Here is a 48802-nt window from a genome sequence, read left to right as displayed (position 1 = left end):
GGGTTGGGGGGGACGATCGGTGGGAATGTTGGCGCGATCGGGGGTGCGATCGGGGGCGAGATTGTCGGCAGTTGGTTCAGCAGCGGTGTCAGCAGCGGTGTCGTCGTCGGGGAGATCGGGGGCGATTTCGCTGGTGGTGAAGCTGGGATAGGCTTTGAGCAGGGCGATCGTGCCTGCGAAGAGGATGAGGATGTGGGCCAAGAGGATCGGAAGGTGTTTGAAGTTTTGGATGGATGGGGGGCGATTTTGGGCGCGGTTACGATGGCGAAGCTTCCCGAAACGGGAATCGCGGTATTGGCGGAGTCGCTCTACCATGGACGCTTGGGGAATGAGATGACTGGGAAAGGGAATAGGTCAGAAATTAAGCAACGATTGAGATATTAACTTAAATAATGGGAACTTTAACGGGTTTGATACAGCTTTGCTGTGGGTTCCTACAGATTTATGCACTTAACTTACCCACGCATCCGCTGAATTTCTAAATTGTTTACAAAAAATTGAGATTTGTGAGGTGACTCAGGGGAATAGATCTTAGGGATATTGGCACGATCTTGAGTAGTGGCCTAGATTTTCAGGAACCCAGCCCCCCTATTTCAGGGTGACCCATCTCGCAAAAGAAGGATATCCATGGCGATCGCTAGGGAACAGCGCATAAATAAAATCCCAATTGGGTAGGGGTAGGAGAGTAAAAGGGTAGGAGGGTAGCGGAATGAAGAGGGGATATTATTTCTTTGCAAATCCCCTATGCCAAACTGCCCCACAATAGATGCTTGATACTCCTTGAACTAACCCTTGAGGCCGGGACGCCACGAGAGTACCCCAGCAACCATAAAATACCCTAAAATCGGGCCAGCCCCAAAGCCCAGCAAAGGCACAGGCGTTAACTGAAGTGGTGCCTGCATCAATAAAGCAGAATAGTAGATCGCGATCGCTAACGCTGCTAGAGTGCGTTGTTGATAGCTCGACCAAACCAATCCAACAATGGGAAAACTAACACAAATAATCGCAAGAATAAATAGCAGCGGTGACACTTCACCTGCGACCTGAAAAACACCCTCCACATACCGCACAGGCGCAAGCAGATCAGGAAGCTGCCAAGTCACGATCGGGCAACTTAGCAGCAACACCGCGATCGCCCAACGCAGTCTGAATTGCTGAAACCTGCGAGCAAGAATTAAGACCATTGCCAGACTAAACGCAGTCGCTTGTGCTGCATCGGGTTGAATCATCAGCGCGATCGCAACGATCGCTATAGCAACTGCATCCACCTTGGTGAACCGAGCAGCGGTTGCAAAGAGAAAAAGCGTTAAAGGCAACACAATCGGTGCAACGTACAAACGCATCCCCCAGAACAACAGCCAGCGGTTTGGCACACCCTCAAAGCCAGCCAAAAGGGGTGGAAGGAGCGTCACCAGTGCCAGCGCTACTTTAACCCCCTGGGCGTTGAAGACTGGCCAAGTGAATCGCCTGCTTGCCAACAGAACAAACAATACAACTCCGCCCCCCGCAAACAACCCCTGCTGCAATCGGACTAAATGCGATGCCCCAGCTATGGGAAGCAACCAAAAGCTGAGAAGCAGCGCAGGAACTGCGGCGAAGGCCAGCATAGAGAGAACCTATTGGTAAAAACCGATCGTTGAATCTAGCGCATCACTCAAGTCACTGACCTCCTGTCCATTTCTCCACTAGCATTCTAGACAAAGCCTAAATCCCCTTGTAGGCTAAAGCTATGCTCTCCTGCCCGTAACTATCCACCCATGTTCCAAGCCTCCCAAGCCGCTCCTAGCCCCGAACATCTGGGTTGGACCCTCGATCAACGTGATCCCGAGTATATTCGATCGCTCATGCCCCTGTGGGACTGGGCCTACCATCACTACTTTCGTGTCAACACCGCAGGCTGGGAAAATATCCCCCTCGACCAACCCGTGCTATTTGTCGGTTCCCACAACGGCGGTCTGGCAGCCCCCGACATGCACATGATGATGTACGACTGGTTTCGCCGCTTTGGCATTGATCGGCCCGTCTATGGCTTAATGCATCCCCGCTTACACCACGGTTTGCCTACCATTGCCGAAATGGCCGTCAAAACCGGAGCCGTTATGGCCCACCCAAAAATGGCGATCGCGGCCCTGCGATCGGGAGCCAGCGTCTTAGTTTATCCCGGCGGCATTCACGACGTTTTTCGGCCCTACACCCAACGGGATCAAATCCGCCTCGAAGAGAACACCGCATTTATCAAACTGGCCCTGCGAGAAAAAGTCCCGATCGTCCCTGCAATTTCCTCGGGAGCCCACGACAGTCTAATTGTGCTTGGTGACTTGTATCCTCTCGTTAAACAACTCCATCAAATGGGCATGCCTTGGCTTTTGGGCCTTGATCCAGAAGTCTTTCCCCTCTACCTGGGATGGCCCTGGGGAATTGCCCTTGGCCCCCTCCCCAATATCCCCTTTCCCAGCAAGATTTACACAAGGGTTCTACCCGCTATCCACTTTTCCTGGTATGGTCGCGCTGCTGCCAACGATCGCACCTACGTTTATGAATGCTATGAGACCGTCCGCCGAGCCATGCAGACAGCCCTCGACCAATTAATTCAGGAAACAAAATCGCAACCGGAACAAATGATTAACCAGATTTTCAATCAACTCGTGAATGGTCGATGAATCCATGGATCAACAGGTTGACGAAGCAATTAATCTCATTAAGACGCAAGTTAAAGCTAACACACAGAGAATTCATCTAAAAGACAAATGACCCATGGGAAGATACCCCTGACAAAAACCGACTGGCCTAGCGGCGACTGGCTGGGGGTGGAGAAGATACACGATCGGGCTGGGAATGGGCGGCTACACTTGAGACTTGTTGCAGGTTAAGCGTTCTCTCCTCATCCTCTGGCCAATGGGTCGTCTGCACCGTTTCATGCACCACCAGTACCGAACAAGGCGCATGTTGCAGAATGTACTGACTGACACTATTCACGCCAACCTGCCGCACTCCTTGATTTTCGCGGTGGCCAATGACGATTAAATCAGCTTTCCATTGATCGGCTAACTGGCAAATTTTCAACTCAGGACTGCCCATTTGGCAAGTGACTTGTGTAGAAATGCCCTTCGCGATCGCTTGCTGGAGATAGTAATCAATCCATGCGCGAGCTTTTTTGAGTTCATGCTCCAAACGGTGGTGTTGTACCCGTCGCAGGGTATCGTACATGGACTGTGCATCCTGGGCATGGCGAATATCGAGGGACGTTGGCATCGTGGCTTGGACATCCCGATCGGTTTTAACGGTGTGGGTAATTAACAGATGACTGGAACGAGGATGAACTTGATTCAACGCACGCCCAAAGACCCAATCATCCTTACTGGAGTGATCCAAACCTACTAAAATACGGCGAAAGCTCATAATTTAACCCCTTGCATACAGCATCGCATCGGGTAAAGCTGGAGAACGAGTCATCGTAGTGACAATGATGGAAGGCACTGAGTTAGCAAGTAGGCGAGAGAGATGCAACCCAGAAACTGGGACGGTTTAGCATGATTGCCCCCAGGACTTAACACAAAAGTTTGCCCATTCCACTCTGGAACTATCACTCTGGAACTATCACTCTGGAACTATCACTGTTGTGGAAATTAGCTGTGGAAATTAGCTGTGGAAATTAGTGGTAGAAATTAGTTGTGGAAATTAGTTGTGGAAATGAACGATCGATGAAAATGAGAAACCGTTGACGCTAGAAACTGAGAATGAGGGAACGCACTGAATTAGCTGGCAGACTGCGGCTGTGAATAAGCCTGCAATCTATATATTGTGTATACATAATGTTGTGTATACATACTGTGTAGACGAAGCTAACATACGCGAAGCTAAGATGCTCGAAGCGAATGGGCTCAAAACGTAATGCTCGCGAGATTTAGAGACTAGCTTCAGACAGGCTAGCAATTTAGTCTAATTCAAGCCTACTGAGAAGCGCATTAGAAATCCAGGGAGATTCCAAGATTGACAACAAACAATACAAAAGTTGACAAGATCTGACAATTTCCGTTAAAAACCGTTGCAGCCTCAACCGCTGCATCCTAGGCTATCGCAGATCGCAAGCCACCCATCAGACGGTTCAAACTAAGCGATACCGCATCCCTGGGTCTTGATGGATTAGGCCCATGAGTTCCAATTGCAAGAGAGCGCTGGTCACGTCTCCCGTTGGCAATCCCGTTTGCTGAACCACGCGATCGACCGACACGGAACCGCCGATCTCGATCAGTATTTCCATGACGGTTTTGAGGGTTGGCTCCAGACTGCTGAGATCGATCGTCGCAGCGGTTGGGGTGGCCGCATCCATGGACGAAGCCGATGATTTTTGAGCGATCGAGAAAGGCGATAAATCTATTCCCGGCAATGCGCCCAGTAGGGTGAGCAACTTTTCCGGTTTGGGCAGTATTTGTGCCCCTTGGGAAATCAGGTTAATGCAACCTTCCGCTTGGGGATTGTCGAGGCTCCCCGCAAGCGCGTAAACCTCACGGCCATACTCATTGCCTAGGCGAGCGGTGATCAGCGCTCCGGACTTTTCCCCCGCTTCCATGACTAATATGGCTCGGCTCAGTCCGGCTACAATCCGATTGCGGCGGGGAAAATGGGCTTTGTCGGGCTTGGTGCCCTGGGGATATTCACTCAAGATGAGTCCCCGATCGCAGATTTGCCGATACAGATGACGGTTGTTGGGGGGATAGATTTGATCGACACCCGTTCCTAAGACTGCGATCGTGGCTCCGTGGGCATCCAAGCAAGCCTGATGGGCGATCGCGTCAATGCCATCGGCCATGCCGGAAAGAATCGTAAAGTTACTCTGGCTAAGAATTTGGCTCATGCGTTGCGTCCAGCGCTTGCCATAGTCCGACGGGTTACGAGTACCCACGATGGCGATGCCTGAGTTTGTCGCAAGGTTTTCCAACAGTTTGGGATTGCCTAGGTAATGCAATATCGCCGGTTTGTCGGAAATTTCCTGCAACAGCGGAGGATAGTCTGGATCGCTGGGAGTCCAGAACTGGGGATTCTTTTCCTCGTAGGCCCGCAGAACTTCGATCGGCGGGCGATCGCGGCGTTCTTGGACAATGCGATCGGCGGTCAGCAGGCCAATGCCGTCCACGTTCAACAATTCCGCTGCTGTGGCATCCCAGGCCGTCTGCAAATCCCCAAAATGCTCGCGCAGCCGGTGGAGCAGCACATCACCCACCCCAGAAATTCCCGTCCAAGCCAACCAATATGCCCGTTCCTGCACCGTGAGTTTCCCTACCTGCTGCCACTCAGTAGACTTTATGCTGTCATCTGGATTTATTATGCCCAGAACAGGTTGTGCCCAGAACAGGTTGTGCCCAGAACAGGCTCAAGAACCAAGACCCCAGACTGAAGTCGCCAGCAGTGAGTGAGATTGGAGTGAGTGCATCCCAGTTTTGCAAATTTGCCCTCATCCCCCAACCCCTTCTCCCAAAATAGGAGAAGGGGAGCCAGATTCAAAATTCAAAGTCCCTCTCCCGTACTGGGAGAGGGATTTAGGGTGAGGGGTGCAAAAGTGGGATGCGCCCGATTTGCGCGAGATTAATGGGCTCCCGATCGAAGTAAAGTTAGAAAAATTTAATTTTCCGGGATGCATATAAACACATTTTGAGCAAAACCAAGCCCTCTTGGAAATGAGCAATATTGGATTCGCCATAGGTACGGGGTTGATAACGCACGGGAACATCCACAATATGCAGCCCTAACTTCGTTGCGCCAAACAGTAAATCAAAATCCCCAAAGGGATCGAAATCACCAAAATAAGTACGACCCTCAACAATTTTGTAATAGTCTTCCCGTCGCAAAACTTTCGTACCACAGAGCGTATCTTTAATCGGTTGACCCAGCAAAAAGGAAAACGCCAAACTGAAAAATTTATTCGCCCAGTTATTCAACCAAGGCATTGCTTTCCCCGATCGGGGATAGACCAACCGCGATCCATTGGCAAATTCCCCCCGGCCCGAGGCAATCACTTCAAAAAAGTGGACTAAATCCTCCGCTTCCACGGTTAAATCTGCATCCAAGATCATCAAAATATCGCCTCCCGCCCGTTCAAAGCCCAACCGTACGGCATCGGCTTTGCCCTTGCCTTTTTGTTGATAGGCTTTCAGCTTAAAGTTCGGGTGGCCCTGTTGGGAGAGATAGGCAATTTCCTTCCAGGTGTTGTCCTGGGAATGGCCTTCCACAAAAATCACTTCCATGTGCCGCCCTAACTTCGGCAGTCGATCGATGATGTTGGCAATATTGCCCGCTTCATTACGCGCCGGGATGATGACGGAACAGGTCAAGGACGATTGCTCCGCTGAAGCCTGGTGGGCGGGCACCAGACGCTGGGGACGGGCAATGATGTAGTTGGTGAGGCCCAGGTGGGTGATTCCCGGCAGATGGGCTAAAAACCGATTACACAGCGGTGCCAGACCGGGAACGGGCTTGGGACAGAGGAAGCGTCGCCCCGTCTTAACGGTCGTGTATCCCGTGATCGTTAGCAAATTCTCCACATCATCCATGGACAGCCAGCTTTGGGGCGGTTGGGGTCGCCGTTGGCCAATTTTTTCGGCCACATTTAAAATCGGCTGCCACAAAAAGTTATGGAACGTCAGGATCAGCCGTGTGCGGGCATGGCAGAAGGGCTGCAACTGTTGTAACACCCGCTGAATATCGCCTAAATGGCCCAGCGTCCCGGAAAGAATGATGAAATCAAAGGGTTGAAAACTAAACCCCAAATCCTTGGGAGCAAAGGTTTCTGCATCGAGGCAATGGAAGGTGAGATAGGGAAATTTCGATCGGGCAATCTCGACGATCGGGGCAGCGAAGTCAATGCCTACCCCCACGGCGGGTTGCAAGCTGGCCAGCAACTCCCCCGTTCCGCAGCCAATTTCCAACACCCGACTGCCCACCGGGATAAAAAACTGATGGAAGTGCTCTAAATCTTGATAGTAGTAGCGATTCCGACGACTCCAGCGATCGAGATCCGGGGCGATCTGCTCAAAATAAGCCCGCACAGTTTCTTTAAAGGCATCCTTGCCGATGGGCGTGGGAACATTCGGCTGGGAAGGGTGGATCAGTGCCATGAACTCGATCTGTGGGAAGTACAGAAGTATAGGTTACAGGATGAGTGGGGCAACATTCATCATTTGGTGGGTGATTAGGGGCTAGTCAATGATTCCGTCGGCAAGTCCGGCGATGACGGCGAGCAATTCCTCAGACAAAGACGCGATACACCGGAAAAAGCCTTAAATTTTTGGTGCAAGGCGGGATTCTTTTGACAGAATGAACTGCAAACGATATCCCTGTTTTTGCTCGCTCGCGATCGCGCATTTTTGTTTCGGTTGGGGCGTGCGTAGGCCAAGCAGGGTGGTATGCAAATCATAATTTCCTACGTGCGTAGGGTGAATCGTATGGTGCAAAAAAATATCCTTTCCCCGAAGCAAATGGGGCTGATGGTTGCGTTGATGGCGGCGGCAACGCCCCTCACGACCTCTCTGAGCTTGACCACTCTGAGCCTGTTAACGCCCGTGCAATCGGCCCAGGCCGTTGCGGTACCCTTTCCGTTGCCCAGTGGCATTCCCCAGGGTACGGCGGTGCGCATTTCCAGCGCCAACAGCATGGCAGGGGTTAACCAAGCCCTGAAGCAACAATTTGAAAAAGAATTTTCTAAATCAAAAGCAACGGTGAATGTCAGCACCACCAGCGTCCAATCGGCTCTGAAAGCGGTGCTAGATGGCAAAGCTGACCTGGCCGCGATCGGTCGTCCCCTGACCGAAGCGGAAGTGGCCCAGGGTTTGGTGGCGATCCCCGTCGGACGGGACAAAATCGCGATCGTTGTTGGCAGTGGCAACCCGTTCAAAAAAGATTTGAGCATTCCTAAATTTGCCAAAATTTTTCGCGGGGAGCTGAAAAACTGGTCGGAGCTAGGGGGGCAAAAGGCCGCCATTCAAGTCCTCGATCGGGTCAATAGCGATACCCGCCAAGCCTTCCCGACCTATCCGGCTTTCCAGTCCGGCAAATTTAACTCTGGAGCCACGGCCACCCAGCTGGAAGATACCAGCATGAAGGCCGTACTGGGCAAGTTAGGCAAGAACGGTGTCAGCTTTGTGCCCGCCAACCAACTGAAGAACCAGTCGGGTTTTCGGGTGCTGTCGATGGATGGTGTGGATCCCAGCAATCCCAAGTATCCCTTCTCCCAGCCTTTGTTCTACGTTTACAAAGGCCCTAAGCCGAATCCTGCTGTCCAAGCATTTCTAGGGGTTGCAGGTACCACCGCTGGCCAAAAGGCAATTCAACAGTCGGGGATTGCCCAGGCGATCGACTTCAATCAACCGGGCGAGATTGACAAAGCCCAAGCCGCGAGTGCCGCCGCCAATAAAGCGGTGTCTGCCAATGCACCTAAGGGGAAAGCTCAGCCCGGTGCCGTCAGTAACGCCGATCGGCCCTCCAGCATTGCTGCCAATAATGCCCCGAATCCGGGCGTGACTGGAGAGCAGATCAACCCTGCCCCGAACAATCCTGTGTCCGCCGCTGAAGATAAAGGGATTCTGGGCAATGATTTCCCCGATTGGCTGAAGTGGTTATTGCCGTTGGGTCTTTTAGGTTTGGGGCTCTTGCTTTTGTTGCTGCCTCGCAAGGCCGATGAGTCTAGTGAGACTGCAACATTGGGCGATCGTGCGGCTCCTGTGCCCACGCCCTCGTTTTCGGACTCAGAGAATGAGTCCAACGCATCGGCGGCTTGGGCTCCCTTCCAAACCGAAGCCAATGACGATGTGGATGTGTCGGGAGATGCTTGGAACGATCGTTCGGGTGAAGTGGCGGATGATCGCGATGCCCTAGGCATCCCTCCAGTAAGCGGTGGGACGATCGCTGGGGGGATGGCTGCCACGGGAGCTGCCGGAGCTGCGGCTTGGTCGTTCCTACAGGGTCAACAGGATGCTGCGGAGGGAACAGATACTCCTGCCGAAACGGAAATCACCCTGGGTTCGGATTGGGAGTTTGAATCCTCTAACTTAGACGAGTTACCGCCTGATACCCGAGGTCGGTTAGATGATGTGGTTTTGGATGCCGATGAAGGGTCGCCGATCGGAGATGGGGACAGCAGCGGCAGTGGGACGGGGTCACCCAGCTTTTTGGGCAACTTGCAGAACTCGGCCTCGACATTTATGACGAATGCGGGGACGGCTGCGGAGAATGTCGTGGAGGGTGTCACCCAGGTTGGCGGTGACACGCTAGCGGCGGGGGCAGCTTTTGTTGGAGGTACGGCGGCGGCAGCTCGGACGCGCATTCTGGGCGATCGGGCGAAGATTGTGCTGATTCCACAAACCTCTAAGGAGGCGGTGGTGCGTTGGCAGTTGACCGATGATCAAAAAACCGATGCTCACAATCGTGGTGGTGTTGATCTGGCGTTGCGGCTCTATGACGTGACGGGGATTGATCCCAATCAAGCTGTCCTAGAAAACTTCTATCAGTACGATTGCAGCGAGTTGACTCAGGAACTGCGGATTGAGGTTCCGGTTCCCGATCGCGATTATGTGGTGGAAGTGGGCTATCTCAATCGATTGGGCGAATGGATTGATGTGGCGCGATCGATGTCGGTGCATATTCCTCCTGCATAGTTAGCGGGATGTTCTGATCCCCCCTACCTCCTTTAAAAAGGGGGTAATACAGAAACCTCTTCTCTGGTGGATAGCTGGGGAAGAGGTTTTTCAATTCAGGATTATGGGGAAAGGGAAGATCCCCCTCTAACCTCCCTAAAAAAGGGGGTAGGGAGGATCGGATCTGTAGCCTTGAGTAATCAATTTGGCGATTAGCCTTCGCGGTGCAGGATGCTGATGTATTGTTCGTGGGAGTCGGGGATGCGGGTGGGGATGCTCCAGCGGATGCGATCGCAGTAGCGGAGGGCGTGGAATTGGTTGATGGTGCTTTCGATCAGGTCGCGATGGCCGATGAGGTGGATTTGCATTTGTTTTTTGGCAGGGGAATCGGTGCGACGATCGTCGCTGAAGCCGGTAAAACACATGGGAGCTTCTCCTGGTTTGTAGGGGGAGTGGGATCTGCCGGGTGGGCCAGGGGTTGAGGCTGGCGGTGGGCAGATGGGAGGAAGGCCCAAACGTTTAGAGCCACCCCGGACGCATTACGAAACAGGGTGGCTCGATCGAATGTTAAAATTCTCAGCAAGCCGCCGAGCTGGGTATACAGCTTGGGGGTTAGCTACTCAGGGTTGTTCGCTGCAACTCTGGGTGGCGCTCTATTTTTTTGGGTTTTTAGCGCTTTCTGCGGGTTGGAACCGGATGCAGGAAGAACTATAAGTTAACAGCCTAGAGACATGGATTCGGTTTTGTCAATCCCTGTTTCAAAACTTAGTATTTGGCTGATCCACCTGGTTGCCTGCGCTAGGCGATCGACAGTTCTCGCAAAAAGTAGAAGCGATCGGTGCCTGGTACGCGGCCTAAATATCCTGCCAACGGCGAAGCTAATTCAACAAGGATTTCTTTAAGTTGTTCCGGTGTCAGCAATGTGGGAGGATTAGAGCCGAGATATAAACCGTATATAACAGTACTATCAACATCTTTCGTATTCATTTGAATAACGATATCAAGATGCTTTCTAATAACTTGGATAATATGCGATCTGATTTGTAAGTTTTGGTAGATGCCGTCAATAAATTGATTGACTTTATTGTCAGAGTCTTGTCCAAAGGGCTGCGTTTCTAGACAGACTCTTAATTGCTGAAGGTCAATGCTGCCGGGATATTGGCTCTTAAGAGTAACAAGTCGTTGTAAGGTTTCTGGGCGCATAACGTTCATCTGATTTTGGACAGCAGCCTGTTGAGCGGGATTAGTTAGTTCTCCGGCAGCAAAAATAACTTTAACAGATCGATCGAAGATTGCTTTGCCAAGATGGGTATGTCCTAGGTGAATGAGTTGTGCAGACACGCCATTAGAAACTGTTTCATGTTTGGTGGCTTTGCATTCTCCAACGAGGCTAAAGGGGGCATCACAATAAACGTCGATGCCGCCTGCACCTCCAGAGGCGTCTGGGTCTAGGCTGGCTTTTGGGTTATTGAGTGAGTTGCTAAAGCCTAGCTGAATTAGGCTTTTTCGCACCATTTTTTCAAAGGTGTTACCATCACTGGAGTTGCCAACTGTGGCGATTTGGTCAATCCAATGGAATTCAGAATCGTCTACGGTTGAGGTTTGAGATTGTGCCCAGCCTAGGAAGTCTGTGAGATCCTTTTCTAATAGTTTTGCAGCAGGATTGATTGTAAGGATTTCACTAATTTGGCTATGTAGAGTTTCCAATTCTAGGTTTTCTGGAGTACGCAGTTCTTCCAGCTGTTTTTTGCGTTTCTCAAAAATACGATCTTCTAAAATTGGTTGATTAATTTCTATTTGATAAGAAGTGGGAAGACTAACATATTTTCCCACTCGATCTTGATAAATGGTTTCAGGTGGCAAAGTAAAAGGAGATGTTAGTTTATACAATCTTAAAATTGCCAGGAAAAGGCTTTGCTGTTTGTCTAATTTGGAAGTCAGCCAATCTCGTGTCCAGATAGATAAGGCTGATAGAGCCTCTATCTGATCTATATTGTTAAAAATGGAACACTTTTCACACTTTGCCCAATACTCAATCTCTGGACAGTCTAAGTCTAAGGCAGACAAAGAATCTCTTGCTGACTGATGAAAATTAGGTTTATAGCAATATTCTACTGAATCGCTACTACCTAAAACTTCTGAAGGACATAATAAAAAACTTTGGCCAGTGCGAATAAAGATTGATGGGAATGAAAAAATCAACCGACCTGTTGCCAGCCCTTTTACATCAGGTGCAGGTAGACATAACATTGTAAATGTCTGCTCAGTTTTCACGCAGCATCACCAAAATTTAAGCTGTCTGCCAAGTCATCCACATCAGAACTCACTGAAATATCTAGAGCTTCTATATCAGCATCCTCATCTGTCAGGTTGGTAGGTTTTGAACCTGATGGATCACTTAAAATTTCCAACAACAATGGATTAGTCTCAGCAAGTTTATTTTGACTAATAAAATCCTTGATTTCTTGCTCAGTGAAATCATAATCTTCTCTCGCATCAAAAACTGCACGGATAGCAAGAAGAGGGATCAAATCATCAACTTCAAAGCGCGGCCACTCTCCTCCCATCTGTTGAAGTAACTGTTCAAGAAGCTGTTGTGCTTTTTTTGCGGCAGGAGAAACATCTTTTGTACGAATTAGGCAACCTCTCGTTAGATCGAACTTTTGATAATCGATTAATCGGCTTAATCCTGCTTGCACACCAATACCAACAGGATATTGAATGACGGCTACCCCAATTTTCACAGTTTGAGAATTTTCTGTCCCTAAAATCCGAAAATCTATGAAACCTTTATTGGCAGACTTTGGAGCTACATTAGTATCTATAGCTTCAATATGTACACCTTCTAAAGTTTTACCAATCAAATTTTCAAAACCAAAGCTCAGTGCTCTAGCTAGCTTGGCTTTGTCATCAATGAAGTCATCAGGGTTTAGAATTGCCAGCTCTTTGCGATAAGCAAGCTCCACCAAATTATCTTGTTTTTCGGTAGGTGGAACCTTATCTAATTCTACCTTCCAGTTTTTATAGCACCATTGAAGCACATCTCGAGCAGTTGCTTTTTGCTTTCCCTTTTCTCGCAGAGTCAATTCATCCAAGGGATATAGTGCATGTGGAGGAACGAGTTGATGCTCACTATAAAAAACATCCAATCGTCGTTTTACTAAAGAAACAACATCATCAGCATTCAGATATTTCAAATCAATCGTAAGCTCTCCAATTCTATCGATTACCGCTTCGGCAGAAGGAAGTGCTCGGATTTGATGTACCCAAATATCAGGATACACTGCCGTCAACAAAACTCCTCTCTGAATATTGTTGTATAAATCCATCCCTAAGTTGGCAACAACTTGAGCTTTAGTATAGCCAGCATCGTTGATAGCAGTGCCTTCCAGTTGGTCAAAGCAAATTACAATTGATTTATAGTTGCTAATCAAGTCAAGAATTTGACAAGCAATATCAAAAGCTTCAGAAGCACGGTCTTCTGTATTGGAATTGGGAAGACCCAGGCTATCTGATCTACTCTGCGGTAGATTTTTGCCAGAAAGCCAATTTATTGCATATGGTGCATGAACTGGTGAGAGAGTCCACAAAATTGCCTGAACTAAATCTGGATTACTAATATCGGGTTTAGCAACACAAACTTGGCTGGTTATATTTTCTATCCATTGAGGATTTTCCTTGATTTTACGAGGAATCGCTTTTTGTAAGTCATAGGGATGAAAGTTTTTCTTGAAAACGTCATTGAGAAGATCTGTAGCAAGCTCTTGCCACTGCATCACGTTCTTGCTACCTATTTGTTTCAAGCTAAGAGCTAGGCTTTTTAAAAACTCTGCACGAATTTGATTGAAATCTCCATAGTCACCCGTGTAGATAAAAAGTGCATTCCCCATCTCTTGAATTCGATGCCGAATGCGACTAATGATGTGGCTTTTTCCTAAACCTTTTTCAGCTTTTAGCGTGATTCCTGCTACTCGGCGTTGCCGATTATCTAGTTCTTCGATCGCCTTGAACACTGCATCTGATGCATGAGCATTTAAAGATGGCTCATCAGGAAATCCTTTGCCCCATACATCTTGTGTACGAACTATAAACTCTACAAAAGGATTATTTGCGCAAATGACTTGATGCAATGAATCCATCGAACTTGTGGACATATAGAACCTGCTAGATGACTGAAGGGTGGGAACAGGAGTGTTGACAAACGATGTTTTTGATTTACTGATTCAGAATTGTTGCATAGCAGCGTAAGCCACTCAATTCAGTGGTAATCGAATCTTCTAGCTTGGAGGCGTCACCATCCGGCAGGCTACCTCCTTGAAGCTGAACAATATCTTCAGCCTGCATTTCTAGTAACCATTCATCAAAGTTGTCTCGCGATACTTTTTCACCAATTTCTCTTCTAAGTCGATAAATTGGCACTAAGTTATCGAGGTTAAAGCTTCGATTCAATGTATCAAACGTTTCTAAAGCGACTGTCTTAAATGCTTCGTAGGATTCGATCGTAGAGTGCCCATTCTGACCATTAGACGCAACAACCACCGGAGCATTTTCGATCGACGATCGCATCACACCTAGCAGCAAATTCGCAAACCGCTTACCAATTTGACTAGCAAACTCAAACTCTTTATTTAGCAAATCTTGCCGCAATTGCGATCGGCCCGCATCCAACAAACTTACTGTCGGATAACGCTCAGCCGAAACCGAGACTAATCCATCCTCCACCAACTGATCCAACGCAGCTTGATGAGTCTTGGCAGTCTCATTTGTCTTTCGCACACCTTTCAACAACTCGCTCCGGCGCAAATCTCCGCCCGAAAGCAACAGCAGGAATCGTACCCGCAGACCCACATCAAGCTTCATTGTCATAACCAATCCGTTCGATCGTCGCTAAATGTCCAGCACAGAGCAGCCCAAACCAAAAAATCAAAAGAACGTTTTAAACCACGGGTAGAAACACACATCCATCGATCGGACAGCCTCGTTGGGAACCATCCCCGATCGACTTCCCTTATCAAATGTACCCAAAACGGCACACCACTTATTCTAAAGAAAAAATACCGTGACGGAAAGCACCTTTAGGAAATTACGCAAAAATTACGCAAAATTCCCCTCGCCACCACAATCCCTTCACACTTGCACCCAAAACTCCCCAACTTCTCCCCAAAAACCTTACCCTTTCCTTACTTTTTAGAGCTATCCCCCAGACCCAATATCCACCCTCCGCCAAGTCGCCCAGCCCTACACCAGCACCCCACCACACACCAGGCACCAAAACCCGATCGGCTGCATCGACCCCGCCACATTATTCGGCGGATGCCAAAACATAACCCCCCCCCCGAACAGCCGAATTACGTTTCCGTCAGCCAACAAAATTGAAATCCTTCCAGCAAAATGCCCCGATCGTCTTGGTCAGGTTTGCGACCACTGTATAAATCAATCCACTGACCATGCAGATTAAACCCAGCCTGCCTCAGCTCCTCCACCTCGATCGACTGGGGCTGCGCATTAAAATTAGCAATCACTAAAACCTTCTCCGAGGGCCGCTGATGATTAAACCGAGTAAAACATAACAAATGCTCATTCTCGATCGTCAGTAACTCCCGATTGTCAAAATCAGCAAACGCAGACACCTCCTTACGAATCGCAATCATCTTCTTCATCGCATTGAAAATCGTATATTCAGCAGTGCCCTGTTTCTTGCGTAGAGCCGCCTTTTCCCAATCGATTTTAGGGCGATGCACCCAGCGATTATCATCCCGTTTACTGGGATCCTCATAAAAGCTGTAATCATTCAGCACCCCCAACGCATCCCCGTTATAAATCAACGGAATCCCGCCAAACGACAAAACAATGCCATGGAGCAAAAGAACCCGACGGACCGCCGTCGCAATCAACTCATCATTCCCCACTTCCAAAGCCACTTCCAGTCCCACCAAAGAAGCCAACGATCCACAGATCCGCGCATCTCCCGTCGCCTCATTGGGCATGAACACCAACCCCCGCGCCGAAGCATCAAACTGGCCGCTGAAATAATCCACTAAAAACCGTCGATGGGCCTTCGGTTCATAGCCCACGGCGCGAATATCATTGTCATCAAACCCAAACCCAATATCATCATGACAACGGACATAATTCAGCCAAGTCGCCCGTTCTAACTTATTCGGTAAACTTTTCACCCCCTGGTACAGCAACTTAGCATTTTGCGTCGCAATCCCATCCCACAACAACGCCATCAGCGTCGCATTGTAGGCAATTTCACATTCCTTCGCCACGATCGCATCTTCACCAAAATATTTGATCACCTCAAAGGGAGCCACAATCGCTTCTGCAATAAATAACACACCGGGCGCAGTCACCTGGCAACAATCTTTCATCAACTGCAACAGCAAATGCGCCTTTCGTTCATTCTGGCAGGAAGTCCCCATCTTCTTCCACAAAAAAGCCACCGCATCCAACCGCAGAATATCCACCCCTTGATTGGCCCAAAACAGAATAATATCGAGCATTTCAATAAAAACAGCGGGATTGCTGTAATTCAAATCCCATTGATAATCATGAAACACCGTCATCACCCATTTTTCCATCTCCCCATTCCAGGTAAAGTTGCCCGGATCAGTTTCAGGAAACACTTCAGGCATGCTTTGTTCAAACAGATCTGGAATTTCCCGATCGTCAAAAACGTAATAATAATCTTGGTACGCCCGATCGCCCTGCATCGCCTTCTGTGCCCATTCGTGTTCATCGGACGTGTGATTGAGCACAATGTCTAGCACCAGCAAAATATCCCGCTTCCTGAAGTCCTGGGCCAACTGCCGAACATCCTCTAACGTACCTACCCGATCGTCAATTTGCCGAAAATCACTGATCGCATAGCCCCCATCACTCTGGCCCTCCGGACATTTCAAAATCGGCATAATATGCACCATATTGATGCCTAATTCTTGAAAATAGCTAATCTTAGTGGTTAAATCCGGTAGATTTTCGGCAAAACCGTTGGAATACAAGGCCATCCCCACCCATTTCTGCGACAAAAACCAGTTGTGATCCTGCTCCCGTCGAATATCCAAATCTTCCAACTCTGGCGCGCGATCGATGTAGCCCTTCGCCATCGTTTCCACTAACCGCAGCATTTGTAATTGAAAATCATCCCGATGGCCGTACAACGTAAAAAACAACGAGTGAATGGCATAGAAATTCGCCCCTAAACGAGTATAGAAATGCCTCAGATCTTGCCGACGAATTTCGGGCTTTAAATCATCCAGAATAGAATTCAGTAGAGAGTGGGAAATTTGTTCGTACATACAGAGTTGCCTCGCAGATTTAATCCATTTCCAGCAATCTTGAGAAATTGCAAAGTTTAAATTGCAAAGTTTAAATTACAAAATCTAAATTACAAAATCTAAATTGCAATGCTGAAAAATAACCAGCATTGAATCACGATCGATCAAACTTGACGTAAAAATTACTGATTTGCTCCCATTTCGTCAGTGCTAAATCTAGCTCGTCCCGCCAAGCCTGAACAATCTAGCCTGAGTAATCTGGACTGCAGGCTTTAAAATCCCCGCAATATCAAATCAATTCACAATAAAAATCGTAAAACCTTTATCTATCCTACTCAATCCAAGCAGTAGTATGGGGATGATAATAGGCCACTCCCTCCAAAATTCCCGCACTGTAACAACCATTCATCCCTAAAAAGTTGCCCTGAGCTAAATAGAAACGATCCAGCGTGGATTGTTGCTGAGCCTGCCATCGGGCTTGTTCAATGACATCCTTCCGGGCATTCGCGACCAAAACCGACGGAACCGAACTTACCAGCACTGGCAAATCATTACCACTATCCCCAGCAAAAACCGTATTGCTATGATCAAACCCTTGCCGCTGCATCAAAAACTCCACCGCATGCAGTTTCGTGGCCCGAGCCGGGAGAATATCCAATAGGCCAATATCCGCCGCTTCATCGACACTATAGATTAAGCTAGCGACAATATTTTTCTCTGATAATCGCAGGCTCATCCACTGCTTAAAGTCCGTCAGATCGGTGTCCAGCGGTAAATAGTAGCTCAACTTATAGCGACTCTGCTTTTCGGCTTCCTGTAAAGTCAAATGGCTTAAATCGGTGAGATCAGCCAGCATCGACTGTAAATCCGTGGCGATCAACCCTTGCCAATCCTTGGAAATTTCCTGCTCCCAGAGTTGTGACGGTTCCCAGTCTTCGCCCTGAACCCGATACAGCGTACTGCCCACATCACCCACCACCCAATCCGGCATTGGCAACCGATACTCCTCGATCGCCGCCTCCACCAACGCCCGGTCTCTCCCACTCACATAGGCCAAACAAACCTCCGGACGATTGACCAACCGAGCAAACCGCTCCCGTGCCAGGGGGGATTCCGCCTGCCTACCATTGGGCAGTAAGGTGCGATCGAGATCGGTGCAAATAAGGAGTTGCTGCATTGTGCGTACCCTCGCTAGCCATAACCAATAAACGGGATTAATTAGAAATGCGATTAATTAGAAATGCGATTAATTAGAAATGTGATTAATTAGAAATCCTATGAATTCAAAATGCTATGAATTAAAAAAGTCATAATGCTCGATCGCTTCTAAAATGCCCCAGGCATGTTCGCCCTCCGCAAAATAAACCCGATCGGTATCATTTAAAATCGACAACTCTTCCCAATGCCGATTCGCGACCACCACGCCCAAGGTATCGCCCCGCAGCATATCTTCGTCGCCACCGGAACCCCCGTTCACCAACACCCGCTCCAACGGAATGTTCCATTGCCTTGCCACATACCGGAGTGCCAGTCCTTTGGAAGCCCTCGCTGGCACAAAATCTAGATATTGCCCAAAGGAAAGTGTGGTATTGACAGAGAGCTCTTGTTGACGCAACAGGGTCAAAATTTCTTCCAGAGAGGGAGCAAGATTAGCGTCGTAGTAATAAGAAATCTTAAAGCGACTTTGCTCCGTTTTAGGTTGGAGTGCCAAGCCCGGTAAGGGGTCGATAATCCGCCGGAGTACCTGGGGCGTCCACCAGTGATCAATGTGGTGGTTCCAAGCAATATCTGCTTTCAGTTGAGGGGGATAATAAATTTCGGTGCCTAAGCTCGTAATCAAAATATCCGGAGTGGGAATTCCCTGGTTCTTGAGGACTTTCAGCACAGAATCTAAACGCCGACCTGTAGCAATCCCAAACAAAAACTTACGGTGTTGTTGGCGAACGACTTTAACGAATTCCGCCAGTGCTTCGACATTGCCAACCAAGGTATTGTCGATCGCGGTAAAAATCGCCCGTTTGCGGTATTGACCCGCCTTTGGGAAGGGGGGCGCTTTTGGTAATGGCTTATGCTGACTCGCTAAGGGTTGAATTTTCTGGAGATAGGCGCGGGCATGGGCATCCCAGGAATAGAACTGAGCCACATTTTTAAGGCCATTTTCCGAAAATTTCTGCCAGAGTTTAGGTTCTTCTAGAATCGTCAGCAAGGCTTCGGCGATCGCTTTCTCATTCAACGGGTCCACCAATAAACCATTCTGGCAATTCCCAATAATATCGACAGGCCCACCATTCTCCGTTGCGACTAAGGGTAAACCACTGGCCGCCGCTTCCAAAAGCGTTAACCCAAAGGGTTCCGTCAGCGCCGGATTCACAAACACGCCACCAGAGGCCGCAGCAAGGCGATAAATCTCAGCGACATCTCCTGAGGTATGGTGTTTGGGGAGGGCAACACGCCCATACAGTTCATAACAATCAATGACTAATAGTAATTCCGTTAAAACATTTTGAGCCCCTTCATTTAATTCTCGAATATCATCCCGATTACCAGCAACAATCACTAAATTTGCTAATTCCTGTAGCCGAGGCGATTGCCCATAGGCTTCTAAAAGCGAAACAATATTTTTTCGTTCATCCGGGCGGGATAGGGCAAGAATAATCGGCTTATCAGGATGACTTAGAAATTTTTTTAATGCTTTCTTAAACTCAAAATTAACAATACTCTGATTAATCTGATCCTGAGGGTTGGGTGGATAGAATTGTTCTAAGTCCGTTCCCGGTGGGATGACCGCCATTTTATCTGGCGTGTAATAATCATAGAGTTCGTATTGATCTTCAATTTCATTATAAGTACTGGTAATGACTAACTCTGCATTCCCTAACGTCTCTTCTTCCGCACTAATGCGTTGGGGCATATTGTAACGCTGTTCAATATCTTCCATTGTTAGCCCCAATGCCAGTAGCCGTCGGCATTTGTCCCGCCCTAAAGAATGTCCTGTGTGGATGAGGGGGAGGCCCGTTAAATGGGTCAGCCGCACGCCCACATATCCGGCGTCAGCATAGTGGCTATGAATGATGTCCGGCATCCGGGGCTGCTCATGTAACCAAGTAAACAGGCGATCGGCGAAACCATCCAAATGGGGCCATAATTCTTCTTTGGGAAGATAGGCGTCTGGCCCTGCTTCAATCCGAACAATTTGGGCCTTGTCTCCCAGGCGTTCCGTATCTTTTGCGTAATCGGGATCGACGGCCTCATCCACAATTCGTCGCGTGACTAAATCAACCCGCTCTACGTTAGGTTGGTTAGCAAGCGCCTTGGCTAATTCAACTACATATTTAGTTTGGCCTCCGGTATCGGCATCCCGGCCTAATTCCAAATCATGACTCCGAATTAGACCGTGAATGCTAATCAGTACAATATAAAGAGATTTGGAAGGATTATGCTCAGCCATGGGTTACTCTATTCAATCGTTGAAAGAAAAAAGAGTTGCTTTGAGTGCATTATAGGCCGTTTAAGCTATATCAAAATAATTAAAATGTCAGGAAGTACTTGTAATGATGGTGAAACGGGATTTGTAAAATGGTCTGAAAAGCTTGTCAAGAAAGGTTTTTGGGGATTCTGATTTTAGTGATTATTTTTTGTCAAGCGACTTTTGAGGGGATTTAAAAATATTCCGCTAGTATTAAAATGCTTAAAAATGAGTGTGCGTTTTGCGAATTTCCACTTGTTACAAGTAAATATAAGAGCAATCACTTCGATCGTATATTTATGGATTTTTTGTATATCTTTAGTGTGATTTCTTGGATTTTGACTTTTGATTTTTAGCGCCTGTTAGATCAATGAATGACTAATGATGAAAACATTAACCTATCAACCTGGTAATTTCCGTGATGGGCAATCAGTCTATACCTACAGGGATCTTTGACCATAATTCGACCATAATTTGACCATAGTTTGACCACAAAATGCACGATCGAACCTGCTAGGTCTATTTGATTTTGAGCTGCGATCGCGGGTTGGGATCGTGGGTTAGGATCGTGGGTTGGAATCGCGGGTTAATGGTTCATCTGTATCCACCGGGTCGGGGGGCTGCGATCGAGGGATACAGATGAGCCTTCGTAGTACAAGCGTCTGTCAGCAACGAGTCAATAACGATCGTCAGAGGTTACCGCTACTCTGGACGACAGCTATCTAGATAGGTTGAAGCCATGAATTTCTGATCCTCGATCGTTGCCTTCGTTGCTATCTCCGTTGATATTTCCTTAGTTTTCAGGTGCACTACTACTTTTAGTTCATCTTAAGTCTTTGTTTAATTTTTGGGGAGCATTTCAGTGAGTCTAATTTGGCACAGTTTTCAACTTTTTAAACGCCCTCTAAAGGTAAAATCGATCGACCCTGGATTGTTGATTGCCTTACCATGTCCCACGCCGCTGTAACCGACCACAAAACGCCCGATCGTAAAACGCCCGATCGCCAAACGATCGTCGTCAAAATTGGCACCTCCAGCCTGACCCATCCAGAATCCGGCAACCTCGCCCTCTCCACGATCGCGGCTCTGGTGGAAATCCTCAGCGAACTGCAACAGCAAGGCCATCGCGTGGTGCTGGTTTCCTCTGGCGCGGTGGGGGTTGGATGTGCCCGCTTGGGACTAACCGAACGTCCCAAAGTCATCTCCGTTAAGCAAGCCGTCGCTGCCGTCGGTCAGGGTCGCCTCATGCGGATTTATGACGACTTCTTCACCGCCATGCAACAACCGATCGCCCAAGTCTTGCTGACCCGAGGGGACTTAGTGGAACGCAACCGCTACGTCAACGTCTATCGAACCTTCCAAGAACTGTTAAACCTGGGCGTGATTCCGGTCGTGAATGAAAACGACACCGTGGCCGTCGATGAATTGAAATTTGGTGACAATGACACCCTTTCCGCCTTGGTCGCTAGTTTGGTGGATGCCGATTGGTTATTCTTGCTCACTGATGTTGATCGCCTCTACTCCGCCGATCCCCGCACCAATCCCGATGCAAAACCGATCGTATTAGTTAAAAACATTGACGACTTAGCCGTTGATACGGGCAGTTCCGGCACCCAATGGGGCACGGGCGGCATGGTCACAAAAATTTCGGCGGCGCAAATTGCCACGGGGGCAGGGGTGCGAACTGTGATCACGCGCGGCCAAGAACCCCGGAACTTGCTGAAAATCCTAGCTGGGGAGTCGATCGGCACGCAATTTGAACCCCATGCTCGCCCCATCAGTGCCCGTCAGCGCTGGATTGCCCATGGGATGGTTCCCGCTGGCAAACTCTATTTGGATGATGGTGCCGTCAACGCCATTCGCAATGCAGGCAAGTCGTTGCTTTCCGCTGGCATTATTGGCATTGAGGGCAGCTTTGATGCCGATGAAGCCGTGCGCCTCTGCAATCTCCATGGCCAGGAAATGGCGCGGGGCTTGGTGAACTACAATAGCCAGGACTTACAGAAAATCCGAGGCCGTCGATCGGACGAAATCGCCACAATCCTAGGCCGTGCGGGAGAAGACACCGTCGTTCACCGCGACAACCTAGTTGTGACGAAAAAATCCAGTTCCACCAGTTCCCCAACCGCCCGTTAAATACTGAAGCGACCGTAAGTCTTCAAAAGGCAGTGGCTAGGATTGGGAATTCTTTAACCAATAGATTAATCTTTTCTTGCAAAAGAACGGTCAAATCTCGCTAGGATGGGAAGCGTTCTATTTTTAGGCCGTCCCCCGTGAACCCCATTCTGGCGCTCAACTATGAACCCGCGATCGAACAGTTGGGAGAAGGTTACTTCGATCCCGTTCCAGCAGCGGAATTTCCTAGCCATGCGCTGCGGTGGCGTAATGATGATGTCTTGCAGCAGTTGGGACTCGACCCGGAAGCCATCAGCGATCGCCATTTCATTGAAGCCTTTGGGCAATTTCAAGGCCGATCGCCCTTTCTGGCTTTGCGCTACCACGGGTATCAATTTGGGGAATACAATCCTGCGCTGGGGGATGGTCGCGGCTTTCTCTATGGGCAAGTGCGGGGGGTGGACGATCGGCTCTATGACCTGGGCACCAAGGGGTCGGGCACCACGCCCTATTCCCGAGGGGGCGACGGACGGTTAACCTTGAAGGGGGGCGTCCGGGAAGTGTTAGCGGCGGAAATGCTGCACCGTTTGGGTGTTCGCACGTCCCGCTGTTTGAGTTTGGTGGAAACAGGGGAAAAACTCTGGCGGGGCGATGAACCCTCGCCCACCCGATCGTCGGTGATGATTCGGGTTCAGCAATCGCATATCCGTTTCGGTACCTTTGAACGATTGCATTACCTAGGTCGTAAGGATTTGATCGCCAATCTATTGGAGCATGTGATCGAATATTACTATCCTCACTTGCTACCAGAGCCCGATCGCTATGCCCGCTTCTATGGAGAATTAGTTGGTCGAGTAGCGGAATTAACTGCGCAGTGGATGGCGGCGGGATTTTGCCATGCGGTGTTAAATACCGATAATATGGCGATTACGGGCGAAAGCTTTGACTATGGCCCCTACGCCTTTATTCCCAGCCTTGATCCGAAATTTACCGCTGCCTATTTTGACTATTTCGGACGCTATGCCTATTCCAATCAACCCATGATTTGTAAATGGAATCTCCAAATGTTGCAGGTTCCGTTGAAGCTAGTGATTTCTGAATCAGATCTCGACGCCGCGATCGCCCAGTATGACACCCACTACGGCCAAACCTATCGGGCTCTCATGCTGAAAAAGCTTGGCTTTGGGCAAACGGAAGAATTAGCGGATGATGGACTGGCAAGGGAATTGTTGAAAACGACGATCGAATTTCTCCACAATTCCCAAACCAGCTACCATGGCTTTTTCTGGGAACTCACTCGACAATTTTCGCCCACTTGGCGACAGGATGCTAACCAGATTCTGGCAGATTTCCCGATCGAAATCGCCGATCTACAACCGTTATTCGATCAATGGCGACAACGCTATCACCAATTGTTAAACACCGTTCCAGAGGCCGACTTGCCTGCTATCCAAGCCCAACTCTACGCCCAAAATCCGGATTTAGTCATTACCCGTCCAGAAATTGAAGCGGTTTGGGAACCGATTACCCAAGACGATAATTGGCAGCCGTTTAACACCTTGCTGCAACGCATTCGCACGGTATTGTTGCCTCAAGGCTTTTAGGATGGTCTGAGAGGTGTAGTCTGCACTCAGCAGTTCCCAAAACAAGGATGGGACTAATCAATTTTTTGCCAAGACTTTGATTGTTCCCGATCGTTCAGTTCACCAGTTAAGGTGCAGTTCATCAGATAAGAGATGGCTTAACTTGGTTTAGGCTTGCAATATTATACCTTGCCCCATCTTAGGTTGAATTTCTTTATCCAGATTTTTCATATTTGTAAAGACCTTGTTTGGTTCTTGCCGATCGCCCAAAATCGGGAAACTTTCCTGCGAGAATTATCGCCTAAAGGAGAAAGGTGCAGCCAAGTGCTCACCTGAAGCAAAAGGGTGGTACCCAGTTTAGTTGGGACAACTGTTCGTTGATCTACTGTATTTAAGGAAATTCCATGAATCTGCTGAAATACTTTGACCTGAATCGATCGATAGGCAGACAGCAGTTACGACCTAGAACTTCACGACAGCATTGGCCCGTTGATCGCGGCTCCGATCGTTATTCATCGCTGTTAGTAGCTTGTTGGTACGGGATAACCCAGGCCGAGGAGGGCCAGCTTTCAGTTCTGGAACAAGGCATGATGTATTGTGGAGTGCTGTTGGGAGTCTATTTTAGCGGTGTCATTCGCGGTCAGGATTTTCGTCCAACTTTTCTGTTGGCAGCGATGTTGGCATTGCTAATTGTACCGTTTGCCTTTGAAAAGCTAAGGATTGATCCGGATATCCCACTAGTGGTTCGATTTGGACTATTTGTTCAAAATGGTGTGTTTTGGGATGTGATGCTGCAAGCGATCGGGACAATTCATCGTTAGCGATCTTTATCAGTTGATTTTACTAGGAAGTAATGTTTCTTCAGGTGCTCTATCTAGCGATTTCGTGCTGATGATTGAGTACAAAAATTGCCTTCCTTTGCGCACTCAATTTCTACTACTGATCTAGTAAACGTGTGTTTTCGGGATAGATATCAACCGTGGATACCAACCTCAGTAAACCGGACGTTTTAGCAGTTGCTATTCTCGTTTTGCTCGCAAGCGCCAATGCTGACCCAGGTGCTGGAACCATCTTCCCAATGCTCTTTTTTCCAGATGGGAGCGTTGTGCTTTAGGGTGTCGATCGCGAATTTGCAGGCGGCGAAGGCTTCCGATCGATGGGGACAACCTACAACCACCAACACACTGACTTCCCCAATTTCCAATTTTCCCGTGCGATGGTGAATCACAATGTGGGTCACATCCTGCCAAGTTTGCCGAATTTCCGTGGCAATTTGCTGAAACACCCGCAGAGCCATGGGTTCGTAGGCTTGATACTCTAAAAAATCGACGCCGCGCCCTTCGGTATTGTTGCGTACCATGCCACTCATGAGGACGATCGCGCCGTTGGCTCCGTCATCCGCCAGCCGATAGGCTTCGTCGATCGACAAGGGGGCAAAGGTTATCGCAAAGTGATCGTTGGCATGAACTAGGGGGGGACAGGAGAGCTTTAATTCAGTAACCATAATGCAGTGACCAGAGAACCCAAAAGTAACCGTCAGTCAAGTAGTGATCCCTGAAGTAGCTGTCAACCAGGTCGCTAGAACCTAGCCGAGTTTTTTCAGCGGAGCTATTTCCACGGGCGGAGCTATTTCCACGGGTGGTCATTCTATTGTAGGGGAACAATGAATTTCCAGTGGGTTTCCTCCATCCGTTGGCTGTTCCATTGGCAAATCTGTTCAAGACTCGATACAAATTCAACATCTTTTAATTGCATCATGGCAGTTTGTGAGGGATCTATGGAACATAAGCATCTAAGCAGCTTGAGCTAAGGTGCGCGATCGCGAGGGCAGACTGAAATGGAATACCTAAACTGGCCAACAAGACAAGCAATTATTTTTTCTATGGGCCTTGTGGTTTCCATTGGGGGCTTCCTAGGTCTGCAAGTTCCCGTGATCGCGGCTGAAGCTCCTTTGCCCCAGCCATCCACTCCCAGTCAGGCTGTGCCTGCTGCTCCAGAGCCACCCTGTGACCTACCCGCCCTGTCTACCCAACGATCGACTACAGAATACGGAATTTTTGGGAATGATGAATTTAACACTGCTGTGTGTGGGTATGTAGTCACACGGCAGGAGCCACGTTTTGACGAAACGGTGACTGCGGCTTATTTGCGAATTACCCAGTTTGGCGATTTAGGGTTCCAACGGGCGATCGCCAAAGGCATTGAAGCGAAGAATACGATTAATCAATACCGTGATGGCCAATATGAGCTCAATCTCGGCTGTTTGAAAAACAATAAGATCGTTGGTATTGAGTACGATCGGCTCGTTCCTTACATCAATCGTGAAACCCAGCAAAAGTTGCAAGCGTCTTCCCACGATCGACCCATTCCAGTCATCCTCTCCTTTGGCAAGCACAAAGGCCGGGACTGTGAATGCTGCAATCTCGCTCACAAAGTTCGAGTTTATGACTCCACTCAGAGGGAATAAAAATTGTGGGTTATCAATTGATGACCCCCCTGGTTGGACAGTTTGCATCGTGCTAGAATCAAAATGTAGTAAAAAGCACAGACTAAAGATTCGAACGTACCTTTTCAGAGTGCGGTGACAGGTTTGGTTGTGCCTCAGAAACAGTCTCGGAGGCCAATATGAAATTCTTCCATCAACGAAATCAAGCTCGGTCAGCACCATCGATCGCAAACTCAAAGCAACCATTGCAGGACGCATCTCGCTCCCTACGGCCACAGTTCTTGCATGCCAACTATCTTCATTGGCAATGGTTGAATCGATCGGAGTCAAACTAGCTCTAAGCGGCGCAGGAAGAGTAGACAGAACTAGCAACAATTAGCAGCCCTTGAGCGATAGCGTGGGCCAGAGGTGCAGTGGTAGAGCGGACTTGACCCACTGCACCTCTGGTTTTGTGTGCCCAGTGCTTTTCTGCCCCTAATGTTTTACTGGCCCAGCCTGTCTCATCGTGCCCAGTAGATTACCTTTTTCTCAAGTCCTGCAAACAGCCCATACAGTAATGTCCCCATAATCCCCAGCATCAACAGTCCTGCAAAACCAAGGGGCACATCAAAATTAGAACTGGCGCTGACAATCATATAGCCAATGCCGCGATTGGAAGCCACGGTTTCTGAAATCACAGCCCCCACAAAGGCCAAGGAAATCGCAACTTTCAGGGATGCAAAAATATAGGGAAGGGAATGGGGATAGCCAATTTTTTGAAATATCTCCACTTGGCTAGCACCCAAAGCCCGCATGACATCCTTCATTTCCGGCTCTACTGTATCCAACCCCAGGGCTACATTAACCGCGATCGGGAAGAAAGCTAATAAAAAAGCTGTGAGAATGGCTGGTACTGTTCCAATCCCAAACCACAGCGCAAATAAGGGAACCAGGGCAACTTTCGGGATTGTGTTAAATCCCACTAAAATAGGATAAAGAATTACATAGGCTAACCGAGAATACCCAATCAAAAAACCTAAAATCACTCCAGTAATAATTGCTAAGAAAAATCCTGCCAAGGTCGTCAATAACGTTTGAATCGAATTCTCCATAATTGCTGGCCACTTCGTAATCATTGCATTGAAAACCACGGAAGGTGCAGGCAAATTAAAGGATGGAATTTTTAAAACAATGGTCAAAACTTCCCAAAGGATTAAGAAAAACAACGTTGCGACTAATGGTAGAACGATCGTTGCCTTCTTCGATCGTGAGAATTTCTCTAATGCTTCCATAAACCCTCAAGAAACTTACTGGACAACCAATCATGTCAGAAAGAGCAGGCCAATTTGTCTAATTTCGATGAATGTGTCGCCGTAAGTCATTCACAATATGATTAAAATCATCTGACAACATCATTTCTGGGGTCACAGGCCGAGGGAGATTGGGTTTCACTTGATAGACGATCGAACTGGGGCGGGGCCCCATCACATAGATCGTATCGGATAGGAATACGGCCTCTCGCAAATCGTGGGTAATTAGAATACACACACATTGCACCTGCATCCAAAGTTCCTGCAGCATGACCCACATTTCTTCCCGCGTGAAGGCATCAAGTGCTCCAAAAGGTTCATCCAATAATAAAATCTCTGGCTGGTGAATCAGGGCTCGGCAAAGAGAAGCCCGTTGGCGCATACCACCGGACAGTTGCCACGGATATTGCTCCTGAAAATCCTGAAGCCCCACCACCTTCAACAATTTTTGGGCTTCTTGCACCATGGCTTGCCGTTTCTTCGGATCTTTAAAGTCGCGCTTAAAAGGTTGTACCACTTCGTAGGGCAGCATCACATTGCTGATGGTGTTGCGCCAAGGCATCATCACAGGATTTTGAAATGCAATTCCCACATTGCGCAAAGGCTTGGTGACGGTTTCCCCGCGCATCCGCACTGCCCCGATCGGCGCAGGAGCTAATCCAGAGACCATCCGCAAAATAGAGGTCTTGCCACAACCACTGGGGCCTACAAAGGACACAAATTCACCCGGCGCAATGGATAGACTAACCTCTTCAATAATCCGCCGCATGCCCCCCTCAAAGGGATACTCTAAACCCACACGATCGAACTCAAGGAAGGAGGATGAAGCGCGACTATTCCGAACATCAGTAATGTACTCAGACTGGAGCATAGAGTAACCTCGATTCAGGGATAGACATGCTGAAACTTAGGTCTCGTTACGCACGAAATGAAGACTAGCAATCAAGAGAGAGAGACAGATGGTGTGCCAGCATAATTATTGATCATGCGCTAAAAAAAACTGCATGATCGTATCCCACATAACAGTTTCATCCTTGGTTTCAGTTTTTACTCAGTCATTAGCTGGCTCATCAGATAAAGCATGAATAGTTCATGTATAACAGTTTGTGTTTCAAACAATTGAATGCATGTTGAGTTGCAATATTTTGGAGCAATTGCTTCGAGACAATCATTTGATTTAGATATGAATTTAATATTCAGTTAATATTTGGCTGCATTCACTGAGACTTTGGCGGATCATCCTTGATTGAATCATTGGCTGAATAGCTTAAATGATTGGTTGAATGATCTGTTAATGGTAATAAGCCGTTGATCGATGTCTAGTTGATTGATGTCTAGTTGATTGATGTCTATGGGATAGACATAGGGATAGACATAGTGGGGTCGTTAACAGAGGAGTGATGGAGTGATGAAACGTTTGCTATTGCCAATGCTACTAGTTGGCGCGATGGTTTTTACAGGGTGTCAGGCACAAGCACCCAATTCAAGTGCTCCAGGTACATCTACTGCGACTAGTAATACCCAGGGCAAACGATCGATTAAAGTGAATCCATCCTGGTTGTTACAAGGGGATAATGCGCCGATTACGTTAGCCATTGAGCGTGGTTATTTTGCAGAGGAAGGCTTGGATGTCAAACTTGAGCGTGGATATGGTTCATCGGATACCATCACCAAGGTTGCAGCGGGCCAGTTTGAGATTGGCTTTGGCGATATTTACTCCATGATTGAGTTTAATGCCAAGAACCCCAACGATTCCGTTGTAGCCGTTGCTGTACCCTATAACCGCTCCCCCTTTTCGATCGTCACCCTCAAGTCTAGTAATATTAATGATCCGAAAGGGTTAGCAGGGAAAAAGCTAGGTGCTCCCGCAGGCGACGCACCTCGTAGAATTTGGCCGGTTCTAGCCAGTCAACTGGGGCTGAAGCCGGACAGTGTCGAATGGATTACGATGGAGCCGAAGCTGAGAGAAGCGTTTTTGTTGAAAGGGGATGTGGATGCAGTTAGTGGATTTGCCACGACGGTAGTCCCCTCTCTGGAAAAAGCTGGCAAGAAGCCCGAAGAGTTTAATGTGTTTTATTACACGGACTACGGTTTGGATTTGTATGGCAATGCGATCGTGGTGAAAAAAGCCTTTCTTGATCAGAATCCAGAAGTCGTCAAAAGCTTTCTTCGGGCCTATGTCAAAGGTTTTCAAGATACGTTGAAAGATCCAGTAGCCGCACTTGCCTCTGTGACGAAAGCAGGAGATGCTTTGATGGATGCCAATGCGGAGAAGCGGCGATTACAAATTGCGCTGCAACAGTTGTATGTCACACCAGAATCGGAAAAGGTGGGCGTAGGAGGGATTGACCCTGCACGATTAGAGAAGACGATTCAGCAGGTGGCGACTGTGTTGGGGGTTGAGCCACCCCCTGTGGATAAAGTGTTTAACGCAGGTTTTTTACCTTCAGAAGACCAACGGAAATTGCCGCCAGCAGCAGAGCGTAAGCCATTGAATTAGAGTTTGAGCGGATATCTTTTTGAGTAGATATTCTTTGAGCTGACATTTTTGAGCTGACATTTTTGAGCTGATATTTTAGTGTGAGGATTGTTGCCAATGTTGGTGCAAATTTCGTGGCTCCGTTCGTCGGTGCTCGCATTGTCGGTTGTAGCAGGGATAATGATTTCACCCAGTGTTGCATTATCCAATGGTAAAACAACAGAAACCTTATTGGGCATTGCTGACTACGATCGACTGCGGTTAGCGGATCAAGCCTCAGATGTAACCGATGGGTCGTCGGTTATGGCAGATGAGGAGCCCCTCGCACAGATTAATTCGGTTTCACAACTGTCGGATGTTAAACCTACAGATTGGGCTTTTCAAGCGCTGCAATCGTTGGTCGAACGTTATGGCTGCATTGCGGGCTATCCCGATCGGACTTTTCGAGGCAATCGAGCTTTGACGCGCTATGAATTTGCCGCTGGCTTAAATGCCTGTATGGATCGTATCAACGAGCTCATTGCGGCTGCCACAGGGGCATTGGCGAGCAAAGAAGATTTAGCCACGTTAGAAAAACTGCAAACAGAATTTGCTGCGGAACTCGCAACTTTGCGGGGGCGCGTAGATGCCTTGGAGAGTAAGGTTGCGACTTTGCAAAAGCAGCAATTTTCAACGACGACTAAACTCACTGGGGATCTTTGGTTTAACCTGACAGGTGCTTTTCCAACGGGGGATGTCTTAACGGAACGGGGGGTTGCGGGGAGCGCTTTTGCGCCACCTCGTCGATCGCCGATAACTAATCAACCTTCCCGCGTGGTGCGCCAAGGGAGTGATACAGCTGCAACCTTTGGGTATTACTTATTTTTAAATCTCAACACATCTTTTACGGGCAAAGATTTGTTGGTGACGCAGCTGGTGACGGGCAATGGGAATTCTCCTGCCAATCAATTGGTCTCGGCTGGGTTCTTTAATTCTTGGGGTGTTCCGTTCCTAGATCAGACAGGATCTCCGACGGCGAATTCAGTGGTTGTGCGGGAATTGTCCTATACGTTTCCACTGAGCAAGGATATTCGTTTGGCGGTGGGGCCACGGCTCAATTTTTACAAATACTACGATGGCAATCGCTATACTTTTTTCATGCGGGGTGCCACGAGCTATAACTCCAATGGCAGCACGCTGTCCAATGCCGTCGATCGGGGCTCTGGTGCAGTTTTAACTTGGACAATCAGCCCGCAATTACGATTGACAACAGGCTTTTTGGCTGAGAATACTGAATTTTTGAATTCGGCCACCTTCAATACTTCCAGCAATCCGAATGCTGGTTTGTTCAATTCCACGTACACGATCGCGACGGAGTTGGCCTATAGTCCGATGCAGAATTTGAACTTGAAGTTGCATTATGCCCGGACTCGGATTAAGGCGTATAACGGTTTCATTGGTGGTGCGGTGGGTGAGCCATTGCCCTATGGTTACGCAGATGATGGGTTTGGGGGCAGGGTGAATGATGCGAATTCCGATGCCTGGATTGTGAATCTTGAATGGAACATTACGAAGAAATTTGGGTTATTTGGTCGTTATTCCTGGGGGCGCGTGGGGATTGATCCAATCAATCCAGCAAGGACAGGGGGCGATATCAAAGTTCAGTCTTTCCAAGTGGGTCTGGGCTTCCCTGATTTAGGCAAACCGGGTGCATTAGGCGTGGTTTCGTTTGTGATGCCCCATAGCTATACCTCGGGGCGCAATTTTCTTCTGTCGGGTGCTGGAGATGGTGGTAAGCAGTACGATCTAGAGTTTTCCTACTATTACCCGATCAACAAGAACCTTGCGATCGTTCCTGCGTTTTATGCCATTTTTAATCCCAATAATTTCGAGAGCAATTCAACTGTCTATGTGGGCAATATCAGGACACAGTTTAGTTTCTAGTTGCCTGGGTTTCTAGTTTTGAGTTGGTGGGGAAATTGTTGGATGATACTTGCCTTGCGGTGGGTAGGGAGTACGATCGGCTTGTTCCTTACATCAATCGTGAAACCCAGCAAAAGTTGCAAGCGTCTTCCCGCGATCGGCCCCTTCGAGTCATCCTATCCTTTGGTAAACACAGAGGCCGGGACTGTGAATGCTGCAATCTCGCTCACAAAGTTCGAGTTTATGATTCCACCCAAAGGGAATCAGGATTTTGGTGGGAGAATCTGGGCATTCTAGAGGCGTAAACCCGTACAGGGAGTAGTCTACAATGGCCACGAATATTAGTGCAACGATGACGCAGGCCGATCGGGAGGCGGTGTTGGCGGCGGTTGCCACAATTAAGGAGAAGCTGCCGTTTTTGGTGGATTTGAGTGCGGAGGAGCGGAAGGCTCTACCCAAGATGGGGGATAAGAGTCGGGCGTTTGTCAGTAAGGCGTTGGAGGTGGCGACGCAGAATCCGGATTTTTTACCGCGATCGTTTGATTTGGAGGAGTTGCGGAAGGATGTGCAGCTTTTTGAGGCGTTGTATCCGTTGTTGCTGTCGATGACGCAGTTGCAGGAGTTGTTGGATGATACTTGCCTTGCGGTGGGTAGTGAGGCGTATGCGGCGGCGTTGCAGGTGTATAGCTACGCGAAGGCGAGTGGAAATGTGGGTGGGATGGATGCGGTGGTGAGTGAGATGGGGCAACGGTTTGCCCGGAAGCCTCGGAAGGCGAAGAGTCAGGAGGCAGCGGTGAAGAGTGGAGAGGCAACGGTTTAGCAAAACGTTTGACAGTTAAACTTCTGTTTGTGAAGCGTTGCGTAGCAAGGTTCACAATTGATGCTCAGAGCTTGGAAGTTGGAGGAATCTAATCGACGTTCCGAGTTCTGGGCTTCGTTTTTTAGGCAAAAAGGTCGGAGTTTAGAGTTCTGAGGTCGAAGCTTCGTGATCAGAGCTTGATTTATTGAGTTCTGATGTTGGAAGACGAGGGTTGGAGAGCGATCTCTCTCTGAAATCGCTAAAATACTCATTAGCAGCAGGAACACGGCTCAACAAACCATATGGGTGAATCTTCAAAGAGCAGACCTAACGAGTATGCCCCAGCCACCGATTATCATTACCTCAAATTTGAGAATCGGTGTCTCCGGGCAAGTGGTGATGATTTTCAAAATCTCTTTGAAGCCATTATGGTCAGGGCTCAGCCAGGAAAATTTGAGCGTGTTCGTCCTTATGGCAAATATGGCGATCGTAAATGTGATGGGTTAATCGAGGCTGAAGGAATAATTTTTCAGGTTTACTCACCCGATGAGTTAAAGCAGGCTGAAGTTCAAAAGAAGATTGATGAAGATCTTGAGGGTGCTGTACAGCATTGGCAGGACATTCTTAAGAAATGGGTATTTGTCTACAATGCTAGACGAGGCACCACCGCAGATATCAAGCGGACTCTACAACAAAAACGGCAGCAGTATCCTGATATTGAAATTGATTGCTGGAGCAATGACTATCTTTGGGAAGTAGCTCGTTGCCTAAGTGTTACGCAAAGAAATGAGATTTTTGGATTACCTCCTTCATCATCAACTGAGATAGAGCAAGTAGCTACCCTCCTAGTTAACCGTCAGGACTATGAAATTAACTGGCGGGAAATTTGCAGAAATCCGCTAAGCTTTTGGAAAGGATTAACAACGAATGCTTTAATGGGGCGGAGTGGAGTTCGCTTTCAACTGGATAAAATCTTTGTACCGCTAGGAGTAGTAGAGAGACGAGAGCAGTCAAAGTATCGCTCTAATGATGGGGCCTCAGCAGAGAAGGGTTCGGAACTCTACGAGGAGAAGATTACACCTATTAGCCAAGATGACTTTTTTGAACAAGTATTGCGGCAACAGCAAAGTAAGTATAGTCAGGGAAAGCGTATTGCAATTATTGGGGAACCTGGAGCTGGAAAGACAACCCAACTCCAGAAAATTGGAGATTGGATTCTGAAGGAAACCGATGGGATACCCATTTGGATTCCTTTAGCGGAAGTAAGAGAAAGAAAACTAAGAGAGTATTTACTGAGTGACTGGTTGCAAACAGCAATAGGAGAGCTAGAAGTTTCGCCAGAGCATCGAGAGGAACTGGGACAACTGTTGAAAACTGGGAAAGTCTGGTTATTGTTGGATGGTGTAGATGAAATGGCAATTTCGGATGCACTTCACCAAATTGCTACTCAGATGCGTGAGGGCTGGTTGCAGAATGTGCGAGTTGTTCTAACCTGTCGGTTAAATGTGTGGGATGCGGGGAAGAATGCCCTTGATGGTTTCGATGTGTACCGCAATCTAGATTTTGAGTATCCAACCGAAGTGCATCAGCTTGTTGATAAATGGTTCGCGACTGAACCAGCATTACGGCAGAAACTTAAGGTGGCGTTAGAGCAACCAGGCAAAGAACGGATTCGAGATATGGTAAAAAATCCGTTGCGCTTAACCTTGCTTTGTTACAGTTGGCAATTACGGCAAGGTGAACTCCCGGAAACAAAAGCTGGGCTGTATGAGTGGTTTGTGGATACGTTTTATGAATGGAACAAGGGCAAGGTTCCAATACAATTAAGTACAGAGAAGCGTGATGAATTGAACCAGGCTTTAGGGGAACTAGCAAAAGAAGCAATTGATCAGGAAAGTTCTCGCTTCCGTTTACGAGAGAAGTTTGTCAATCAGTTTCTCGGTGCTGCCAATGACAAGGATTCCCTATTTGATCTTGCTCTAAAACTTAATTGTCTCAATCGTATCGGTGTTGCAGAAGAAAATCCGCTTGAGCGAGTTTATGCTTTCCTCCATCCTACGTTTCAGGAATATTTTGCGGCATTGGTGATCGATGATGGGCATTATTTCTTACCTTTTAAAGATACTGATCAAAGTAGTGAGAATTTGGTAGAAGAGGATGAATGTTACAGAATCTTTGAACCTCAGTGGATTGAAGTAGTACTTTTTTGGCTAGGTCTACCTCAAGTTAGCAACCAAAGTAAGCAGGTTGGCAACCAAAATAGAGAGAACCTAATTCGGCAATTAATGAATTTTCAAGATACTTGTGCCGGAATACATTCTTTTAGAGCGTATTTCTTGGCTGTGGAAGGTATTAAAGAGTTTCGTGATTATTCTGAACTAGAGCTTACGCTATCAAAAACTGTAGAGTATGCATTTGGATTCGGTAATAAAGGGAAATGGTTTTTATTTCTCAGTCCAATTAGCCAAAATGCTATTAGAGTTATTCGACTGAATATAGATAATAAGATGACAAGAAAATTTTTGATTCAGCTACTTGATAAGTGCCCTGACCCAAAAACTCGCTGGTATATCGCAATTACGTTAGAAATGCTAGGAGAAACAAGCATTAAAACAAGAGAAATATTACAGATTGGCTATAGCCAAAAACTATTACCTACACAGCGTGCTAAACATCAGAGTGTAATAGCTAAGATCCATAGTCAAAAGCATTTAGAATTGGAAATACCTATGGAACTTAATAAGCAAGAATTTGACTTGAATAACTTAATTGATCAAGTTAAACAATCTGATAACTGGCTTAGTGTGATAGATGCGACAGAAAAACTATGTAGTATGAAGAAGAAATCTCAACTTTGTCAAATTATTCAGAGCCTAAAATCTTGCTGGAGAGATGGTCAAGATGATTTATTCTATAACTTAGAAAGTCAAGATTTTCGATGGCAACTTATTTATAAGATTATTTGGCATTGTTCCCAATATCTAAGCTATCCAGATTTTTTTAATGCATGGCATAGTTCTTCTCTCATTAATGACGCTTAATAATATAAATTTTTCAGAAATAATTGATCAAGCAATATATTGTCTCTAATATCAGGAGTAATACAAATGAGTAGCCCAATTATTACACAAGTTATTGAAGAGATGAATAACTTGTCCGATGACTTGCAACAACAAGTTCTACAATTTGTCACCACTCTTCGACAGCAACATTCACAAACTTCTAGTAATGCTTGGGATGTCCTGGAATCCCTTACCGGAACTGTTGAAGCTCCTGCCGATTGGTCAGCCGAACACGATCATTACCTTTACGGCACACCCAAACATCAGGAAACCGATTTATGAGTAATGAGCGTCTGTTTCTCGACACCGCATTCATTCAAGCCTTGCTCAATCCCCGCGACGATTACCACAACCGGGCAAAACAACTGTTTCCCCGCATTCGTGCAGCCTCCGAAGTCTGGATTACAGAAGCCATCTTTGCGGAAGTCGGCAACGCCTTGAGTGCATTCAATCGCAATGGAGCCGTTCAATTTATTCAACAGTGCTATCGAACCGACAATATCAAGATTGTCAGCGTTAATACCGAACTCCTGATGCAAGCTCTCGCCCTCTACCAATCCCGTCCTGATAAAACTTGGGGCTTGACTGACTGTATTTCCTTCATCGTCATGCAGCAGCATGACTTGACTGATGCTGTCACAGGCGATCGTCACTTTGTTCAAGCAGGCTTTCGTGCTCTGATGCTGGATACCCAGTAGAGATAACCCAACGATCGCCCTCCCATCCTCCCCATTTAAACCCAAAAACACAAAATTCCGCCCCTCGAGCACAAAACTTCGATCTTTGAACTCCAGTATCTGTGCTTGGAAGCCGGAACTTGGACTTCCGTTTGCGGAGCATTGCTTGCAACACAAGGAACTTTGACCTTTGGACTCCGAACTTTAACCTCAGAACCGCGATCGTCAGCATCAAACCTTAAAACGTGAGCCTCAGAACACGAAATTTTTCCTTCAAAGCTCCAATAGCCAAGATCAGAAGTGCCTGACCTCAACACTTGACTTTCAAGCCAACAATGCCATAATGAATTATATTCCTTTTAGAATATGACTATTCCTCTGAAGCTTCAGGTTTCGGCCCTGGCTTCGGAGCACTCTCTAGATAATTGCGTAGACTGGAAGCCTCCACCAGCCAGATTCCCCCTGCACGACGGGCCTTGATCAGCCCCTGCCGAATCAATAGCCTGACGTGCTGAGGCGTATAGCCGGATAACTCAGAAGCTTCCGAAACCGTAATCAGTTCGGAGTCGGTCATCTTGCCCTAAACAACATCAACACAAATTAGTTACCCCCAAGCCTGACATCGCCATTCTGGAGGCTAGAAGCCATTTTACTCTACTAGCCCCCTCTACTTTGCCATGCATATTTTGAACACAGTAACCGCTCCGTTCTCAACGTTTGCAACCCCTATCACACCCAGAAACCAACCATCATGACTAATCCCCTCATCAACCTCGATCGTTTCAACAATGCCGATCCTCGCATTCTCACCCTTCTCGTCATTGGCACCCCAGATAACGTGAGAGCACATATCCTGCGGCAACATACCCTCGGTGTCACAGAAGTAGGATCATGGAGCAAACCCATTCCCGTTCCCAACTGTCCCGATAAAGTCCTGTGTATCGTCAACAAAATCATGGCTTAAGAGTAGATTTCCGCTGATTACAGCACTTGCCAGGACATTTTCTCGCCAGCCCGCAGCGGCACCAAATTCGAGTCAGGGAACGGGACTTCCGCTGGGATTGTCCAGTCGGTTTTACTCAAGGTAATTTTGTCCGTATTGCGCGGTAATTGATAAAAATCCGGGCCATAGAAACTGGCAAACGCCTCCAACTTATCTAAAGCCTCCACACTCTCAAAGGCTTCCGCATACAGTTCCAGCGCGTGCAACGCCGAATAGCACCCCGCACAACCGCAGTCACTCTCCTTACGATCGCGGCCATGGGGCGCACTATCCGTCCCCAGGAAAAACTTAGGATTTCCCGAAGTCGCCGCCTTCAGCAATGCCAACCGATGCTCCTCCCGTTTCAAAATCGGTAAACAATACCAATGGGGCCGAATACCCCCTTGGAAAATATCACTACGATTAAACAGCAAGTGCTGGGGCGTAATCGTCGCCGCAATCTTATCCGTTGCTAAAACAAACTCCACCGCATTCGCAGTTGTGATGTGCTCAAAGACAATTCGCAATTTCGGAAAGCGTTGACGCAAAGGTTGCAAATAGCGATCGATAAACTCCTTCTCCCGATCGAACACATCCACACTTTTATCCGTCACTTCCCCATGCAGCAACAGCGGTAAATCCACCACCTGCATCGCCTCAAACACCCGATCGCACTTACGAATATCCGTCACCCCGGAGTCAGAATTCGTCGTCGCCCCAGCGGGATAGTACTTCACCGCTTTAACAAACTGCGATTCCTTCGCCTTAACAATATCCTCCGGCGCAGTATTATCCGTCAGATACAGCGTCATCAGCGGCTCAAACGACTGCCCCGCCGGAATCGCCGCCACAATCCGATCGCGGTAAGCCGCAGCCTCCTCCACCGTCCGCACCGGAGGCTTCAAATTCGGCATCACGATCGCCCGCGCAAACTGCCGCACCGTATGGGGCAGCACCGCCTTCAGCGCATCCCCATCCCGCAAATGCAAATGCCAGTCGTCCGGGCGAATCATTGTCAATTGCTGCATAGGTTCGATCGTCCAACGTTGAAATTTAAACAGACACCAAGAATCTGAAGCAATCTCTCCAGACCAACCATTTACTAAGGGATTTACCAAAAAATAATATCCCCTACCCTCCTACCCCTTTTACCTTTTACCTTTCACCTTTTACCTTTTATCTTTTACCTTTCCCCTTTTACCTTTCCCCTTTTACCCTCCTACCTATGCGCTGTTCCCTAAGCTTTACCACCCCCCATCAGATATAACAGCGCCATCCGCACCGCCACCCCATTCGTCACCTGTTCCGCAATCAAACTCATCTCCGGATCATCCATGATATCCGACGTAATCTCCACGCCCCGATTAGTCGGCCCAGGATGCATCACTTTCACGTAGGGCTGGCATTGCTGCAACCGTTCCCGCGTAATACCAAAGTGCTGGTAATACTCCCGCAAACTGGGCAGAAGATGACTCGTCATCCGCTCCTTTTGCAAGCGCAACGTCATCACAAAATCGGCAGCTTGCAGCGCTGGCTCCAGCTCCCAATGGATAAATAATTTACGATCGATCCCGTCAGCGGAATCCTCCGCACCGGACGCTTTCACGTAATCCGCAAACTGTTTGGGCAACAGGGTCGGCGGCGCGGCTAGGTGTACTTCCGCCCCACTCGCCGTTAGACTCCACAGGTTCGATCGCGCCACCCGCGAATGCAGAATATCCCCCACGATCGCAATCTTCTTGCCTTGTAGCAGTTCCAAACGCGGATTCGCGGGATCAAGCAACGCACACAGGGTAAACAGATCCAGCAATGCTTGGGAGGGGTGTTCGTGCTGGCCGTCTCCCGCATTCAACACCCCAACGCCCGAATTAAGCCGATCCATTTCCGCCGCGATCGCATGGGGAACCCCGGCCTCCTTGTGCCGAATCACCATCAGATCGGTACCCATGGCCAAATAGGTTTTCGCCGTATCCAGAATCGTTTCCCCCTTGGTCAGAGAAGAACTCCCTGGTGCAAAGTTGAGGGTATCGGCAGACAACCGTTTGGCGGCCAGTTCAAAGCTACTGCGGGTGCGGGTGGACGGCTCAAAGAATAAATTAGTGACCACCTGTCCCTGAAGAGTGGGAACTTTCTTCGTGCGCCGCGACAGGACTTCACGAAAACTGTTGGCGGTTTGTAGGACGGTGTTGTACTCCCAGGGTGCGAAATCTGAGAGTGAAAGAACGTGCCGACGGTTCCAGGCGGGTGACATATCTATATAGGTCTTTGAGTCTATCCATTCATAACGGTACACCATCAGGGAACCCGTGGGGGGCACCCATCATGCAGGCAGGGATCGCTAAGATGCCACAGGTTCTACTGATTTTGAGTGAGATCCGTTCTGAATTTACGGAGTCCCTATCATTTGTTCTGTCTAACATTAAAAAATTAACGATCGACAAGTTTCTTTGATTTTTGTATCTTTCAATACTGAACCCCAGGGGGATCCCCCTAAAATCAACCGTAAGTTCGAATTAACTTCGAATTAATAAAGTACGACGTTATTTTTAATACTTCAGCGAAAGACTTTTTTAGTTATACTGTGACCCAAGGGGTCGTATTTAGTTTTTCTAATACACTTCTGTGAGTTCCCTAGACACCCATTGGTTTGTAATATTTGGTTCGCAACATTACTGGCAACGCTAGTCCGATTCGTACCATTTAGTCTTGTCACTCATCCCCGGAGGTTATTCTCATGGCTGACACATCAAAGTCTACTGCCACGCCGAAAACGCTACACACGCTACAAGAGCTTGACCAAGCAATCCAAGAATTTAGAACCAAGGATCTGCAAGGCGAAGAATTATTCTATTGCTGGCAGGCAATCCGCGATGCATCCTTAGAGCAGTTTGACCTAGAACCGGATTCGATTCCAGGGGCTGATAGTTACTAATTGCAGGCTGGCAACTGCCGATCGCTCATTTACAGATTGCAAATTGAGTCTTGTCATAGATCTATTGCTCCTGTGCAGTTTCCACGGGAGGCTGTGTTGATTGGTCGTTTTTATTGCGTAGTTCTAAGGGTGTTTAACATCGCGTGAGATGTTGCAGCTATTAGAACTACTTTTTTGTCCATGAAGCTGCTGCTAAAAAAAACTAAACCCCGTCTAATTTAATCCACTCCTGGTTACGTGGAAAGACATAAGCAGCCATATCCCATTCTTCATCAACCTTTCCACCGCAGATGATCAAAATTGGCTCTGGACAATTATAATTCTCTGATACGGCAATTGCCTTCATCTGCTCAATATCGCATAGACTGGCATCAGATGAGGCATACGGATGAAAGTGCCATTCTCCAAGATAAAAATACTGCTGTTTAGCCCAGAACTTATTCAACAAATTCTGAAGTCCTTGTATCCCACGATAAAAAGAGCTTCGGCTTTGTTTTGAATCTGAAGGAGCGCCAGATATATCCTTTACTAGAGCAAATTGATGTGTTTCATCATATGTTCCAACTAATATGCCACCAACCTCCTTTTTGCCAGCACTTCGGCAAATCTTTAGTATTTTAGAAACCTCTTTCTTCTCAACTTTCAAGCCAAATTTGTTGTCGCTTGAAATAAACTCTAAACTAGCTTTGGGCTTCATAAAGATCTACCTGCTGAACTCTACAGAATTTATTGTCACGGTAAATCTGCTCAAAAACCACTAAAGAGTCATGGATTGAGTCAGCATCAAATATTGAATCGAGATGCTTTACGCCCACAGAAGCTAATAGATACACATCATCAGCCCTTGCTGGAAATACAGGATGCCAGCACCCTACACCTGCCCAAGGCAGCTTCACATCTTGATGCTCTTGTCGTTCTTTCTCTAACCAAGGCTCAATTTTTTCCCCGAAAGCGAGAGAGGGAAAGTGTTTGCCTTGAGCAACGAAACAAAACAGTCGCTTGGCAGCCATTCCAAGTGAAATTGAGACAAAAACTTTCTTACTCTCCCATGCAAACTGTTCCAGATGAGTAAGAACTGAATCGCTTCCCGTACAGTCTAAAATCACCTCAAATTGCTGAAGGAACCTGTTCTGCTCCTCACTCACCAAAGGAAATGCACAATTAATAGATTCAACTTTGGCATGTGGTGATGTTTGGTTAAGATGTTTGGCAATTTCACCAGCTTTGCCCTTTCCAAGCGAATCCATCTCAAGCGTATGCCGTGATAGATTACCAATCTCAAGTCTATCTGAATCCAATAAAGCAATTTTTTGAACACCTCCTCGAATTAGCAGCTCGGATACGATCGAACCGACTGCTCCACCGCCAATGACTAAAAAACTTTGATTGGTTAGTGTTTTTGCGAACCTCCCACGAGTTGATATTTGGTCACTATGCCAATTCTCTGTTGCCGCCCACATCAAAGGCACTGGCCCATCGAGAAGTTCAATACGATCGCGCCGCCAGTATCCCTGCTCATTTGTCCTAAAGCCCTTAGCCGTCTTTTGCCCATGGGAGAGAATAGGCAGCTCAATAGGCTGCCAGTACATCTGTGAAACAGAACCTCCAATTTCTGACGGAATGGAAAATCCTAAAAGGAGCAAATGACGTTTCCCATCTCGAATCGAGTGGAATATTTCCATCAGGTGCTTATCAAGCTCAATCTGCTGGCCTTGGCAGACATCTCGCAATTCATTCCAGGTTGATGGAACCTGCCAAGGTTCCAAGACAGGAATTCGATTTAGCCGAATCCAAATCCCATTAATGTCGTCAGAAGCCTTATCGCTTATAGTTTTTCCCCATCTTGGCCGTAGTAGCTCCTGATATCGAATAGACTTGAATGATGTAACAGCAAAGGTATTTCGATCGTGCTCTAAAGGTGTTAAATCAACAACTCCAGCCATGACAGGAATCTGTTGCCATTGTGCAAACGATTCCTCTCCCTCGGTAAAAACCACTCTAGTAGATGCTCTCAAAGGGAAATCAGGTAACTCAAAAGGATCTCCTGGAGGGGCAAGAGTGCCCTCTGATGCGGCCTTTAACCACTCAATAGCCCTGTTAAAGTGCCAGTGCAGCCTCCAATGAAAATCATGTGGCTCAACATCATGACTATGCCATCCCAACACTTTTAGAGGTGTACTGAGACACAGCTTCCCCTCTCGCCATGGGCAGGATGCTTTCCCTATCCCATTAAAACTTTGGTGTTGAAACGTCTTGGTTAATCCATTCTTCTTCGATGGATAGAAGTCAATCTCTCCTGCTGGATAATGCGGAGATGCCAGAATATACCATTCTGTGGTCTTAGGTACGATGGTTTTACTAGCGGACTCAATCTTAATCTGGGCATGAAGTACCCATACTCCATATTCCTCCTTCCACACCCAGTCAGCAAGAATTGAGACTGAAGAGATAGCATCAAGATTTCGTCGTGCTGCTAGAAGCGATTCTGGAATAGGTGTCTGACTCACTAAGCAAATCGCCCCCCTTCTACCCGTGTGACATCTCTTCGTGGTGTATAACCACCGCTATTTTGCGGTGGATCTGGAAAATACTCCTTACCAAATAGCTGCTGCCATCGCTCAACGCTAATCTTCAGATCTTGTTCATCAAGCGCCTGACGTGCAATGTTTGCAGCTTCACATACCTGACTATGAAATTCGGTAAAATCTTCTGGAGTAACCCTTTTGAACACATTATGTGATGGAACACCTCGATCCATAAGCTCTGGGGTTTGGTTCTGATCTACATAACATTGGTAGTCTATAGCAATGTTATGTAGTGTTCTGGTAACACCTTCCGCAACAGAGGTAATTCCATCAGGGCAACATTCTCCAATTAAATGCTCAACTGGGTATCCTTTGGGATATTTAGGTGTTTGGTGCTTCTCTCTTCTCCACCATTTTATAGCTTTGACGACATTGACATAGTGACTATTACAATTCCGGTTCTTCTCCCATGTCCATCGAATTTGTTCTAATGGATGGGTATCCTGCCATTCCTCTGTATCACAATCTGGAATCCGCAGGGGATTTAGCTTCCACTCTGGCGCTTGGCTTGCTGCATCTATACGATCTTGTCTTTCATTAAAGGAGAGTGAAAGCTGCTTCTCCAGAGGTAACCAAAACTGATTGAAGCGCCAATCTTCAGCTCCTTCAGTTTCAGGAGTAGAATCGGAGCGCACGCTTTCCGCTTGAAGAATGCCAATTTCTGCCTCTGATGGAGCTGAAGTTATTACTAGATCCAAATCAACATACGAAAGCTCGATGCCGAATGATCTACCCTGCTGTTTATACTTTCCTGCATAAAACTTATCAAGAAATGGAAGAAACACATCCAAACCTTCTTGAGGAGTATAGTCATCCTCACTGAGTCTGGTCACAACAATCACATCAATATCGGCTCTCTTGCCATTATGAGGACGGATGGCTGTTGCACGGCGATAACTACCCTGCAAAAATGTTACGACAATAATGTCAGCACCAAAATCGAAGCTATTAAGCCTATCCCGTAGGGTTTTGTGACCTTTGATATAGTCACTAATGTGTTCAGATTGGGGACGAATCTTGGCGAGAAAGTCCTTAAAGTAAGTGGGCAACTCCATGAATTTTTAGATTCCTAATTTTCGAAGTGACGATCGGCTGATTACAGCCATGTACTATAGTATATGAGAACTCATACCATTTGTGTGGGTCAACAATAAATTTTTAGGCGAAGTACACCTTATGTAGCGTGCTTTACAGGTGGAAAGGCCAATGATGACTCATAGGCTCCAGGTTCATTACTATCAAAGTCATACTCATAAAGAATGCATGACCCAAAGCTACGAGCCGTTTGACCAATAAAAAAGACAAGGGCATTGGGAGCAGCAATAAATATATGTAGTACGCCTTGGCGTTCCTTGGGCGATCGATCGCTTTTAAGATGCACAGATAACTGTTCCGCTAGCAGTTTGGCATGGTCGGCATCCAAAATTGCTCCCTGACTTGCCCCAGTCGGTAATGTACACGTAATTATGCGGTGGACGGGGAGATCACGTTGCTCGACACAAAATCGAACATCTGAACTAATGTCATGAGTGATGCCCAAGGCGATGGCCACGTCTGGTGCATTTTCTGAAACTACATCGCTCCTAAAATGCCAGGTAGGATATTGATTGGGTTTAGGTTGTAAAGATGGCCGCCAAACCTCTCGTCCTGCGCGAGTTGATTGCACAACTGCAGCATTAATTCCTGACTTGGTATCCAAACAATATCCGACAGCAAAGGCGATCGATGTATGAACATGAAGATGAAGATCGCATTGTTGTGACGGTCGCAACGTACGAGACAGGAACTGTTCTATTTTTGGATAAATGAGTTGTTGCCACAGTTGCTCGGATTGAATCTTGCGGCCATCAAACCAAGGAACTAAATCCAATATTGCATCTGTTTCGTCTTCAAGATACTCAGCCCAACGCAGAAAGCTACGAATACCAATTTGATAAGTATCTTGAGAACTCATATGACTTCCCACCCATAGATTTTCCCGTCTACAAATGTTTTCAACATCAGCACGCCCGAAGTCTATCTTGCCATTCTGTAAAAGTTTGCGGGTAAGCTCATCATAGGGATAAATCAGGGAACTTTCATCCACAGGACTTAGACCAGCACGAACGAGGGCACCATTCAGTTCTTCGCCCAGTTTTTTTAAGGGGGGGCCCTGCCTTAGTCTGAGGGGGCGGAGAACTCGTCTAAGTTGTTCATCTGTAGACAATTCTAGGTGTTCACGCCAAGCTGCACGGACTTTTCCAAGTTGTGATCTCGGTCCTCCTTTAGCCAATCGAGACCAATCCAAGCGCCCATCCCCTAGGGAATGGACACCTGCGAGTAAATCATCAGGATGGATTACCCAAGGAGTATAGAGAATGAAGTGAGCCTCTGTTCCAGAAGGGGCATGTTGCTCCTGAGCCGCCTTGAGTCTTTGCAGTAGGGAGATAGAAGTGGCGTTGATGAAGTCAGGGTCTAGTAGGCTCTGACACGTCAATGCTCCGTTAGATGTGACATGAAACTTGACTTGATAGTATTCAGCTTGAACTGAGTTCCCTTCACTATCGCGCATCCCGTTAAAATAGACCACAACATCATCAAATGATTTGGCGCTGTCATCCTCGTATACAACACGGGTAACCTTGGTATGAGAATGAAATAGACGGCAGACCTGAAGCCAAAACCACCTTGCTTGGTAATCATCTCCCTGATTGCGAGCAGCGATTGCTCTTGCCATATTTCATTTGCTCCATACTAGCAACGATCGAGAAAATTAATTGCTTTACAGTTTGATGAGAACTACCTAGTCGTTTGAAGAACTAATCTCTTCGACTAAATTACAACCCACCGAATTGTAGATCGAGCTGATTCGAGCGGATTCGGTGATTTTATTGAAATCCCAACAAGTCATTGTCCACTGCGAATTTCAAACCAACTCCGATCGGGATTTGCCCTTTCGCATGGCCGACTACGCCCTACGGATTTACCGAAAATACCCCGATCGTTCCTTAGTACAAGTGGTTGTGTACTTGAGAGAAACGGCTTCTGACTGGGTTTACGTGACACAATTTGCAGGCAATCAGTTCCGCCGTGAGTTCCAAGTGGTGCGACTGTGGGAGCAACCCCCGGAACCCTTCCTACAACGCCCCGGATTATTGCCCTACGCAGTGTTGACGAAAACGAACGATCGGGAAGCGGTACTGCGGGAAGTGGCACAGCGGTTAGATGAGATTGACGATCTCACCGAGCGGAGCAATCTGACCGTCAGCAGTGCCGTGATGGCTGGGCTATCATTGGAGAAGACGGTGATTCAACGAATTCTCAGGAGGGACGTGATGCGGGAATCGGTGATTTATCAAGAGTGGGAATCGGAACTCAAGGCAGAAGGCCGCGCAGAAGGTCGTATGGAAGGTCGCGCAGAAGGGCAGGAAGAGGAACGGCGGATCCTGGCGATGAAGATGTTGCAGGAAGGCTTAGCCCTAGAGACGATCGCGCGGATTACGGAATATTCGCTAGAACAACTGGAAGCGATGCAAGAACAAATCAATTCAGTCGATCGCTAAAGAGAATGGTCGATCGAATATCTTTCCAAGAAACAATTGGAGATTAAAAACTTAGCAATTACAAATTAATGTGAGTTACTGAACATGAACTAACTCAATTCAAATGTATCAGCTTAAGATTCGATGATTCTCTGTAACACCAAACGGGAATGAAGCTGTCCATAGTTCGTATAACAAATGCCCCTCTAACAAGGTGAGCACTATTACACTTCCTAGAATCATTGGTCGTCTCCAAGCTGGCTTAAACTGATAGGCAACAGCACTAATGAATAGGGCCTTAACTAAACCAAAGACTACACCTATGGTGGTAATACCTACTAAATCTCTCATTGATGGAACCCACATGGGACTAAATCTTACCATCAAGAAGATTGACAGATGAACAATTGCAGAGCTAGGAACACATAGCCATAAAGTAACCTTTAAGACTTGCCGACGATCTAGTGGAGGTGGAAACATCAATTCATCCCTCCAGTAAAATGCATATGAACAAATCTAATTCATTCAAAATGATTTCTCCTTGTTCAACTGCTCCTCGGCATATCCAAGAAACCTCTCAAACATTACGTCTCTGAGATTCCAACTCCATGATTAGTGCCGTGATAACTGGGTTTTCATTGGAGAAGATGGTGATTCAGCGAATTCTCAGGAGGGAGCGGATTACGGAACATTCGCTAGAACAATTGGAAGCGATGCAAGAACAGATCAACTCAGTCGATTTCTAAAGAGAATGGTCGATCGAGCATCTTTGCAATCGCTTGCTCCAACATCACGCTTCCACATCAACTTGTTAGTCTAGATCGCGACTAGAATGCAACGAAGTATCGCAACAGCATTCCCATTAAGCCGAGAACGCTTTGACCAATACCAGAGTAATTCTTTTCTCTCGGTGGATTCTTGAGCGCTTGTACCACTTTTTGTGTAGACTCCGCGCTAGCCTTATCCCCTTGAGTGTTGAACAATTCGATCGCTTTTTCCAGATCTTCGATCGCCGCTTTATTTTGACCCAATTCCACCTTAGCCGCTCCTCGGCCTAACCAAGCTGGAGCGTAGTCAGATTTTTGGGAAATTGCTTGGTCAAAATGACCGATCGCCACCTCAAACCGTTTCGATTGCCCAGCGGCTATGGCCCAACGGTAAAACTCTTGATAGTTGACGACCCCCTCAGGAATCGCGATCGCCGCCTCCAAACTAGTTCCCTCTAAGCGGGCATTTTGTAGATTTGCGCCCCCCAAAAAGGCTCCCCGCAGATCCACTCCTCGAAGATCAGCCCCAGCCAAGTTAGCCCCAGCCAAGTTAGCCCCAGCAAGACTGCTGCCCGTCAGTTGGGCATTGCTGAGATCAGCACCTGTCAAGTTGGACTGGCTGAGGTTAGCCCCTTGCAGGTTGGCCCCTTGCAGGTTGGCCCCTTGCAGTTGGGAGAGAACCAACCCCGCTCCACTCAAATCACAGCCCGTACATTGCTTCGTCGCCAACAGTTGACGGGTATGCTCCAAGTTCTCGGCAACCGCAGCCGTTGCCCCGGTTAGCGTCATCAGTACCGCGATCGTCGTTAATTTCAGGGACTTCATAAGATTTTATCCAGAGCCAGCAGGGTATCCCTTAGGACACTCCATGTTACTTTGTGTTTGGAGGACTAGATCATGCCAAATAAACAAAAGTTCCCGCATTTAGTGGGTTCCAAATGGACAGCGCGGGAGGAAACCTTTGGCTGGCGGCATTTTCAGGTCGTCAATCGCAAAAATGAAGGGGAATGGGTTTTTGCAGAATTGGAATCTTCCTGCGGCAACCCTCCGGTGCGGTTTTGGATTAATGCCAAGGTATTGAAGGATCGCCGCCGTTGGTTCCCCGGTTGGAAAACCCTGGAAGAAATCCGAGAACACGATCGTCGGGAGCACGATCGCGCGCAGGAAAGAGTGTATCAACCCAGTGCCAAGTGAATGGGTCGTAGGGTAGGAGGGTAGGCGGTGGTAAGGGAACAGCGTATAAATAAAATCCCAATTGGGTAGGGGGTAGGAGAGTAAAAGGGTAGGAGGG

General features: G+C 47.6%; 41 protein-coding genes. 18 read left to right on the top strand and 23 right to left on the bottom strand.

The window, feature by feature from the left end; genetic code table 11:
* Positions 1-315 (bottom strand): hypothetical protein (locus ACN4EG_RS15035; RefSeq protein ID WP_431630604.1); only part of this gene is annotated, 315 nt, incomplete at its 3' end.
* A 470-nt stretch (positions 316-785) separates the two neighbouring features.
* The gene (locus tag ACN4EG_RS15030; protein ID WP_431630603.1) at positions 786-1607 is read right to left on the bottom strand and encodes a hypothetical protein; all 822 of its coding nucleotides are present in this window, start codon (positions 1605-1607) and stop codon (positions 786-788) included.
* 150 nt (positions 1608-1757) lie between these two features.
* On the opposite strand from ACN4EG_RS15030, the gene ACN4EG_RS15025 reads away from it, so the two are divergent.
* The gene (locus ACN4EG_RS15025; RefSeq protein ID WP_431630601.1) at positions 1758-2660 is read left to right on the top strand and encodes a lysophospholipid acyltransferase family protein; all 903 of its coding nucleotides are present in this window, start codon (positions 1758-1760) and stop codon (positions 2658-2660) included.
* Positions 2661-2787: 127 nt separating this feature from the next.
* Here the strand turns inward: ACN4EG_RS15025 and ACN4EG_RS15020 are convergent, their stop codons facing one another.
* The 3 genes from ACN4EG_RS15020 to ACN4EG_RS15010 all read right to left on the bottom strand — a co-directional run bounded on the left by ACN4EG_RS15020 (position 2788) and on the right by ACN4EG_RS15010 (position 7112).
* Positions 2788-3399, bottom strand: coding sequence for a universal stress protein (locus ACN4EG_RS15020; protein ID WP_431630599.1), 612 nt, complete (start codon positions 3397-3399; stop codon positions 2788-2790).
* A gap of 706 nt (positions 3400-4105) precedes the next feature.
* Positions 4106-5266, bottom strand: coding sequence for a DNA-processing protein DprA (dprA, locus tag ACN4EG_RS15015; RefSeq protein ID WP_431630598.1), 1161 nt, complete (start codon positions 5264-5266; stop codon positions 4106-4108).
* A gap of 343 nt (positions 5267-5609) precedes the next feature.
* On the bottom strand, positions 5610-7112 hold the full coding sequence (locus ACN4EG_RS15010; RefSeq protein ID WP_431630597.1) for a glycosyltransferase: 1503 nt from the start codon (positions 7110-7112) through the stop codon (positions 5610-5612).
* Positions 7113-7400: 288 nt separating this feature from the next.
* Here ACN4EG_RS15010 and ACN4EG_RS15005 point away from each other — a divergent pair, with 288 nt between their 5' ends.
* A complete protein-coding gene (locus ACN4EG_RS15005; RefSeq protein ID WP_431630596.1) occupies positions 7401-9647 on the top strand; it encodes a substrate-binding domain-containing protein in 2247 nt (748 codons plus the stop codon).
* A 191-nt stretch (positions 9648-9838) separates the two neighbouring features.
* Here the strand turns inward: ACN4EG_RS15005 and ACN4EG_RS15000 are convergent, their stop codons facing one another.
* Positions 9839-10051 (bottom strand): hypothetical protein, encoded by a 213-nt coding sequence (locus ACN4EG_RS15000; protein WP_431630594.1) that lies wholly within the window; start codon positions 10049-10051, stop codon positions 9839-9841.
* A 73-nt stretch (positions 10052-10124) separates the two neighbouring features.
* Here ACN4EG_RS15000 and ACN4EG_RS14995 point away from each other — a divergent pair, with 73 nt between their 5' ends.
* Positions 10125-10340: a hypothetical protein gene (locus ACN4EG_RS14995; RefSeq protein WP_431630593.1), complete on the top strand. Its 216-nt coding sequence runs from the start codon at positions 10125-10127 to the stop codon at positions 10338-10340.
* An 84-nt stretch (positions 10341-10424) separates the two neighbouring features.
* On the opposite strand, the gene ACN4EG_RS14990 is transcribed toward ACN4EG_RS14995, so the two are convergent.
* From ACN4EG_RS14990 to ACN4EG_RS14965, 6 genes are all read right to left on the bottom strand, one after another.
* Positions 10425-11900 carry a DUF1802 family protein gene (locus ACN4EG_RS14990; protein ID WP_431630592.1) on the bottom strand — a complete coding sequence of 492 codons (1476 nt, stop codon included), beginning with the start codon at positions 11898-11900 and terminating at the stop codon, positions 10425-10427.
* Complete coding sequence (locus tag ACN4EG_RS14985; protein WP_431630591.1) at positions 11897-13780, bottom strand: hypothetical protein; 1884 nt, start codon at positions 13778-13780, stop codon at positions 11897-11899. The genes ACN4EG_RS14990 and ACN4EG_RS14985 overlap by 4 nt, the downstream gene beginning before the upstream one ends.
* A 61-nt stretch (positions 13781-13841) precedes the next feature.
* Entirely contained in the window at positions 13842-14492 is a 651-nt protein-coding gene (locus tag ACN4EG_RS14980) for a hypothetical protein (protein WP_431630590.1), read from the bottom strand.
* A 482-nt stretch (positions 14493-14974) separates the two neighbouring features.
* On the bottom strand, positions 14975-16927 hold the full coding sequence (locus tag ACN4EG_RS14975) for an alpha-amylase family glycosyl hydrolase (RefSeq protein WP_431630588.1): 1953 nt from the start codon (positions 16925-16927) through the stop codon (positions 14975-14977).
* 310 nt (positions 16928-17237) lie between these two features.
* Positions 17238-18083, bottom strand: coding sequence for an HAD-IIB family hydrolase (locus tag ACN4EG_RS14970; protein ID WP_431630587.1), 846 nt, complete (start codon positions 18081-18083; stop codon positions 17238-17240).
* A 114-nt stretch (positions 18084-18197) separates the two neighbouring features.
* On the bottom strand, positions 18198-20354 hold the full coding sequence (locus ACN4EG_RS14965) for an HAD-IIB family hydrolase (protein WP_431630586.1): 2157 nt from the start codon (positions 20352-20354) through the stop codon (positions 18198-18200).
* Positions 20355-21320: 966 nt separating this feature from the next.
* Here ACN4EG_RS14965 and proB point away from each other — a divergent pair.
* From proB to ACN4EG_RS14950, 3 genes are all read left to right on the top strand, one after another.
* Complete coding sequence (proB, locus tag ACN4EG_RS14960; protein WP_431630584.1) at positions 21321-22508, top strand: glutamate 5-kinase; 1188 nt, start codon at positions 21321-21323, stop codon at positions 22506-22508.
* A 137-nt stretch (positions 22509-22645) separates the two neighbouring features.
* Positions 22646-24091 (top strand): protein adenylyltransferase SelO, encoded by a 1446-nt coding sequence (locus ACN4EG_RS14955; RefSeq protein ID WP_431630583.1) that lies wholly within the window; start codon positions 22646-22648, stop codon positions 24089-24091.
* Between the two features lie 383 nt (positions 24092-24474).
* Entirely contained in the window at positions 24475-24891 is a 417-nt protein-coding gene (locus ACN4EG_RS14950; RefSeq protein ID WP_431630581.1) for a hypothetical protein, read from the top strand.
* Between the two features lie 188 nt (positions 24892-25079).
* Here ACN4EG_RS14950 and ACN4EG_RS14945 read toward each other — a convergent pair whose 3' ends face one another.
* Positions 25080-25574 carry a molybdenum cofactor biosynthesis protein MoaE gene (locus ACN4EG_RS14945; protein ID WP_431630580.1) on the bottom strand — a complete coding sequence of 165 codons (495 nt, stop codon included), beginning with the start codon at positions 25572-25574 and terminating at the stop codon, positions 25080-25082.
* 378 nt (positions 25575-25952) lie between these two features.
* Between ACN4EG_RS14945 and ACN4EG_RS14940 the strand changes: the two genes are divergently transcribed.
* Complete coding sequence (locus tag ACN4EG_RS14940) at positions 25953-26537, top strand: hypothetical protein (protein WP_431630578.1); 585 nt, start codon at positions 25953-25955, stop codon at positions 26535-26537.
* A 479-nt stretch (positions 26538-27016) separates the two neighbouring features.
* On the opposite strand, the gene ACN4EG_RS14935 is transcribed toward ACN4EG_RS14940, so the two are convergent.
* A complete protein-coding gene (locus tag ACN4EG_RS14935) occupies positions 27017-27787 on the bottom strand; it encodes an ABC transporter permease (RefSeq protein ID WP_431630577.1) in 771 nt (256 codons plus the stop codon).
* Positions 27788-27845: 58 nt separating this feature from the next.
* Positions 27846-28676 (bottom strand): ABC transporter ATP-binding protein, encoded by an 831-nt coding sequence (locus tag ACN4EG_RS14930; RefSeq protein ID WP_431630576.1) that lies wholly within the window; start codon positions 28674-28676, stop codon positions 27846-27848.
* A 537-nt stretch (positions 28677-29213) separates the two neighbouring features.
* On the opposite strand from ACN4EG_RS14930, the gene ACN4EG_RS14925 reads away from it, so the two are divergent.
* From ACN4EG_RS14925 to ACN4EG_RS14895, 7 genes are all read left to right on the top strand, one after another.
* A complete protein-coding gene (locus ACN4EG_RS14925) occupies positions 29214-30305 on the top strand; it encodes an ABC transporter substrate-binding protein (protein WP_431630575.1) in 1092 nt (363 codons plus the stop codon).
* Between the two features lie 159 nt (positions 30306-30464).
* Positions 30465-32207, top strand: coding sequence for an iron uptake porin (locus tag ACN4EG_RS14920; protein ID WP_431630574.1), 1743 nt, complete (start codon positions 30465-30467; stop codon positions 32205-32207).
* Between the two features lie 38 nt (positions 32208-32245).
* Complete coding sequence (locus ACN4EG_RS14915) at positions 32246-32491, top strand: hypothetical protein (protein WP_431630573.1); 246 nt, start codon at positions 32246-32248, stop codon at positions 32489-32491.
* Positions 32492-32514: 23 nt separating this feature from the next.
* Positions 32515-33006 (top strand): hypothetical protein, encoded by a 492-nt coding sequence (locus ACN4EG_RS14910; protein WP_431630572.1) that lies wholly within the window; start codon positions 32515-32517, stop codon positions 33004-33006.
* A gap of 281 nt (positions 33007-33287) precedes the next feature.
* Positions 33288-36026 carry an NACHT domain-containing protein gene (locus tag ACN4EG_RS14905; protein WP_431630571.1) on the top strand — a complete coding sequence of 913 codons (2739 nt, stop codon included), beginning with the start codon at positions 33288-33290 and terminating at the stop codon, positions 36024-36026.
* A 66-nt stretch (positions 36027-36092) separates the two neighbouring features.
* Positions 36093-36329: a hypothetical protein gene (locus ACN4EG_RS14900; protein ID WP_431630568.1), complete on the top strand. Its 237-nt coding sequence runs from the start codon at positions 36093-36095 to the stop codon at positions 36327-36329.
* A complete protein-coding gene (locus tag ACN4EG_RS14895; RefSeq protein ID WP_431630567.1) occupies positions 36326-36745 on the top strand; it encodes a type II toxin-antitoxin system VapC family toxin in 420 nt (139 codons plus the stop codon). The genes ACN4EG_RS14900 and ACN4EG_RS14895 overlap by 4 nt, the downstream gene beginning before the upstream one ends.
* Before the next feature lie 349 nt (positions 36746-37094).
* On the opposite strand, the gene ACN4EG_RS14890 is transcribed toward ACN4EG_RS14895, so the two are convergent.
* Positions 37095-37298, bottom strand: coding sequence for a helix-turn-helix domain-containing protein (locus ACN4EG_RS14890; protein WP_431630565.1), 204 nt, complete (start codon positions 37296-37298; stop codon positions 37095-37097).
* Between the two features lie 177 nt (positions 37299-37475).
* Here ACN4EG_RS14890 and ACN4EG_RS14885 point away from each other — a divergent pair, with 177 nt between their 5' ends.
* Positions 37476-37688 (top strand): hypothetical protein, encoded by a 213-nt coding sequence (locus ACN4EG_RS14885; RefSeq protein ID WP_431630563.1) that lies wholly within the window; start codon positions 37476-37478, stop codon positions 37686-37688.
* A 17-nt stretch (positions 37689-37705) separates the two neighbouring features.
* Here the strand turns inward: ACN4EG_RS14885 and pyrC are convergent, their stop codons facing one another.
* On the bottom strand, positions 37706-38734 hold the full coding sequence (pyrC, locus tag ACN4EG_RS14880; protein ID WP_431630562.1) for a dihydroorotase: 1029 nt from the start codon (positions 38732-38734) through the stop codon (positions 37706-37708).
* Between the two features lie 209 nt (positions 38735-38943).
* Positions 38944-40002 (bottom strand): aspartate carbamoyltransferase catalytic subunit, encoded by a 1059-nt coding sequence (locus ACN4EG_RS14875; RefSeq protein WP_431630561.1) that lies wholly within the window; start codon positions 40000-40002, stop codon positions 38944-38946.
* 438 nt (positions 40003-40440) lie between these two features.
* Here ACN4EG_RS14875 and ACN4EG_RS14870 point away from each other — a divergent pair, with 438 nt between their 5' ends.
* The gene (locus ACN4EG_RS14870) at positions 40441-40638 is read left to right on the top strand and encodes a hypothetical protein (protein WP_190577230.1); all 198 of its coding nucleotides are present in this window, start codon (positions 40441-40443) and stop codon (positions 40636-40638) included.
* 202 nt (positions 40639-40840) lie between these two features.
* On the opposite strand, the gene ACN4EG_RS14865 is transcribed toward ACN4EG_RS14870, so the two are convergent.
* The 4 genes from ACN4EG_RS14865 to ACN4EG_RS14850 form a co-directional block, all read right to left on the bottom strand.
* Positions 40841-41335: a Mov34/MPN/PAD-1 family protein gene (locus ACN4EG_RS14865; protein ID WP_431630559.1), complete on the bottom strand. Its 495-nt coding sequence runs from the start codon at positions 41333-41335 to the stop codon at positions 40841-40843.
* A complete protein-coding gene (locus ACN4EG_RS14860; RefSeq protein ID WP_431630558.1) occupies positions 41319-43145 on the bottom strand; it encodes a ThiF family adenylyltransferase in 1827 nt (608 codons plus the stop codon). The genes ACN4EG_RS14865 and ACN4EG_RS14860 overlap by 17 nt, the downstream gene beginning before the upstream one ends.
* Complete coding sequence (locus tag ACN4EG_RS14855; protein ID WP_431630556.1) at positions 43145-44278, bottom strand: SMODS domain-containing nucleotidyltransferase; 1134 nt, start codon at positions 44276-44278, stop codon at positions 43145-43147. Before ACN4EG_RS14855 ends, ACN4EG_RS14860 begins: the two co-directional genes overlap by 1 nt.
* Before the next feature lie 119 nt (positions 44279-44397).
* Complete coding sequence (locus ACN4EG_RS14850) at positions 44398-45939, bottom strand: SAVED domain-containing protein (protein ID WP_431630555.1); 1542 nt, start codon at positions 45937-45939, stop codon at positions 44398-44400.
* A gap of 121 nt (positions 45940-46060) precedes the next feature.
* On the opposite strand from ACN4EG_RS14850, the gene ACN4EG_RS14845 reads away from it, so the two are divergent.
* A complete protein-coding gene (locus tag ACN4EG_RS14845; RefSeq protein WP_431630606.1) occupies positions 46061-46765 on the top strand; it encodes an Rpn family recombination-promoting nuclease/putative transposase in 705 nt (234 codons plus the stop codon).
* A gap of 806 nt (positions 46766-47571) precedes the next feature.
* Here ACN4EG_RS14845 and ACN4EG_RS14840 read toward each other — a convergent pair.
* Positions 47572-48336 carry a pentapeptide repeat-containing protein gene (locus ACN4EG_RS14840; RefSeq protein ID WP_431630553.1) on the bottom strand — a complete coding sequence of 255 codons (765 nt, stop codon included), beginning with the start codon at positions 48334-48336 and terminating at the stop codon, positions 47572-47574.
* A 72-nt stretch (positions 48337-48408) separates the two neighbouring features.
* Here ACN4EG_RS14840 and ACN4EG_RS14835 point away from each other — a divergent pair, with 72 nt between their 5' ends.
* A complete protein-coding gene (locus tag ACN4EG_RS14835) occupies positions 48409-48705 on the top strand; it encodes a TIGR02450 family Trp-rich protein (RefSeq protein WP_431630552.1) in 297 nt (98 codons plus the stop codon).
* Positions 48706-48802 lie beyond the last annotated feature (97 nt).

The organism is Alkalinema pantanalense CENA528 (genome assembly GCF_050753345.1).
Lineage (GTDB): Bacteria > Cyanobacteriota > Cyanobacteriia > Leptolyngbyales > Leptolyngbyaceae > Alkalinema > Alkalinema pantanalense.
The sequence above is the reverse complement of the archived record's forward strand: the minus strand, read 5'-3'. Positions and strand labels throughout refer to the sequence as shown.

Coding starts and splice junctions, on each gene's coding strand:
- ACN4EG_RS15030 (WP_431630603.1), bottom strand. CDS start 1,607: ATGCTGGCCTTCGCCGCAGTTCCTGCGCTGCTTCTCAGCTTTTGGTTG.
- ACN4EG_RS15025 (WP_431630601.1), top strand. CDS start 1,758: ATGTTCCAAGCCTCCCAAGCCGCTCCTAGCCCCGAACATCTGGGTTGG.
- ACN4EG_RS15020 (WP_431630599.1), bottom strand. CDS start 3,399: ATGAGCTTTCGCCGTATTTTAGTAGGTTTGGATCACTCCAGTAAGGAT.
- ACN4EG_RS15010 (WP_431630597.1), bottom strand. CDS start 7,112: ATGGCACTGATCCACCCTTCCCAGCCGAATGTTCCCACGCCCATCGGC.
- ACN4EG_RS15005 (WP_431630596.1), top strand. CDS start 7,401: ATGCAAATCATAATTTCCTACGTGCGTAGGGTGAATCGTATGGTGCAA.
- ACN4EG_RS15000 (WP_431630594.1), bottom strand. CDS start 10,051: ATGTGTTTTACCGGCTTCAGCGACGATCGTCGCACCGATTCCCCTGCC.
- ACN4EG_RS14995 (WP_431630593.1), top strand. CDS start 10,125: ATGGGAGGAAGGCCCAAACGTTTAGAGCCACCCCGGACGCATTACGAA.
- ACN4EG_RS14985 (WP_431630591.1), bottom strand. CDS start 13,780: ATGTCCACAAGTTCGATGGATTCATTGCATCAAGTCATTTGCGCAAAT.
- ACN4EG_RS14980 (WP_431630590.1), bottom strand. CDS start 14,492: ATGACAATGAAGCTTGATGTGGGTCTGCGGGTACGATTCCTGCTGTTG.
- ACN4EG_RS14975 (WP_431630588.1), bottom strand. CDS start 16,927: ATGTACGAACAAATTTCCCACTCTCTACTGAATTCTATTCTGGATGAT.
- ACN4EG_RS14970 (WP_431630587.1), bottom strand. CDS start 18,083: ATGCAGCAACTCCTTATTTGCACCGATCTCGATCGCACCTTACTGCCC.
- ACN4EG_RS14965 (WP_431630586.1), bottom strand. CDS start 20,354: ATGGCTGAGCATAATCCTTCCAAATCTCTTTATATTGTACTGATTAGC.
- proB (WP_431630584.1), top strand. CDS start 21,321: ATGTCCCACGCCGCTGTAACCGACCACAAAACGCCCGATCGTAAAACG.
- ACN4EG_RS14950 (WP_431630581.1), top strand. CDS start 24,475: ATGAATCTGCTGAAATACTTTGACCTGAATCGATCGATAGGCAGACAG.
- ACN4EG_RS14945 (WP_431630580.1), bottom strand. CDS start 25,574: ATGGTTACTGAATTAAAGCTCTCCTGTCCCCCCCTAGTTCATGCCAAC.
- ACN4EG_RS14940 (WP_431630578.1), top strand. CDS start 25,953: ATGGGCCTTGTGGTTTCCATTGGGGGCTTCCTAGGTCTGCAAGTTCCC.
- ACN4EG_RS14935 (WP_431630577.1), bottom strand. CDS start 27,787: ATGGAAGCATTAGAGAAATTCTCACGATCGAAGAAGGCAACGATCGTT.
- ACN4EG_RS14930 (WP_431630576.1), bottom strand. CDS start 28,676: ATGCTCCAGTCTGAGTACATTACTGATGTTCGGAATAGTCGCGCTTCA.
- ACN4EG_RS14925 (WP_431630575.1), top strand. CDS start 29,214: ATGAAACGTTTGCTATTGCCAATGCTACTAGTTGGCGCGATGGTTTTT.
- ACN4EG_RS14920 (WP_431630574.1), top strand. CDS start 30,465: ATGATTTCACCCAGTGTTGCATTATCCAATGGTAAAACAACAGAAACC.
- ACN4EG_RS14910 (WP_431630572.1), top strand. CDS start 32,515: ATGGCCACGAATATTAGTGCAACGATGACGCAGGCCGATCGGGAGGCG.
- ACN4EG_RS14905 (WP_431630571.1), top strand. CDS start 33,288: ATGGGTGAATCTTCAAAGAGCAGACCTAACGAGTATGCCCCAGCCACC.
- ACN4EG_RS14900 (WP_431630568.1), top strand. CDS start 36,093: ATGAGTAGCCCAATTATTACACAAGTTATTGAAGAGATGAATAACTTG.
- ACN4EG_RS14895 (WP_431630567.1), top strand. CDS start 36,326: ATGAGTAATGAGCGTCTGTTTCTCGACACCGCATTCATTCAAGCCTTG.
- ACN4EG_RS14890 (WP_431630565.1), bottom strand. CDS start 37,298: ATGACCGACTCCGAACTGATTACGGTTTCGGAAGCTTCTGAGTTATCC.
- ACN4EG_RS14885 (WP_431630563.1), top strand. CDS start 37,476: ATGACTAATCCCCTCATCAACCTCGATCGTTTCAACAATGCCGATCCT.
- pyrC (WP_431630562.1), bottom strand. CDS start 38,734: ATGCAGCAATTGACAATGATTCGCCCGGACGACTGGCATTTGCATTTG.
- ACN4EG_RS14875 (WP_431630561.1), bottom strand. CDS start 40,002: ATGGTGTACCGTTATGAATGGATAGACTCAAAGACCTATATAGATATG.
- ACN4EG_RS14870 (WP_190577230.1), top strand. CDS start 40,441: ATGGCTGACACATCAAAGTCTACTGCCACGCCGAAAACGCTACACACG.
- ACN4EG_RS14865 (WP_431630559.1), bottom strand. CDS start 41,335: ATGAAGCCCAAAGCTAGTTTAGAGTTTATTTCAAGCGACAACAAATTT.
- ACN4EG_RS14855 (WP_431630556.1), bottom strand. CDS start 44,278: ATGGAGTTGCCCACTTACTTTAAGGACTTTCTCGCCAAGATTCGTCCC.
- ACN4EG_RS14850 (WP_431630555.1), bottom strand. CDS start 45,939: ATGGCAAGAGCAATCGCTGCTCGCAATCAGGGAGATGATTACCAAGCA.
- ACN4EG_RS14840 (WP_431630553.1), bottom strand. CDS start 48,336: ATGAAGTCCCTGAAATTAACGACGATCGCGGTACTGATGACGCTAACC.
- ACN4EG_RS14835 (WP_431630552.1), top strand. CDS start 48,409: ATGCCAAATAAACAAAAGTTCCCGCATTTAGTGGGTTCCAAATGGACA.